Source organism: Pseudoalteromonas sp. XMcav2-N (assembly GCF_024124545.1).
Lineage (GTDB): Bacteria > Pseudomonadota > Gammaproteobacteria > Enterobacterales > Alteromonadaceae > Pseudoalteromonas.
In genome coordinates, this window is the sequence record NZ_JAMXSF010000005.1 from 57,672 (window position 1) to 115,342 (window position 57,671).

46 protein-coding genes (2 of these 46 cut by a window edge) are annotated in these 57,671 nt (G+C 46.1%); 35 read left to right on the top strand and 11 right to left on the bottom strand.

Going from position 1 to position 57,671, the window contains the following annotated elements; translation table 11 throughout:
* The 8 genes from NH568_RS08310 to NH568_RS08345 all read right to left on the bottom strand — a co-directional run.
* Positions 1-961, bottom strand: partial view of a TonB-dependent receptor gene (locus tag NH568_RS08310; protein ID WP_253046219.1) — the start only. 1,403 nt of this gene lie to the left of the window's left edge; only the first 961 of its 2,364 coding nucleotides appear in the window; the start codon lies at positions 959-961; its stop codon lies beyond the left edge, outside the window.
* 175 nt (positions 962-1,136) lie between these two features.
* Positions 1,137-2,966, bottom strand: a complete 1,830-nt coding sequence (locus tag NH568_RS08315) for a DUF364 domain-containing protein (protein WP_253046220.1) — start codon at positions 2,964-2,966, stop codon at positions 1,137-1,139.
* The gene (locus NH568_RS08320) at positions 2,956-4,140 is read right to left on the bottom strand and encodes a radical SAM protein (protein WP_253046221.1); all 1,185 of its coding nucleotides are present in this window, start codon (positions 4,138-4,140) and stop codon (positions 2,956-2,958) included. Before NH568_RS08320 ends, NH568_RS08315 begins: the two co-directional genes overlap by 11 nt.
* Positions 4,141-4,151: 11 nt before the next feature.
* Positions 4,152-4,838 carry a hypothetical protein gene (locus NH568_RS08325; protein ID WP_253046222.1) on the bottom strand — a complete coding sequence of 229 codons (687 nt, stop codon included), beginning with the start codon at positions 4,836-4,838 and terminating at the stop codon, positions 4,152-4,154.
* Between the two features lie 61 nt (positions 4,839-4,899).
* Positions 4,900-5,184: a hypothetical protein gene (locus NH568_RS08330; RefSeq protein WP_138552901.1), complete on the bottom strand. Its 285-nt coding sequence runs from the start codon at positions 5,182-5,184 to the stop codon at positions 4,900-4,902.
* 20 nt (positions 5,185-5,204) lie between these two features.
* Positions 5,205-8,102, bottom strand: a complete 2,898-nt coding sequence (locus NH568_RS08335) for an SAM-dependent methyltransferase (RefSeq protein ID WP_253046223.1) — start codon at positions 8,100-8,102, stop codon at positions 5,205-5,207.
* A gap of 222 nt (positions 8,103-8,324) precedes the next feature.
* The gene (locus tag NH568_RS08340; protein WP_253046224.1) at positions 8,325-8,525 is read right to left on the bottom strand and encodes a hypothetical protein; all 201 of its coding nucleotides are present in this window, start codon (positions 8,523-8,525) and stop codon (positions 8,325-8,327) included.
* A 206-nt stretch (positions 8,526-8,731) separates the two neighbouring features.
* The gene (locus NH568_RS08345) at positions 8,732-9,268 is read right to left on the bottom strand and encodes an acyloxyacyl hydrolase (RefSeq protein ID WP_253046225.1); all 537 of its coding nucleotides are present in this window, start codon (positions 9,266-9,268) and stop codon (positions 8,732-8,734) included.
* A 235-nt stretch (positions 9,269-9,503) separates the two neighbouring features.
* Here NH568_RS08345 and NH568_RS08350 point away from each other — a divergent pair, with 235 nt between their 5' ends.
* The 11 genes from NH568_RS08350 (at position 9,504) to htpG (ending at position 23,091) form a co-directional block, all read left to right on the top strand.
* Positions 9,504-10,115 (top strand): ABC transporter substrate-binding protein, encoded by a 612-nt coding sequence (locus NH568_RS08350; RefSeq protein ID WP_253046226.1) that lies wholly within the window; start codon positions 9,504-9,506, stop codon positions 10,113-10,115.
* A gap of 270 nt (positions 10,116-10,385) precedes the next feature.
* Positions 10,386-10,985 (top strand): recombination mediator RecR, encoded by a 600-nt coding sequence (gene recR / locus NH568_RS08355; protein WP_253046227.1) that lies wholly within the window; start codon positions 10,386-10,388, stop codon positions 10,983-10,985.
* A 707-nt stretch (positions 10,986-11,692) separates the two neighbouring features.
* The gene (locus NH568_RS08360; RefSeq protein WP_253046228.1) at positions 11,693-12,709 is read left to right on the top strand and encodes a hypothetical protein; all 1,017 of its coding nucleotides are present in this window, start codon (positions 11,693-11,695) and stop codon (positions 12,707-12,709) included.
* Positions 12,710-12,728: 19 nt separating this feature from the next.
* Complete coding sequence (locus NH568_RS08365; protein ID WP_253046229.1) at positions 12,729-13,574, top strand: fumarylacetoacetate hydrolase family protein; 846 nt, start codon at positions 12,729-12,731, stop codon at positions 13,572-13,574.
* A 14-nt stretch (positions 13,575-13,588) separates the two neighbouring features.
* Positions 13,589-15,295 (top strand): non-ribosomal peptide synthetase, encoded by a 1,707-nt coding sequence (locus NH568_RS08370; protein WP_253046230.1) that lies wholly within the window; start codon positions 13,589-13,591, stop codon positions 15,293-15,295.
* Positions 15,283-17,061: an asparagine synthase (glutamine-hydrolyzing) gene (gene asnB / locus NH568_RS08375; RefSeq protein ID WP_253046231.1), complete on the top strand. Its 1,779-nt coding sequence runs from the start codon at positions 15,283-15,285 to the stop codon at positions 17,059-17,061. The genes NH568_RS08370 and asnB overlap by 13 nt, the downstream gene beginning before the upstream one ends.
* An 18-nt stretch (positions 17,062-17,079) precedes the next feature.
* Entirely contained in the window at positions 17,080-17,808 is a 729-nt protein-coding gene (locus tag NH568_RS08380; protein ID WP_253046232.1) for an alpha/beta fold hydrolase, read from the top strand.
* A gap of 12 nt (positions 17,809-17,820) precedes the next feature.
* Positions 17,821-19,299, top strand: coding sequence for a hypothetical protein (locus NH568_RS08385; RefSeq protein ID WP_253046233.1), 1,479 nt, complete (start codon positions 17,821-17,823; stop codon positions 19,297-19,299).
* 70 nt (positions 19,300-19,369) lie between these two features.
* On the top strand, positions 19,370-20,332 hold the full coding sequence (locus NH568_RS08390; protein ID WP_253046234.1) for a DMT family transporter: 963 nt from the start codon (positions 19,370-19,372) through the stop codon (positions 20,330-20,332).
* Positions 20,332-21,042: an SDR family oxidoreductase gene (locus NH568_RS08395; protein WP_253046235.1), complete on the top strand. Its 711-nt coding sequence runs from the start codon at positions 20,332-20,334 to the stop codon at positions 21,040-21,042. Before NH568_RS08390 ends, NH568_RS08395 begins: the two co-directional genes overlap by 1 nt.
* A 132-nt stretch (positions 21,043-21,174) precedes the next feature.
* Positions 21,175-23,091, top strand: a complete 1,917-nt coding sequence (gene htpG, locus NH568_RS08400) for a molecular chaperone HtpG (protein WP_253046236.1) — start codon at positions 21,175-21,177, stop codon at positions 23,089-23,091.
* A 68-nt stretch (positions 23,092-23,159) separates the two neighbouring features.
* On the opposite strand, the gene NH568_RS08405 is transcribed toward htpG, so the two are convergent.
* On the bottom strand, positions 23,160-23,639 hold the full coding sequence (locus NH568_RS08405) for a hypothetical protein (RefSeq protein WP_253046237.1): 480 nt from the start codon (positions 23,637-23,639) through the stop codon (positions 23,160-23,162).
* 664 nt (positions 23,640-24,303) lie between these two features.
* Here NH568_RS08405 and NH568_RS08410 point away from each other — a divergent pair.
* The 13 genes from NH568_RS08410 to NH568_RS08470 all read left to right on the top strand — a co-directional run bounded on the left by NH568_RS08410 (position 24,304) and on the right by NH568_RS08470 (position 41,403).
* Positions 24,304-26,865 carry a TonB-dependent receptor gene (locus NH568_RS08410; RefSeq protein WP_253046238.1) on the top strand — a complete coding sequence of 854 codons (2,562 nt, stop codon included), beginning with the start codon at positions 24,304-24,306 and terminating at the stop codon, positions 26,863-26,865.
* A gap of 111 nt (positions 26,866-26,976) precedes the next feature.
* Positions 26,977-28,539: a tryptophan halogenase family protein gene (locus NH568_RS08415; RefSeq protein ID WP_253046239.1), complete on the top strand. Its 1,563-nt coding sequence runs from the start codon at positions 26,977-26,979 to the stop codon at positions 28,537-28,539.
* Between the two features lie 8 nt (positions 28,540-28,547).
* Positions 28,548-30,092, top strand: a complete 1,545-nt coding sequence (locus tag NH568_RS08420) for a tryptophan halogenase family protein (RefSeq protein ID WP_253046240.1) — start codon at positions 28,548-28,550, stop codon at positions 30,090-30,092.
* 102 nt (positions 30,093-30,194) lie between these two features.
* Positions 30,195-30,905, top strand: a complete 711-nt coding sequence (locus NH568_RS08425; protein WP_253046241.1) for a SapC family protein — start codon at positions 30,195-30,197, stop codon at positions 30,903-30,905.
* Positions 30,906-31,027: 122 nt separating this feature from the next.
* A complete protein-coding gene (locus NH568_RS08430; protein ID WP_253046242.1) occupies positions 31,028-32,068 on the top strand; it encodes an isoaspartyl peptidase/L-asparaginase in 1,041 nt (346 codons plus the stop codon).
* 97 nt (positions 32,069-32,165) lie between these two features.
* Positions 32,166-32,594, top strand: coding sequence for a CBS domain-containing protein (locus NH568_RS08435; RefSeq protein WP_054016805.1), 429 nt, complete (start codon positions 32,166-32,168; stop codon positions 32,592-32,594).
* 192 nt (positions 32,595-32,786) lie between these two features.
* On the top strand, positions 32,787-36,671 hold the full coding sequence (hrpA, locus tag NH568_RS08440; protein WP_253046243.1) for an ATP-dependent RNA helicase HrpA: 3,885 nt from the start codon (positions 32,787-32,789) through the stop codon (positions 36,669-36,671).
* A gap of 87 nt (positions 36,672-36,758) precedes the next feature.
* The gene (locus NH568_RS08445; protein ID WP_010381687.1) at positions 36,759-37,157 is read left to right on the top strand and encodes a response regulator; all 399 of its coding nucleotides are present in this window, start codon (positions 36,759-36,761) and stop codon (positions 37,155-37,157) included.
* 42 nt (positions 37,158-37,199) lie between these two features.
* Complete coding sequence (locus NH568_RS08450; RefSeq protein WP_138552886.1) at positions 37,200-37,493, top strand: PilZ domain-containing protein; 294 nt, start codon at positions 37,200-37,202, stop codon at positions 37,491-37,493.
* Between the two features lie 191 nt (positions 37,494-37,684).
* Complete coding sequence (locus tag NH568_RS08455) at positions 37,685-39,298, top strand: ATP-binding protein (RefSeq protein WP_253046244.1); 1,614 nt, start codon at positions 37,685-37,687, stop codon at positions 39,296-39,298.
* 73 nt (positions 39,299-39,371) lie between these two features.
* Positions 39,372-40,040, top strand: a complete 669-nt coding sequence (locus tag NH568_RS08460) for a response regulator (RefSeq protein WP_253046245.1) — start codon at positions 39,372-39,374, stop codon at positions 40,038-40,040.
* A 10-nt stretch (positions 40,041-40,050) separates the two neighbouring features.
* A complete protein-coding gene (locus NH568_RS08465; RefSeq protein WP_253046246.1) occupies positions 40,051-40,923 on the top strand; it encodes a kinase in 873 nt (290 codons plus the stop codon).
* 48 nt (positions 40,924-40,971) lie between these two features.
* Complete coding sequence (locus tag NH568_RS08470; RefSeq protein WP_253046247.1) at positions 40,972-41,403, top strand: cupin domain-containing protein; 432 nt, start codon at positions 40,972-40,974, stop codon at positions 41,401-41,403.
* Between the two features lie 44 nt (positions 41,404-41,447).
* Here NH568_RS08470 and NH568_RS08475 read toward each other — a convergent pair whose 3' ends face one another.
* Positions 41,448-42,509: a DUF6765 family protein gene (locus tag NH568_RS08475; protein WP_138546819.1), complete on the bottom strand. Its 1,062-nt coding sequence runs from the start codon at positions 42,507-42,509 to the stop codon at positions 41,448-41,450.
* A gap of 146 nt (positions 42,510-42,655) precedes the next feature.
* Between NH568_RS08475 and tmk the strand changes: the two genes are divergently transcribed.
* The 8 genes from tmk (at position 42,656) to NH568_RS08515 (ending at position 52,412) form a co-directional block, all read left to right on the top strand.
* Entirely contained in the window at positions 42,656-43,309 is a 654-nt protein-coding gene (gene tmk / locus NH568_RS08480) for a dTMP kinase (protein ID WP_253046248.1), read from the top strand.
* Between the two features lie 13 nt (positions 43,310-43,322).
* The gene (gene holB / locus NH568_RS08485) at positions 43,323-44,228 is read left to right on the top strand and encodes a DNA polymerase III subunit delta' (protein WP_253046249.1); all 906 of its coding nucleotides are present in this window, start codon (positions 43,323-43,325) and stop codon (positions 44,226-44,228) included.
* A gap of 8 nt (positions 44,229-44,236) precedes the next feature.
* On the top strand, positions 44,237-44,563 hold the full coding sequence (locus NH568_RS08490; RefSeq protein WP_138546816.1) for a PilZ domain-containing protein: 327 nt from the start codon (positions 44,237-44,239) through the stop codon (positions 44,561-44,563).
* A gap of 8 nt (positions 44,564-44,571) precedes the next feature.
* Positions 44,572-45,360 (top strand): YchF/TatD family DNA exonuclease, encoded by a 789-nt coding sequence (locus NH568_RS08495; RefSeq protein WP_138546815.1) that lies wholly within the window; start codon positions 44,572-44,574, stop codon positions 45,358-45,360.
* Positions 45,350-47,218: an alkaline phosphatase D family protein gene (locus NH568_RS08500; protein WP_253046250.1), complete on the top strand. Its 1,869-nt coding sequence runs from the start codon at positions 45,350-45,352 to the stop codon at positions 47,216-47,218. Before NH568_RS08495 ends, NH568_RS08500 begins: the two co-directional genes overlap by 11 nt.
* 69 nt (positions 47,219-47,287) lie before the next feature.
* Complete coding sequence (locus tag NH568_RS08505) at positions 47,288-50,983, top strand: two-component regulator propeller domain-containing protein (RefSeq protein ID WP_349288001.1); 3,696 nt, start codon at positions 47,288-47,290, stop codon at positions 50,981-50,983.
* Positions 50,984-51,342: 359 nt separating this feature from the next.
* Positions 51,343-51,786: a GNAT family N-acetyltransferase gene (locus NH568_RS08510; RefSeq protein WP_253046252.1), complete on the top strand. Its 444-nt coding sequence runs from the start codon at positions 51,343-51,345 to the stop codon at positions 51,784-51,786.
* Between the two features lie 71 nt (positions 51,787-51,857).
* Entirely contained in the window at positions 51,858-52,412 is a 555-nt protein-coding gene (locus NH568_RS08515; protein WP_253046253.1) for an NADAR family protein, read from the top strand.
* Between the two features lie 68 nt (positions 52,413-52,480).
* Here NH568_RS08515 and metG read toward each other — a convergent pair whose 3' ends face one another.
* On the bottom strand, positions 52,481-54,517 hold the full coding sequence (gene metG, locus NH568_RS08520) for a methionine--tRNA ligase (protein WP_253046254.1): 2,037 nt from the start codon (positions 54,515-54,517) through the stop codon (positions 52,481-52,483).
* A gap of 240 nt (positions 54,518-54,757) precedes the next feature.
* Here metG and NH568_RS08525 point away from each other — a divergent pair, with 240 nt between their 5' ends.
* The 3 genes from NH568_RS08525 to NH568_RS08535 all read left to right on the top strand — a co-directional run.
* Positions 54,758-55,840: an Mrp/NBP35 family ATP-binding protein gene (locus NH568_RS08525; RefSeq protein ID WP_253046255.1), complete on the top strand. Its 1,083-nt coding sequence runs from the start codon at positions 54,758-54,760 to the stop codon at positions 55,838-55,840.
* 3 nt (positions 55,841-55,843) lie between these two features.
* Positions 55,844-56,431, top strand: a complete 588-nt coding sequence (gene dcd, locus NH568_RS08530) for a dCTP deaminase (RefSeq protein WP_138551343.1) — start codon at positions 55,844-55,846, stop codon at positions 56,429-56,431.
* Positions 56,432-56,718: 287 nt separating this feature from the next.
* Positions 56,719-57,671: the beginning of an EAL domain-containing protein gene (locus NH568_RS08535; RefSeq protein ID WP_253046256.1), read on the top strand. It continues 1,558 nt past the right edge of the window; 953 of the gene's 2,511 nt are visible here — the first part of the coding sequence; its start codon is at positions 56,719-56,721; its stop codon lies beyond the right edge, outside the window.

Here is a 57,671-nt window from a genome sequence, read left to right on the forward strand (position 1 = left end):
GCGCTGCAGGCTGCGCTCTGTCGTGAGGGTATTGCGGCCCCCAACCATGGCGCATGTCCCATTCAATGACCCCTAACGTCAGGTTTTTGAACCCGATATCGGCCAAAACCCCCCATTCTCGTTGCGGGTCATGGTAGGCACCAAAATCATTGTATTTAGAGCTATGAGGACAGCCATCGGCTTCACAATTGGCAGACAACGCGGTGTCATAAATAACAGGTCCCCAGATATCCCGGTTGCTCAATAATTCGTTGCTGACAAAGCCCCAGGGAGCCAGTTCGTCTATATCGGCTTCATCACTTGAGTAGTATTTAGCTGACAGGTTATAGGTCAGCTCGTTGTGGCTGCCACCTGCGGCGATATCAATGCTCTGCGTATCATAGCTGCCCGACTGCACATTCACTTTAAAAAAGTCATCACCCTGGTGAGACTCTTTGGCGTCGGACGTAACCAGGTTAATGATCCCCAAAAACGCATTGGGGCCATATACCGCGCCAACGGGGCCATATAATACTTCGATCCGCGCTATATTCGACAGCGGATAATTTTTTGACAAAGTAGCCTCATGATACCACAGGTGATTGTCGACTATGCCATTGACCAGCATCAGTGTACGTTGGGTGAGGGGAGTACGATAGCCGCGCTGATAGGTGATCACACCACCATTGCCATTGGTGACTGTGCTATCAAAGCCAGGCAGATCCAGGATCACTTCATCAATACTTGTATATCCGCGCTGCCTGATATCGGCTGCGGTAATGATCACCATAGCAGCAGGGGCGTCACGTAATGTTTCTTCGATGCCGGAGGCCGATGATACAGTCAGGTCGAGCAAGTCTTCCAGACTAAGTTCCATCAAGGTGTCGAGTTCATCTCCTAGTGCAACCCCAGATGAACCGAATAGAAGCACGGAAGAAAACAAGAGGACCGCTGAAGTGTAGCCAGGTTGTTTCTTAGTCATAAGTTTGCCTTAGCCCTACAAGCTGTAGCGCTCCGATGACTTGTTACCCGAGCAAAATGCTGAATTACCATAGCCAATGCAAAACTTATTCTAGCCTTTAGAGGTTAGAATAAACTCCTTGTTTGTCAAGGTTTCAGGAGTTTATGGCTTTTCTTCTCGGCGGACCAACACACACTTATTCTGCTTGCATATAAAGCTTAGGCAGGTTGCCTTCTAAGCATTTCACGAATGCACTGTAATCAGTCAAAGCAAGTTGATGTAGACCTCGGGGTTTAGCTGATGTGCTAACCAGTCTGACGCCTAGATCGAACAGTTCAGCGGGGTGAATGGCCGCACTTTGTCCCTGAACAATAACGTGATCACATCCTTCAGCAGCACTAAGCAAGTGCCCCATAGTCCCATTTGACAGGGCAGAACCTGTGATGGATACCAGATCTGCACGGCGTAAATCAGTGACATCACAGCCATCAGAAAAGGAGACGCGGGTATGAGGGAAGTGAGCTCTATAATAGGCTTGTCTTGCTTCAACTCTTTTTTTGAACTTAACGATTGCGCTATCGATAACAAGAATATTTGGTGTCTGGGTATGGTGGATCAAATAATCCATATAACCACCAAACCCGACGACAACGGCCTTATTGACCGAGGGCAAAAAAGAGGCCTCGAATGTATCTGAAACTGAAAAACCATTTGCCTGCTCTATAAAAGGCTGCGAAAGGGCACTAACCAGGCACGCTTTTAAGCACATCTGTAACAAGCTCTTGTGCTCGGTCGCGGTTAAAAAATCCAAAAGGAGCGGGTCGTGCTTAAGCCGCTCAGTGAGCTTGGCCGTTGTGTTTGCTATTGCCGCTTGCGACTTAAACCGGTAATAGTTCATACAACAACCGGTGTTGTCGTTATTGAGCGTAACCACACAAAATGTGTTGCTCAGAAAAATTGATTTTATATGGACATCCACTCCAGGCAAGACTCGTTCAAGTGTGTCATCCAGTATTTTAGAATCCGGGTAGGGCAAGGGGTTAAGGCCTGTATCGTTTGCCGGGCTCGCGATTTCTTTAACTTCGGTTACATCCAGACTGGGGATGACATTATCAATGCCCCTTTGGAAACTTTTTGACTGGGTTATGGCACTTTTACAGTTATTTTTAAAAGGAAAACCTAAACCTGTTGCGGCTCCTTCAATGTCTGTCTCACTCAGATAGTTAACCGTGAATTTGTCTCTGGTGGCATCTGTGTTGGTAGAAATTTTGAGTAAAGGTGTTTTGATCTCCGCAATGCCATGCATGGCGGTCCATGTGCATGGCGCGCCAAACAATGTCAGCATGTCATTTAATAAAGATGTGTACCCCATATCACCAGCAAGTGCCATCCAGTTTTCGGCCTGAACCAAAGCATGCTGGCAGTTGGGGGAACACGGGGCATAACTTAGTGTACTAACCCCCAGCTTTTTAAAAGTTTGGTTGAGCAGTGGGGCGTTTTCAAATGTGATGTTGAGCAGTTGTTCGTTGCTATTGAGGGCATGTGCTGCACTCAGATAGGTAGGGTCCTGACACTGATACAGATATTCTAAGTCATGGTTGAAATTGGTACAGCATTGTGGGGCGTTGATAAGCGAGTATATCGATTTTAAATCAGCCTGTTGCCAAGCCATAAGAAATTGTTCGGCATCGTTTTCTAAACAGCATAGCCAGTAGGGTCTGTTGCTGAATAAGTTTAGGGTAGAAGGAGGCAGCCTGATAATTGTAAGCTGCCTGTGACGCTGAGTGTCCGAACGCAGGTTGTCGGCTTGTTTTTGGGTCAGCTCCATTAGTGCACAAGGGTAGTGGCCAGATAAGACTGCTTCAGCAAAAACGTGTGGCACCAAATCCCGAATTGCGTTTATCTTGGGGGCCCAGAGAGTGCGAGCCTGATCGCTCACCCAGGCCCACCTAAAGAAGGCCGGCAGCTTAAAATTAAGCCGTTGCTGTTCTAGTGTGTCATGTATGCGGCTAAATTCAGGTTGCATTGTTGACTCCTTCTTTTTGCTGCATTAGGTACAATATGTATTCAATACTCGGATTCTGACGATTTGCCCAGGCATCTAAGTAAAACGCTTCAATCTCTGAGCGCTTGCTACTTAGGCTGAGGGGGTCTTTTCCAGCATCAATGAGCTGTTGTTCAAGCTTTTCGAAAATCTTGAACCACACTGCACAGTATTCTGTTCTATTGCGCCAATCCCCGTTGATTGATGTGCCCGGGCATTGTCCTTTACACATGGAAAAAAAGCGACAGCCCTGACAACCACCGTTGGCTTGGGGGGTGTGGAATAAAGCGATATATCGCTCATAACCTGGTTGTTCTGATTTTACAAAATCGATTCCATCTTTATTGGTTCTGCCGCAATTGCTACTTTGACCAAACCCCTCAACGCCTCTGACGGCATTGGTTGTGTAGGGATCGCATGCTCTCCAAACACAGCTCGTTTTGCTGTCCTGGCCTGTCAGTAACTTAGTGACTTCTGAAAAAATATCTAAGCTAATGGCACTAAGCTCTTGCTCCAGGTCCAAGAAAAAATTAAGCGCAGTCAGATTCTCTCGTTCGTTAAGCACGTATTTCTGTCTTACTAACTCATTGTCAGATTCCAATAAGTGCAGGCGAACCTTTCTGATCCCCATATTATCCAAACGGAAAAACCATTCCCGCATGGTCGCCAGTTTGTCCTGTGTCGCGTTATTTCTGTGTAGTGTCACTATGATACTTGGAGCCAGCCCCTCCTGACACAGCCGGTAAATGGCACTTTCTGTCTTCTGTGTAAGAGCTCGGGTCTTTTTCAAAGAGCCAGCCCATCGAACATCATTCAATATGCCTGGCCCGTCGATGGAGATACCAACATGGACGTTGAATTTTTTAAATAAGCGAATGTGATTAGCGTTAATTAATGTGCCATTCGTTTGTACCGCATTGTGGCCAAACTGCTCAAAACCCCACTGCCATAGAGAAGCAAGATCTGCTTCAGGTACCATCAGGGCCTCGCCACCGAATAAAGTAAAAGAATCGGCCCCTTCTTCGAGAATAGCCTGTTTCATAGCATTCAGATCATAGTCTTTAGTCAGGTTTCCAGCATCTCGCTGAGGGTTTTGATAACAATACTGACAAGCAATATTACATTTTACGCCCAGGGGTCTTAGCTCGACGTCCATAGTGGTTTCCTCTAGTTCGAACTCGGGAGTTTCAAACGCATTCGGTAGTTCTCAGGTCTGGCTTGCAAAATGCCGAGATCTGGTTGCTCGACGCCTTGTTTACGGGGCACTATTCTAAAGTCCATACTCATGCGTGTTGTTTCAGATGTGTTAGTCACGCTGCCATGAGACAAATAACCGCTATCAAACAGCAGTGCCTGGCCATATTTCACGGATATTGGTTGGTAATCCCTGCGGCCGTACTGTGTTTCACACCAGATGGTGTTTTGTAGCTGAGTATCGACAAAAGGCACCCACACGGTGACATCATTGTGTTGCCCGGTCACCTCAGTATCTCTGTGCCAGGCACTGACACTGCTAGACCCAGCCATTTGTACTCTAAAAACGGGTTCAGCAGGAAAGTTGATGTTGTTATGAAACAGCGGCGCGATAACAAATTCGACAAACCGATAATACAAATCGAGTAGCCCGCTGGGTTTTGCCTGATCGGCGAGGTATTTTCGCTCAGTGATGTTTTGTTTATAACTGATCAACTCATCCGGATTATGGTCCGGAGTTTTCAGAAGGTAGGCGCGATGAAATAATGCCAGATCCTGTGTATTGAAGATCTTGTCAGCAATAATTGTTGCAAAGTCGTATTCCTGAGTGTCGTATTCGACAATTTTGAATACGGCGTTGGCCTGATTGTTTTCTTTCATAGTCAATACGTTATAAATTGAACTGGCCAATCAAAATGATTGGCCAGGAAGTTACTTGTCGTTAGTCTTTATCTGTGTGAGTTGTTACATCGACAACAACATCCACATCGATATCAATATCGACGTCCACTACTGCGATAGCATCTACGTCAATATCAATGTCTATATCAACGTCAACATCGACATCGCTGTGGGTTTCTTTGTCGGTGTGAGCAACTACTTCGTCAACCGTCAGCTTACGCGCCACTACATTCGGAAGATCCGAAAGAATAGATGTCGCCTCCAAAGCTGCCGTTTGCTCGATCTCATACTCGATTTCTATCGACTTAGGTTTCATTACAGTCATTGTTAATCTCCTAATTCAGATCAAGATTCATGAGGCTGTTGGGCCTCACACATTTTTCTTACTAAGCCGTTCAGTAAACGGAAAGTAAAGCGCACCCGCTGCCAACGTGACCATATCAAGTGACTATTTGGACTCGTACTTTGCAGTCCTAAAATAGTGAGTACTTTCCTTACTTCGATAGGGAGTTGTTGTTCTGTTTGTAGGCCTGGTTCTTTTGAAGCTAATCCATACCCCAACCAGTTGTGTGCTCCGGATGCTCGAGTGTCACTTTTGTTTATTCCTTTAAACCTTGCTAATCCCGTACTGCTATCAACTTCGAAATTCAGTTTTACCTGTTTGAAGTTGCACAACTGCCCAGTGACGTTGGGTATGTCGTTCCATACTAAGTCGACAGTGCCAGGGCTGGAGTCTACTGATTGCAACTGCACAACTGCATTTTCATCCCCTAGTGCGACAATGAGTTCGTTTGGTTGTTTTGCATCGAACAACAGGTCCGGACCATCGGGAAAAAGCGTACCGTCAGCTCGATGTACCGCGCTGATATAATGACCATTGAAGTCTGCAATTGATGATGGTTGTTGAGACGGGGCGACCATTCCCGCGACGAAATTGGCCTGAGCTGGCTTTTCACCCGTTTTCCATAAAAAGCCAACACATTTGGGCATCTGAGTAATTGGATCTATTAAAAACTGAATGATGCCGTTGTTTAGGTTGCCGCCGGCGTTTTGCCATTCAATTTTGTTGTCGTCAAAATGCACTTCGTCAACTTTATGTCCGCCCAGTAAGAGTTCTTTACCATTGAATTTAAGTTCAACTTCTCCCTGCCACTGTCCTTTTAAATATAAGTAGCCACTGTAATATCCAATAAGAGGTTGGCTGTAAGATCTGGACTTAAGACCTCTTAATTGAACTTGCTCCCCATTTGGTAGCGTTGTCTGGCTGCTGTGGAGTACTGTATTTCGGGTATCTTCATCATACGAGAAATCAATACGGCTGTTGTTCCAGTATACGCTCTGGTCTTCATATTTAGTCACGTCAATGGCCTGTCCATCAATGTCTAATAGAGCCTGTGAGGTCGCAAACGGTGGCTGTCCATGTAAGCGAATGCTGGGACCTTTTTGCCAATTATTCCCGTCTTGACTTATCTCGGTTTCATACTGTCCGATCAGGGTTGTAATGGTACTGGAATCGGGAGTTAGTTCGGTGGCAGATAATGTATGCTCCGAGGGTTCATCGCAGTCTTTTGGCCAAACCTTACCTGAAACCGAGCGGATCAACTGGCCTTGCGAATTAGTGTTTACGATAAACTTAAGTTCGCCGTTGACCTCATTTCCTTCATCTGCGTACCAAGTAAGCACCTGGTTGTTAAAAGAAAAGCTAACAACTGGGGTCAGATTGATATAAACCAGACTGGCACTATTATGGTTGGGGTCTCCGACGACAGTGACAACATCCCCAGTGTCAGCGTTGTGATAGACACCGGTCCAGGGAAGTAACATACTGGCATTCACTCTGTCACAGGCTGAAGGCAAGTGCAGCAGTGCTGCCTGAAAGCCGTTTTGCTTTATCCAGCCATTGGCTTTATCGAGGAAATCATCGCCATCTTTATTGTCAATCAGTTGCTGTCTGAATAAGCCAGAGAGTTCTGCATTACTGAGCAATTCAAGCACCAATTTCTCATTGGGGGAGGTATCAACCAGACCACCCTTGGCTGCAAGTTGAGCGTAGCTTTCACTGCGCATAGCAAGCAGGTTTTTCTCTATGTTATTCAAGCCGGGGAAAACGTCATCGGATACCGCGGCAACAGGATCGTTGAGGTAGAGATCCTGTAGCGCTGTATCGCGAGCTAGTTCCAATAAAAACTCTGCGGCACGGGTGTTTGGTTGGAATTGATATTCTTTAGGCACTCGAAAGTGGTCGAATTCGTCGATTGCTGCCATTTCCCGTGGTGAGTATGCATCAATCACCCTGAAGCGGGTCGTTTTTGCAGGCTTATCGCCTTCTTTAGCGAACCCTAAGCGGATCGCCATTTCCATATCTGTGGTTGCAGCTTCTTTTGGTGGGATGTAGAAAGTTGAAATGCCGGTAAAGGTTTTCCGTACTCTTGGGTCAAGCATGTCACTTAACTTATATACAGCTATGGTAGGTTCAAACGTAGCGTGTCTGGCTGCAATATAGTGTGTGATCTCGTAATCCTCACCATAGTAGCTCTGCAAGTATTCTATCAATATTGGAAATTTGTCGTTGATAAACCCTTTTCGGCGATAGCCCATTTCACCGATCAGGCCAACTTGCCACAAAACAAGGTGGGTTTGGATATCAAGATAGCGTTTTCTCAGTAAAACCTCCGATGCCTCGAATGTTTGCATGCCTGGATATGAAGGATCGACGCCTAAATCGGCACACAAACAGTCCAGGGCTGAAATACCGGGTTTCATGACCGCATAATGTCCCTCTCTTTTCGCAATCGCGATGGCTCTGTGCGTTGAAAGTACAAAAATCCCCGGGTGACCATAAAAAATACACACTACTTTTTGTCCTTTTCGGACGTAGTGCAGCATGGCCTCTGTCATTTGCATATAGGTGTGGTATCTGGGTTTTGTATCATCGTATAAAACGTACAGGTCGTAGGCGTCAGGTCTTACCTCCCTGAGCCAGAGCTGGGTCGGTGGGCTGGAAACACAATAGAATACTTTGTCGGCCATTCGAATGAGTGCTTCACTGTCCATAGTGAAACCCAGACCCTGTAATCCCGAACCAATAACAATTAAGGATCCCTGCTGATCTTTACTCACGGGTGTCGGAGATTGTGTGATGCTGGTTTTGCAAGCTGCCATTTCAGCGGTCAATTCATGCCAACGCTGGTTATGGGCTTCCCGTTGTTCATCAATTTCATTCACGTTATTCTGCGTTTCCATAATCTTCTCTTTTGTGTCCAGTTATTGTTAGGGCATCCACTTATCTGAAAACCACATCCCCGAAAATACGTATGCTATTTCTGATAGTGAATCACCAAAGTCGATTAGGACATTTTGAGCTACTGAGTGTTGTCTTCAGCTAACCGCAGACCACTGCTTCGATTGCACAGACACAACCGTTCGCTCAAAAGCCTTCTGCTTGGTTTGTGTTTAAGTTGGGATTTATATGCAGCATTTGCCGGGCGTATCTATCAGGCGCAGTGATTTATCTGACAAAAACTGATGACGGTATAAAAAATCCGATAAGTTGATGAGATATTCTGTGACTTCTGTACAGAGGCCGTCACAAAGTAGGCTGACATAGCACGGTGATGAATAGGCATGGTTTACAGGAGGCGCTGTTTGTTCCATTGTTGTGATCATAATGACGCTCCTTTTCCATCTTTCCGTTGAGTTATAGGTGACTCTGACGATTATTTAAAGCTAGGACAGAATGTTTGAAAAAAATATTACAGTGTATTACACCACTGAACTGAGCGTGTGCATTGGAAGTGTTTGAGTGCTGGATAGTCGACTATTTCAGCCTGTTGATAGCAGCCTGAACAGCAATTGGGTTCAGGCTGATATGATTAAAAGTAAGCCGAATAGGATAGGGATAAAAAGTCCAGGCCGGGGTTAGGGCTCTTAAATCCGGCGTTTGAGTAATGCATGTAGCGAATCGCGATATTGGCGTCGTCCATCTGATAAACCAGCCCGATACGATCTTCAAACTGATAGTGTGTGCTGACATTTTTACCCGCAAATTGAGTGTCATCAAGCAAAGCGAGTCCAATTCCGAACTCCACGGCAACCGGATGACCCTGGTAGGTGGTGAATGGGTACCGGATCACAGGCGATACTGCTAGCACAAAATTACCGTCGTGATGATTCTCTTCTCCATAACGCCAAAAATTGATACTGCTTTCAAAGTGCACATCAAAGTGACGCCAGGCGCGGGGCAAGTCTAGCTCAGGGTGATATTGATAGGCCAGTTTAATGCCGTCGACACTGCCTTCGCCGTGAATGTAGTGGATAGCGTAGCCATGTTGTTGTGCTTGTGCTTGTGCTTGTGCTGGGGCTGCCAGGGAAATAAGACATCCCAGTACGAATAGGGTTGCTTTGATCATAATGAAAACCAATCCAGTATAAGTGAATACTGGTATTGTCGGGATACATGTTGCCAATAAAAAGTCATCAAATGACACAGCATTGATGTTGAAATGGCACCAAAAGGTTAGGCCTTTGATTTTTATTGAAAAAACCATTGGTGCTATTATGGCACTAATATGGTGCTAATTTGTATGTTTTTCATCTGCAAAGTTAGCGCTAAACTTGCCCCACTGACACATACCGGAGCGGATCATGAAAAGACTCACGCAATTTATGCTGGTGGTACTACTGGCGTTTAGCAGCTTACACAGCTTTGCTGCAACGGATACACAAAATAACCCTTATGGCTTGATCAAATCAGTGGGCGATCAGTTGTTTGTGGATATCAGTAAGCTGAATACGCTGGAAGAGGCTCATAAAAAAGCTGAGCTCAAAAAGCTGGTGCGCGCGCAACTCATGCCGCATATCGACATTAAATACGTGTCTTTTAAATTGCTTGGTAAACATGTCCGTGAGATCAAACGAGAGCAGGCCGTGACCTTTATTGAAGCGGTGGAACAGTATCTGGCAAACACTTATGCGAATGCGCTGATGAGTTATAAAGGTCAGCAGGTTAATTTTATTGAGCCGGTGGTAAGCAGTGACAGTAAATTTGCATCGGTCAAGTCTGAAATCGTTGAACCCAACGCACCAACTATCGACATCGTATTCAAGTTTCGCAAAAACAAATCCGGTGAGTGGCAGGTATATGATCTGGTTGCCGAAAGTATTTCATTACTCAGCGCAAAGCAAAAGGAGATCACAGCGCGGATCAGCGAAGTAGGGATAGATCAGGTAAGCAAAGAGCTGGTCGCTAAGAGTTAAGCAACACATATTGAATTTAAGACACAATTTGCGTCCTTCAGGCGGGTATTCACTCTTACCCATGAGATCCAATCTTCTCCGATTGCCCGCCTTTTTTCTCTCAGCGGTATCCGGTTTATCTAGTATCTTTGGCTTGTCGCTGTCGTGTCAGCCATAGTAAGATGGCGACCATTAAACGAATTAGAACAGTGTAATATGCGGTAATCGGTTCACCACCAAGGTGCCAGTTTGCTTTATCGATACACTGTCAAAAATTAAGAACGCTATACTATGCAATTATCACCTTCACTTTCAGCTTTGGTTGAGTCTCTGCGTTGTTTACCTGGTATTGGACCTAAGTCGGCTCAGCGAATTGCCTTTCACTTACTCGAAAGAGACCGCAGTGGTGGCACTGCACTTGGGCAGAGTCTGCTGCAGGCGATGGATAAAATTGGCCATTGCGAATCCTGCCGGACTTTTTCAGAAACGCCGGTGTGTGATATCTGTAGTAACGTAAAACGTCAGGATACCGGACTATTGTGTGTGGTAGAGTCACCGAGTGATGTGCTGGCTATCGAACAAACCGGTCAGTATCAGGGGGTATATTTTGTATTGATGGGCCACTTGTCACCCCTTGACGGCATAGGCCCGAACGAAATCGGCATGGATGTGCTGGAAAAAACGCTGGCTAGTGGCAACATCAATGAAGTGATCCTGGCAACGAATCCAACGGTGGAAGGGGAGGCGACCGCACACTTTATTGGCGAGATGTGCCACCAACATAATGTGACCGCTTCGCGGATAGCACATGGTATGCCGGTTGGCGGTGAGCTAGAGCTGGTCGATGGCATGACCCTGATGCATGCGTTTAGCGGCAGAAAAGTGATTTAGTCAATTTTGCGGCTACACAAGTACTCTTAAAGCTGTTTCATGTGTGGCCCTTTTCTCTTGCTATGAATCTAATTTCTTGAAGTTAAATTTATGGTTAATCCAATTGTGTCGATCACCTGTAATCCTCTTCTCATCAAGCAATTTGAACATAGCGATTGGCTCAGGTGGGATGAAATAAACTACCGTTTATACGGGTCTCTCACGCTAAAATAGGACACTCTACCAAGCAATATTATCTTGCTCTCGAGCTCCGAGCTGAGGTAGTCATTCCTATTGTGTTTTCCTTGATTGTTGTCATTAACTTCAGTGAATTAAAACTTAGTCTGGCGCATTGGTCTATGTTCGATGCGCTATTGTCCTTGTGTCCCAGAAGTCCTCTTTTCTACTCAAGCTTGGTCTTTAACTCAAGCTCTGCTATCAGGACTTGAAATACTCATCTTTTACTTTTTCAAAATAACAAAAATAGATTTAAAGTAACTGTTTTGATGTTTTTTTGTTTCCAAAATGTTTATTTTAGTGTTCTTTCTATCTGTTTTAGTCCCTTTTATTGGTTATTTTTACCTGCTTTAGGTCAAAAGTTGGTCTTATGAAGGTTTGACATGGACCTTTTGTGGGGTTAACGTGCTTCCCGTGTTTTTTAATTGTTTCATTTGTTTTGTTAAGTTTTTCTAAATGTTACTTAAATGTGCACTTGATAAGGAGAGTTAATGATGAGACCGGGAATAAATAAAGTTTCACTGCTAGACACAACCCTGAGAGACGGCTCTTATGCGGTTGATTTTAAATTTTCTACTGAATTCGCTCAGGAGTTAATGACTAAACTTGAGTCGGCCCAGGTGGACTTAATCGAAGTGGGCCATGGCTTAGGCTTGGAAGCTGAGCTTGCTGGATATGATGAATGCACCATTGATGTTGAAAAGTGGTGTGAGTTATCAAATTTGCACCTGAAGGACTCGGGTTGGGGGATGTTTGTTCAGCCTCATTTTAGTCGATTACCTACAATAGATTGGCTTACTAAGGAAGGTATGTCGTTTGTTCGTGTGGGAGTTGAGGCGCAGGGTATAGAAAGTCAGTTAGACTATATTGAGTCATGTCTTTCGTTGAATACCGATGTTTATTTGAACATCATGAAAACAAGTAACGTCACCCCAGATACGTTAGCAAAATATCTCGAACAAGCGCCAAAAGAAGTGGCTGGTATTTATGTTGTTGACTCATGTGGCACTATGTTGCCTTCGAGAGTAAGTGAATATGTCCAAGCTATAAGGCCTTTAAATAGCAATGTCGGCTTTCACGGACATGATAATCTCGGGATGGCAAATGCAAATAGTCTTGCCGCGATTAAAGCCGGAGCCAATATTGTCGACGCTACTCTCAATGGTATGGGAAGGGGAGCGGGAAATGCGTCAACTGAGTCTTTGGCTGCCATTTTAACGTCACAAGGCAATAGCCATTACGACTATCAAGAATTATGTAAACTCGCAGACTATTGCTCTTCACAGCTTGATATCTGCTCGTCCGAGCGTTATGCCCAGGTTATAGGGGGGGTGTTTGGTGTTCACTCAAGCTTGTTTCCTCTGATTAAGCAACTTTCTGCTGACTTGCAATTAGACTTTTTCTCATTAATGAAATTGACAGCCCAAGAATGCCAAAAGGAAATTAATGAAGCCAATATAACTAAGGTCGCCAAACAAGTTGCATCAGCCCAATGTGAAGCAAGTTAAATAGTCAGAGAGATATACAATGAAATTAGCAAGTATTATAAGCAATGGTAAGAATGAGCACTTTGTAAGTATCCAGAATACACTTTGGCAGAAGCTAGATGAGAGTGTTTCGGAACTGTCTTTGGTTGAATTAATAAACAATCCTAATAAGATTATATTAGATGAAAAAAGCCAACCTATTAGTGATTCTGATTTTACCAACCAGCTATTAAATGCCAAATCTATAGTGCCTCCAACGGCAAACATATGGGGAGCAGGTCTAAACTTCAATAATCATGCAAATGACTTGTCAACGGAACAGCCATCGTCGGGGCCTGGTTCTTATCTGCGCCCTAATAGCTGCCTTATGGATAATCAAAGTGACATCATACTGCCTAAGCAAAGCAAGCGCGTGACGGCAGAAGCGGAACTCGGATTGGTGATAGGCAAGGCCTGTAAAAATGTCAAACGTGAAAATTGGCGCGATGTGGTCTGTGCGGTCACAACCGTGCTGGATTTAACCGCAGAAGATATTATTCGCGAGAACCCAAGATATATCCCTTGGGCTAAAGGATTTGACACCTTCTGCAGCATCGGGCCTCAGTTAATTACATTAGATGAATTTGAACCAGGCGTGCTTGAGCAGCTGAGTGTTTCGACAGTACGTAATGGAGAAACGATTGCTACGGCTAAGGTATGCCAGATGCTTTACGATCTGCCTTACCTGGTGGAGTACTTCTCAGCTGGCAGGACTCTGGCTCCCGGCACAATAATATGTACTGGGACGCCAGGAGCGGCAGTTATTAAAGAAGGCGACCATGTAGAAGCAATAGTTGAAAAAGTGGGGCGTTTGTCGCACCGAGTAACGGCAGCTCAAAGTGAGTGATAAGGAGACTGATTATGAAGGAACACAGTAGTCGTTTGGTACGCGCTTTTACGCATGTTTTTCTAACTTATCCCGATAGACCAGCAATAGAAACTAACAATGGGGTATTGACTTATGAAGCGTTAAATAAGCTTAGCAGTGATTTGGCGGACTGCCTGACAAAGGCAACTTCCATAGGAGAGTTTATAGGGATTGAAGCCCATAAGAACGCCTCAACAATTGTTGCAATGGTGGCTTGTGTAAGAGCCAACAGACCCTTTGTTATGATCGATCCCAGAGATAGCCTGGAATCAAATCAAAAGAAAATTGAACTTCTGAGAGTGAATTGCCTAGCACGAAAAGGTCCTCAGTTTGGAGAGAACATACTCATCGACACTGAGCAGTATGTAAGCTACTCATCCAATAGTAAAAGAGAAAGACGTGAAGATCTGTCACCTTTTTATGACTCAATGGTATACGCAATATATACCTCCGGGTCTACGGGTGAACCTAAATGTGTGCTGGTGGAGCAGGACCCGCTCGCAGCTGTTGTTCAAGATCATGTAGAGAAACTCGATCTTTCCTCAAGTTCTAAAACATTGCAATTTGCGCGGTTAACGTTTGATGGATGTATGACGGAAATCTTTTGGAGTTTAACTTCTGGTGCTTGCCTGGTGGTACTTGATGAGTCTTACTTAATGCCGGGCGACACGCTTCAGAATACACTAGAAGAGTTCGCAATTACGCATTTGAAAACCACCCCATTTGCTCTGACAGTGACAAAACCAACCCCAAAAATGAACATTCAGCACGTTATTAATGGTGGTGGAGCTTGCCGGCCTGCCATGAGACAGGCGTGGTCGCGATATGCTGCGTTTCACAACGCATATGGTACAACCGAAACAACCGTGTGCAACTTGCTTACGCCAGCGTTAACCGACGAGGATTGTATAAATGGGATCCCGTTGGGTGAATGTGTTGGACAAGTTGATTTTGAACTTGCTCCTGTAGCTAATTCTGATTTTAGTTCTATGTCTGGGGAGCTAGTGTTCACTGGCGCCAGTGTAGCAATCGGGTATCTCAACGAAGACCAGTTGACTCGGTTTACAGATAATAATGAGCCAAAATACTTTACTGGCGATTTGGTTAATCGAATAGGTAACCAGCTCTATTTTGTTGAGCGTTTAGACAGACAACTCAAAGTGAGAGGATACCGGATTGACCCCGGAGAGGTAGAAGGCGCGGTCTGTGGGAGTTACGACGTGTCTGAAGCTGTCGTATTGGCTTCAAATGATGAGTTCAATGAGACGTTGGTATGTTATTACGTAGGAGAACGTGAACAGCGAACGCTTCGCAAAGAATTAGAAGAAAAGCTCGATAGTTACAAAATACCATCAGTATTTCATCAGGTTGCGAAACTACCCTATACCAAAAACGGGAAAGTGGATCGGGATGAGCTACTCCGAATGCATAAGCAATCGGTCAATGACGCAAAAAATGACGAATCTGAACACCCTCTCATATCATTGGTAAGTGCATTAACAGGCGTTCAGGGAGTGTCTGAACAAGATAGTTTCCTGGAACTTGGCGGGGACTCTGCATCCACTTTAATTCTGATTAAACATCTGAAAGAGCAGGGGTGGTCAGATGTGGGCGTAAAGGATATTTTTCAGGCGCCTGACTTGAAAGCACTTATTGCCAGATTTGAAGTAGAAAAGGAGGACCTGGCATGTGTGGAATAAGCGGGACATACTCATTCGATGGTCATTTAGATAGAACCAATGTTTCAGCTATGCATGATATGTTGACGCACCGTGGTCCAGATGAAACATATTCTCTGGATACCCACTGTGTGAGCGCAAAGCTTGGTAGATTGGGAATGAATGGGCTGGCGACCGGGTGGCAGCCAGCTCACGACTCTACGCAAAGGTATGTGGCACTGACAAATGGTGAAATCTATAATGCCCAAACGCTCATTGATGAGCTTGAGTTAACTATCCCTGATGGAAACGCGGTTGACGTTGCTATCATACCTGAATTAATTTCTCGCTTTGGTATCGACGGGCTCAAAAAGGTGGATGGGCAGTTTGCCTGTATGGTATTCGATAAGCAGGAACGCCGTCTTATTTTAGCTCGGGACAGGTTTGGAGTTTGTCCTTTGTACTATGCGGTGCTTGGTAATAAGGTGCATTTTTGTTCCGAGCTAAAGCCGATTGTAAGAACGGTAAATCATCGCTGGCAATTAGATGCTACGGCCGTAGATCAATATTTTAATTTGGGTAATGTCGTTGCGCCAAACACTTTAGTCTCCGATGTTAAAGCAGTAGAACCCGGGTGCGCAGTCCTGTTTGATGTAGCAAGTATTGATGTTCACCGATACTGGCGCTTTGGAGAGTTTGATGTGTCTGACTCTCCCGTCGACCCAGAGCAGCTTCATGAAACAGTTAAGCGTTCCGTTGCAGATAGATTGCATTCTGAAGTTGAAATTGGCTCTTATTTAAGTGGCGGGTTCGATTCTAGCGCTATCTTGGCAGATGCCTCCGCATTGTCTGAATCTCCAATTAAAACGTTTTCCGTGACTTTCGATGAACCTGGTTTGGATGAGAGTAAATTTCAGCGCACGGTCTCTGATGCGATGCATAGCATTCATCATGAAGTTGTCTGCTCGAAAGGGGATATTGGCAGGCGTTTTGAGGAGATGGTACGTCATTGCTGTTTTCCCCAAAGAGAAACATATAATGTTGCTGCATTAATGTTGTCTGAGTCAGTGCAGTTGTCTGGGGTTAAGGGGGTGTTGTCTGGAGAAGGTGCAGATGAGCTTTTTTTCGGTTATGACTCATACATTTTTGACTCGCTTGCGAAAAATAAAACATCCGAAAGTATGGTGAATGAACAAGCTTGGGGGAGGGCCGACTTTTCCTGGGAAGTAGATCCGATCAAAGTTCAGGCACGCAAAGAAGTCTTTTTGTCACAGAGTATGCAAGATGCGATTAAGGGAAACGAATACTGGAGAAAGCGACTTATTCCTTACTCTGAGAGTGAATTAAAGGGGCTCTCTAAAATGCAGCTGCGTTCGATCGCAGATGTGTATGTCCAGTTATCGGGGCATCTTTTGGGTGATCACGGTGATGCAATGGTTATGGCTAACTCTATCGAAGGGCGTTATCCATTTCTTGGTAACTCCGTTGTCGCTATGGCAATGAATATTTCGGATGCTCAGAAAGTGGCAAACTTTGAAGGCAAGGCTTGCTTACGCAAAGCATATGACCAAGTCCTGCCACGTGAAGTGTTAACCAGAGCGAAGCAAGGCTTTACAGCTTATGATCTGGTTCATGTGGTGGATGATAAGACATGGTCTCGTTGGCGGGAGTTGACACACTCTGCAGGCATTTTCAACAACCATTGTATGGACAATCGTTTTAGCAATTACCGAGAGGAAAAGTGGGACTTCAGATTAGCATCTATCAGCCTGGCGATCATTATTGATGAGCTAGGGCTGCATGTCTAAGGGAGTTGAAGGGTTAAGATGAAAATATCTTCAGAAAAAATCTTTGCTTTTCCCGGAATGGGTTCATTCGGGACTGAGTTTGCACACCTGCTAAAGGAATTCAGACCTAACATCAAGGTTGTTCGCTATTCGCAAAGTTGCGAATGCACAACCGATGGTGAGGCTTTGCTGAAACAATATTTGAGTTTCTGCATCGAACAAATTACGGCAGCTGGCTGTACCCAGGTTATCTTACTGGGGCACAGCTTTGGTGCCTATCTTGCCTATCAATGTGCGGTCATTTTGGGACAGTCAAACATTACAGTGAAACAACTTATTGTGGTTGGTGCGAATTCACCTTTAGCATGTAAAGTTCCAGCACCGCTCCCCACCTGTGACAGTGAAGTTGAGGCCTATTTTAATGCACTAGACCCTCAATTGCTGTCGAAAATTCAGGATGAGGAATGGAAGCAGTTAATGATTGAAAGAACAAAGTACGACTTTCTCGTTCTCCAAGAGTTTTATCAACAAACTCATAAGCATGTTGAATGCCCTATCATAGCATGGATGAGTAAAGCTGATTCACTCACTGATGCAGAAGGCACACAGGATTGGGGAAAATACACGGTTGAGGAATTCAGTTTATATGTAGTCGATGGCGGTCATTTTGATTTGCCTGCTCACCCTGAAATCAGGCGTTGTATTGAAAAAATAGTAACAACATCTTCGGATGAAAATGAAAAATTAATGGTATCGAAGATCTCATAAGGATAAATGACAATGGAACCAAAACTTCTTGATAAGATGACTAAGTACTTGCCGGGCTGTAATTTAGATGCGGTTTCGGCTTGCGTTGACCGACTCTATTCAGAATTACCCGATAAGAAGCATCTGAATAAGAATGTAGTGATGGTCGCCTACGGTGGTGGGAAAGACAGTTCATATACAGCTGCTTTTATGCGGGCAGTGCATTTATTAATGGCTGAACGGTTTAATGGAGATACGTTTAAATTGCGGCTCGTAACCATGCGACACTCGGGTATGCCCTATGTTGTCATGCAAAATATAGACCGCGCATATCGTGCACTTGAGGTGTACGATGATCCAAATACCGAGCTGTTAATGCTTGAGCGCAGCGATGTCAGACCTTTCGATTTAAATGCGTCTATGCCGTATCAAGTTCTGTCATTCAATCGTATCGATCTTTTGATGTCAGGGCATAGGTCGTATGGTGATGGACGCACAAGCTTTTGCAACTCATGTAACCTGAATGTTGCCGACTCCTTTGGTATAGCAGCGAGTTACGATGGTGGGGTCGATCTAATCGTGACGGGGGATTCTCCACAAGAGCAGGTTGAGTATGGGCGTTGGATCCGCAAGCTAGCTTTTAAATCAAATCATAAGTTATCAAGAGGCAAAGGGTTTGCGAGCACGCTGTCGACGCTAGATGGCCTGGCAAAAACGTACGCTAAAGAAATTCACGGTGAAACACATGCTGACAGAGTTGCTGAACGGGGCGTAACATCTGATGTTCCAGAGCAATTGAGTTTCTTCTCCATTTATGACTTCACTGATTACGCGTCAGGCGCTCACTGGCAGTTATTAACAGAGTTTTTAGGCTTTGTATTTGATGATATTGCGTTTAGCTTTACCGAGTCTGATTGTGCAAACCCTGCTTTGATGGCACATTTTCGAGGGCTACGAACTGAGTACGTATACCGCAGAAGTTATCGCGAAGGGGTTGACCAATATGTTACATTCGCCATAGAGTTAATGGAACGTAAAGAATTTCCCGAATCACTGATAGCGATCATGAAAAAACGGTACGAGTCTGAGGAGGGTATTTCAAAAATGCGTGATGCTGCATCTAACTATGCGAAGATCACATTTGGTCTTACGGAGGAGCAGTTAGTATGTATGGTTTACTCACCTTTTGCAGGGCAAGGAAAAGAGCTACATGACTATCTGAGTAACGAAAAACCTGAGTTGCTTGAATATGAGCAAGAATTGCATTCGCTACTTGATGGAAACCAGATTACTGATCTTGCCTTATCTAAAAGGCTGGAAAAAATCAGTGGTTTAAGTATCACAGACTTGAGGCAATTATATCGCTCTTCTCTTTGGTCTCCGGTTAAAGCTCAAGGTGATGATACGGATTTACTGCACCTAATTACGGTAAGTGACTCTAATCAGAAGCTACTATACAGCTCCGTTGGACAGTCTGGTGAACAAGTATTCGATCGAGTATCCGGTCGGTGATCTGTCATTAGCTGAATTATAGCTCTTTATCTGGCGATAAAGAGCTATGTTGAATAAGGAATATTATATTATGAGTACTTCCACCTCTCCCCCTGTCTCAGAGACTCAAGACAAAACTGCTTTATTCGCATTTCTTGCGTTGTTGGTGACAATGCTGATGTTTGGCAGTGCGTTTGCCAGCTCAAAGTTCGTAGTAAATACATTACCTTTTGAAGTTGCAGCAGCATTGCGGTTTTGTGGTGGGAGTGTATTTTTAATTATATTGTCAATATTTTTGCGAAATAAACAAGAAACTGTGAGTATTGCAGTATCAACCAAATTTGCACTCGCAGGTCTGTTAGGCGTTTTTGCTTATAATGTTATGTTTTTCTTAGGGTTGTCTTTGGCTCCATCGATGGATGGCAGTATCATAGTTCCAGTACTGAGCCCCATTATCACACTTGCTATTCTACTATTTATGAAGAAAGAAACAGCATCCTATGCAAGGATTTTCGGAATGGCACTGGGGTTAATTGGGGCATCGATGTTTTTGTTCGAAGCTATCGATACAGAGTCTTCCAGTAGTCGAGCTATCGGTGATCTATATTTTGTTTTGGGTGCTGCATGTTGGGGAGCATATAGCATTGTGTCAAAAGGGTTGTTCTCTAAACACAAATTGAGCCCGTTATTAGCTACGACGTACTCGACCTTGGGTGGGACCTTATTGCTGGTTATTTTTAGTCTTCCCAAGCTTACGGAGGTAGACTGGGCAAGTGTGCCCATGTTTGTCTGGGCAAATATCATATATCTTTCGATTGGCCCAACAGCAGTCGCATACTTGTTTTATTTTTATGCGCTGCGTACTGTGAGCGCTTCTACAGCGACAATTATGATGTTTACGGTGCCAGTGTTTGGCGTTGCTTTTTCTAGTGTTTTCCTCAATGAGTCTATTCTTCCCAGTCAGATTGCGGGAGCGTTTTTGATGCTTGCAGGTTCCTTGATAGCGACGGGGATTCTCACTACTTTAAAAAACAATAAAAAGGAGAAGCAATAATGCTGTTTAAAGGAAAAAAGGCAATTGTGTTTGGTGGTACATCGGGCATTGGATTAAGCACGGTTGTAAAACTTGTTCAGGAAGGAGCAGAAGTTATTGCAGTTGGTTTAACTGAGGGAAAAGCTGTCCCGGAGCTTCCTGAACAAGTGATTCGGGATTGGTGTGATGTGAGGAAGTCTGAACAAGTCGCCTCTATATTTGAAAGATATGGGCAGCTGGATATGATTATCAGCACTGCGACCGGAGGTACACGTGCTTTGGGTCCTTTCTTAGAGATGGATATGACAGGATATCGAAATTCCTTCGACAAACTTTGGGGTTATGCCAATGTGGTAAGGTATGGGGCCAAGTGGTTATCCAAAAATGGTTCCATTGTATTGTTGAGTGGTTCGCCGGCGAGACGCTGTGGACAGGGGCAGATAGCTTTATCTAGTGTTGGAGCTGCTGTTGAAGCGTTTGTAAAGGGAGTTGCAAAAGAGGTGGCGCCAAACAGAATAAACGCCCTGTGTCCAGGTGTGATCGATACGCCAATAGTGAAGCTAAGTAAGTCAGAGAAAGAAGCCTACTATGCAGCGAGAACAAAACATCACCTGATACCTAGGGTTGGTACTGCTGATGAATGCGTACAAGGTATCGTATTTTTATTATCTAACGAGTTTGTGACAGGGACTGTGTTAGATGTTGATGGTGGAGCAATATTAGCGACTTAGTGAGTAAAACTAATTTTTTCTTTTATTTTCCCTTGAAAAATACTTTCCCAGCACAATATACCTGAGCATAACGCAAGTTAACTGATTAACTATGTACTACTATTGTGTACCAAATAAGTTAGGGTGTACCAAATGACTACAGAAAATACTAAAGAAAATCATTCATTTAGTGCCAATACGAAGCAGTTGCTTCAACTAATGATCCACAGTTTGTATTCAAACAAAGAAATCTTTTTACGTGAGCTGGTATCCAATGCGTCGGATGCCGCTGACAAGTTGCGCTTCTTAGCGCTGCAAAACGGTAATTTGTATGAAGGTGATGCTGAATTGCGTGTACGTATCAGCGCCGATAAAGACGCGAAGACGGTAACCATTTCTGATAATGGTATCGGTATGACCCGTGACGAAGTGATCAGCTCTTTAGGCACTATCGCTAAGTCAGGTACGGCAGAGTTCTTTAAAAACCTGACAGGCGATGAAGCGAAAGATTCTCAGCTAATTGGTCAATTTGGTGTAGGTTTCTATTCTGCCTTTATCGTCGCTGACGAAGTAACAGTACGTACACGTAAAGCGGGCGAGACTCAGGCAGTTGAATGGCAGTCAAAAGGCGAGGGTGAATATACCCTGGCGGACATTGAAAAAGCCGAGCGCGGTACTGAGATCATTCTTCACCTGCGTGAAGAAGAGCTGGAATTTGCCGATGACTTCCGCCTTCGTTCAATCGTGACTAAGTACTCAGACCATATCTCTATCCCGGTAGAAATGTTCAAAGCGCCAGTACCTGAATCAGAAGGTCCGGATGGCGAGAAAATTGAAGCTCAGCCTGGCGAGTGGGAAGGTATTAACCGTGCCACTGCACTGTGGACTCGCGATAAGTCTGAGATCAGCGACGAAGAATATAAAGAATTCTACAAGCACGTGGGTCATGACTGGGAAGAGCCACTGACCTGGGCACACAACAAAGTCGAGGGTAAAACGGAATACACCAGCTTACTGTATATTCCTAAGAAAGCGCCATTTGACATGTGGAACCGTGACCGTCAGACAGGCCTGAAGTTGTACGTGCAGCGCGTATTTATTATGGATGACGCAGAGCAGTTTATGCCAAGCTACCTGCGTTTTGTAAAAGGTTTGTTGGATTCAAACGACCTGCCGTTGAACGTATCGCGTGAGATTTTACAAGACAACAAAGTAACTCAGGCGATTCGTAAAGGGTGTACGTCTCGTATCCTTAAAATGCTGGATCGCATGGGTAAGAACAAACCAGAAGACTATCAGACTTTCTGGAACGAGTTTGGCCAGGTGATCAAAGAAGGTCCGGCTGAAGACGCCGCCAATAAAGAAGCTATTGCTAAGCTATTGCGTTTCAGCTCTACCCACACCGACGAGAGCGTCCAAAACGTGTCGCTTGAGCAGTACATTGAACGCATGGCTGAAGGCCAGGACAAGATTTACTACGTGGTTGCTGACAGCTTTGAAGCTGCGAAGAGTTCACCGCACCTGGAGATCTTCCGCAAGAAAGGCATCGAAGTACTGTTATTGTCAGACCGTGTCGATGAGTGGATGATGAGTCATCTGACAGAATTTGCAGAGAAGCAGTTCCAGTCTATTACCCGTGGTGACCTTGACCTGGGCGATATGGAAGATGAGGAAAGCAAAAAAGCACAGGAAGAGAGTGAGAAGCAGGTCGAAGGCCTGGTAGAGCGTATCAAAGAAGCACTGGGTGATAAAGTCAAAGAAGTGCGCTTTACGCACCGTCTGACTGATTCTCCGGCTTGTGTTGTGGTAGATGACCACGATATGAGTTCACAGATGCAAAAGCTGATGGAATCTATTGGTCAGTCTGCACCAGAGTCTAAACCAATTTTTGAGCTGAATCCTGAACACCAGTTGGTTAAACACCTGAATGTTGAACAGGACGAAGATAAGTTTGCACAGTGGTCAGAAGTTTTACTGGATCAGGCCCTACTTGCAGAACGTGGCAGCCTGAAAGATCCTGCTGGCTTTGTCGCTCGTCTGAATAAGCTAATGCTTGATTTGAGCAAATAAGCGCAACGCAGATTTTAATGTATTGAAAAAGCCCGGCGAGCTATTTGACCGGGCTTTTTTGTGCCTGATTATTGTTGAGGCGCGATAGGGCAATAACGGCCGCTATCTGGAACCCAGACAGAACGGGTTTCCCACCGACAATTATAAGCTACACGCTGCTCTTCCTGTTGGGTGAAGTAGGTATTGTGCTGGTGTACATACACACCACCCGGAGCGTAGTAATCTGGTCCTGGAATGGTCCAGTTTGCCGGGCAGCTTTTATTAGACAGAACAGTCCGTGTGTCCCAGGCCGGTGCAGAGACGGCACTGTGTTTAGCCGTTAGCTTATAATGACATGTTTTATAAGACACATTGACCAGCTGAGTACGGTAGTCGCATACCCATACGCGGCGCTCATCCCAGTATCCACCACAATTGGCGTTGTTAACCTGAGTGTCGTAAAAGGTGTTATAGTCTGTAACCTGCATACTGTCGGCAGGCTGAGCCTGAGCTGTAGCCGCAGCACATACCAGTGCAGCTCCAATGATTGTTTTGATATTACGTATCATAAGTTAGTCCTTTTTTAAGTTGTTAGCAGATACCTGACTAGACTGCTCCTTCAACTAAACAAAAACGTTTAGTGCTTTACTAATCAGACTGCCATAGTGAAACACAGGCAAGATCTCAATGTAAGACAGGGGCGTGTGATAAATTTTCATCCCTTAAAAAGGCTATTATCTGCTTGTTTTACCTTGGACTAATGGTGTTTTGTCATATAACTAAAGGCCCGCTCATGAATTTGTCATATAAATTCACTAGACAAACCAAACATGAAAAAGATAAAATGACAGCGTTGTCATTGAGATCTATTATCACCTTGAATACGCTTCTGCCCGAACGTTTAATGGAATAATCAGATAGCACAGCTCGCCTACATTAGATTAGTTTATTAATTAGGTCCAAATCTTCTACATAACTCATCGCAATCACTGTAAAAAAGTGCATAGCTTGTGATATATTCACCTCGTTTGTAACAAACTATAACCAAATAATTATTTATTCTTTCTATATCAGTGGGTTAGATTTTTGTTGAAAAAATCTTATGTTAGCCACACAAAAAGATGTAGCGAATCTGTAATTTTGGGTGTATGGTTTGTTATTAGATGACAGCGTTGTCATCATCACTGGGCAGAAGTGATTTAAAAACCAACAAAATGATTCAAGGGGAATCCTGTGTTAGCTAATAATTTTAAGAAAAGCTTACTTGCAGCAAAGGTTGGCCTAATCCTGGGTACGGGTGTGACAGGCGTGGCGTTTGCTGAAGAAAACCAGACTGGCGTGAAAGAAGATGTTGAAGTTATTGAAGTGCGCGGTATTCGCCGCTCATTGGAAGCTTCACTGAATACGAAGCGTTTTGCAAACGCCGTTGTAGATTCTGTATCAGCTGAAGATATCGGTAAAATGCCGGACAAAAATATCGCAGAATCACTACAACGTATTCCGGGTGTATCAATTACACGTAACTTTGCTGGTGAGGGTGGCTCGGTTTCTATCCGGGGTACAAACCCTGAGCTGACAGCAATTTCTTTGAACGGTAATTACGTTGCTTCAACAGGCTGGTTTTCTCAACAAGCTATGTCTCGCTCATTTGACATGGATTTAATGCCAACAGAAATGGTTGCTGGCGTTGATGTATACAAATCACCGACCGCGACACTAGATGAGGGTGGTGTTGGTGGTACAGTTGTTATGCGTACACGTAAACCATTAGAGCTGGATGCAATGACAGTATTCGGCTCTCTGGAAGTACAGGATAACAGCATTGCCGACGATAATGGTTATGGTGGCACAGGTCTTGTTAGCTGGAAGAATGATGATGAAACATGGGGTGTGTTAGGTGCCTTATCTACCCTTGAAACAGTAGGTCGAGCTCACAAAGCCGAAAACTATATGGACGACGGTTGGGCTGGTGCGGGTATTGCCGAGTTTGCTCAAACACGTCAGCGTGATGCTCTGAATTTTGTTGTCCAATATGCGCCAAATGATCAGTTAGACATGTCTTTTAATTATTTTGGTGTAGATCTGGATGCAGGTAACTCGAACCAAAACTACCTGATCATTGCTGGGACTGATGCTGATGCATTCAATGGGAATGTAACGGGTGCGACGGGTTTAGGCCCTGTAAATGGATTTGCGCTTAACGGTACTTTTGCTGGTGGTCCATTGGATGATCAGAATACCCGTAATGCAGAAGTAGACACTAAGGTTTACTCATTCGAAACCAACTATAAAGCAGACGCTTACAATGTTAAGTTCATCCTGGGTCACACAGAAGCAGGTGGTGGTGACGGTGGTAACTATAACATAGGCTGGACATCACCTAATGCGGGTCAATCTATTGTTTTCGATATGACTCGAGTTGATGATATGGTGTTGTTGCCGCAGGGAACTAATGCAGGTGACCACTCAGAGTATGTGATGGGCGCACCATCTGTCACTGAGGGTGTCCGCTCTGATGAAGAAACCTTCGTACAACTAGATTTTGATTTTTTTGTTGATTTCGGCGCGATTACCAACATTAAAACGGGTTTGAAGCTGCGTGATCATGAGTTTTTGAGCTATTCAAACAAATGGACATTCAAAGACGGTGTAAACCTGGATAGTAATGGCAATCAACTTACCAAAGCTAACTTTGCCGATGGTCACTTTGATCACTCCGGTGTTGGCCTGAGCGGTGGGTCTCCAACTAATATTGCACGTACTGACGGTGATGCGCTGCGCAGTCATATCAATGGCTTTAAAGACGGCTCTGATTTACAAAAGGCTGGCTGGGGTAAAGTATCAGAAGATATTGCCGCGGCTTATGTTCAGGCAGATTATTCTGGAGATGGTTTCCGAGGCAACATCGGTCTGCGCTATGTACAGACTGATACTTCTGCGGACTACTATGATTTTGTTACTTTGGCAGACATAAAAACAGATAAGAAAGATTATTCTGATTGGTTGCCAAGCTTTAACCTTGCATTAGATCTAACAGAGGATTTGATCCTACGTATTTCTGCTGCAAAAGTAATGAGTCGTCCAAATTATACCTTCATGAACCCAGCTTCATCGTACAATGAAACGACCAGAACATATACGCGTGGCTCTGTTGACATTGACCCATATCGTGCAAGCCAGGCCGATATCGGCATTGAGTGGTACTTCAATGAGTCTTCTTTAATCTCAGCAACATTGTTTAATAAAGATATCAAGTCCTTTATTGTTCAGGGCGGTAATGTAAGTACAATCACTGTTGGTGATGATACTGCACCTCGCTTTGTGAGTGAACCAGCTCAGGGCTTGGGTGGTCAGATTGAAGGGGTTGAATTCCAGTATCAACAGACATTTGGTGAGTTTGGTGTTCTTGCGAACGTGACCTATGCAGACGGCCATGGTTTACGCCAGATTAATGATAAAATTGAGAAAGAAGATTTGCCAGGCTTGTCTCAGTGGTCAATGAACTTAACAGGTTACTACGAGACTGATCTGTACTCAGTACGCTTGGCTTACAACTACCGTGATCAATACCTTGCTGAAAGTACTGGTATCGGTGGCACTACGTTGTGGGATGAGCATAGCTATGTAGATGCGTCTGCAACTTGGCATATCAACGACCAGTTAGACCTGAGTATCGAAATGACTAACATTTTCGAAGAGACAACGACTCAGCGTCTTAGCTCTGCATACTCTGCAATGCGTTTGGCGGCAGAAAATGGACGTAATACATACCTGAAGCTGTCTTATCGCTTCTAATTTCGTATTTTGTTTGAAGGAAGGCGTCTGCCTTCCTTTTTCTATTTTATGTACTTCTAAAATCAATTTTACGATAGAGTGATTTTATCAGTACATAGCCTCGAGGTAGTCATGTCAAAACCAGTCAATAACCTAGTTATCGTAGGTGGCGGTACAGCTGGATGGTTGACAGCCGCTGTATTAGCCAGTCAGCTCAATTCAAAAAAGAACAATGCTGTTCAGGTCACACTCGTTGAATCTCCAGAAGTACCAATATTAGGAGTTGGAGAGGGGACGTGGCCAAATCTTAGGGCGACATTGAGAAAGATTGGCGTATCAGAAGCTGATTTTATGCGTGAGTGTGACGCGACATTTAAACAGGGCGCTTTGTTTGTCAACTGGATGACCGCTGACAATGGTGAGCAGCATCAATACTATCACCCTCTAAATACTGTGTACCATTCATCATATGAATTCAGCTTGGCACCATACTGGCTGCTTGGTCACGGACAAAAGCAACGTTATGACCACGCCGTTGCTACTCAAAGCCAGGTGTGTGATGCAGGCTTAGGTCCCAAGGAAAAAACCACACCTGAATATCAGGCTATCCAGGAATACTCATATCACTTAAATGCCAATAAATTTGCTGATTTCCTGACCCGCCACTGCACCGAAAAGCTGGGTGTTAAGCATCTGCTTGCACATATTAAAGGCGCTCAGCAAGATGCAGAGGGTTTTGTGACGGCATTAGAAACAGATAATGAACAACACCCATTAGTAGAAGGGGACCTGTTCGTTGATTGTAGCGGATCGAAGCCTATTTTGTTTGAAAAAACCTTTAATATTCCATGGAAAGACATTAGTGATGTCATTTTTAATGATATGGCTATTGCGATGCAGGTGCCATACAGTGACCCTGACAGACCCATTGCAAGTCACACTATCATGACTGCTCAGGACAACGGCTGGATATGGGACATAGGTTTATACAATCGCCGGGGAGTTGGGCATGTGTTTAGTAGCCGTTATACGACTGCTGAAAAAGCTGAGCAGCAACTGCGGGATTATGTTGGCAAAGAAGCTGAGCAACTTGACGCCAGAGTGATCCCGCTCAAGTTAGGATACAGAGAAAAGTTTTGGCATAAAAACTGTATTGCAATAGGTATGTCAGCCGGTTTTGTCGAGCCTTTAGAAGCATCTGCGATTTATCTATATGATGGCGCAGCTAATATGCTGGCCGATCAGTTCCCACGCACGTTTGAAGCTATGGCTTATGTTGAAGAAAAATTTAACCGTTCCTTCACGATGCGAATGGAAAAAACAATCGATTTTATAAAGCTACACTACTGTATTTCGGATAGGCTTGATTCGCAGTACTGGCGCGATAATTGTGCACCAGAATCCATACCGAAGTCATTGCAATCTAAGCTGGCTCACTGGTCAGAGCACCCGCCAACTCGCTATGATTTTGAGAATGCATGGGAACCTTTTAATCTGGATAGCTATTTGTATGTGCTTTATGGCATGAACTTTAACACTGATCTGTCTCACAACAGTGATAGTTTCAATAATGTAAATTTGGCATCAGCTAAATTTGCTGAGGTAAGCAAAATGGCTGACAGGCTGACGACGCATCTACCCAAGCATCGCGAACTGTTAGACAAAGTTTATCGCTTCGGCTTTACAAAAATTTAGGGGGAGCTATGGAGCAGGTTAAAAGTGTAGTTGTGGTGGGCGGCGGTACTGCTGGCTGGATCACAGCCGCGAAGTTGGCAAAAGAATTGGGAGCCAACGACCCGCAAGGTGTTCAGGTGACCTTGCTGGAGTCTTCCGATATCCCGACCATTGGCGTTGGAGAGGGTACGTGGCCAACAATGCGAAAAACGTTAGCAAGTCTTGGCATTGATGAGCAAGACTTTATCAAAGCCACAGATGCTTCCTTCAAGCAGGGTACTCGGTTTATAAACTGGCATCACGAACAAGAGAAAGGCAGCAATTACTACTATCATTTATTCAGCTCAGTTGTTGATAGCGCATCTTTCAATCTGTCTCCTTATTGGTTGCTAGGCGAAAGAGAGACGACCTATGCACAGAGCGTGAGTGCTCAGGATATCCTATGCGACCGGGGTCTTGCGCCAAAACTCATAACCAATGCTCCATATGAAGGTATTCAGAATTACGCTTATCACCTCGATGCTGGCAAGTTCGCGACTTTTTTAAAAGCGCATTGTGTTAATACTCTGGGTGTACGTCATTTAGTTGGTAATGTGGTTGATGTTCAACGGGACGTCGACGGTAATATAGGCTCTTTGTTTACAGATCAGCACGGCGAGCTCAAAGCTGGGTTGTATGTAGATTGTACTGGATTTTCTTGTTTGTTATTAGGCAAGACGTTAGGAGTTCAGTACAAGAGTATTCGAGACCAGCTATTTGTTGACAGTGCAATCGCGATTCAAATGCCATATGAAAATGAACAGGAGCCGATAGCCAGTGCAACACATTCTACCGCACAAGAAGCAGGGTGGATCTGGGATATAGGGTTGCAAAGCCGACGTGGAACAGGACATGTGTACTGCTCCGAGTTTATGAGCGCGGACGAGGCAGAAAAAGTTCTGCGAGATTATTTAGGGCCTCGCAGCAAAGAACTTAGTGCCAAGCACATTAAGATGAACTGTGGTTACAGGGAAAAATTCTGGCACAAGAACTGTGTGGCGATTGGTTTGTCAGCAGCCTTTGTTGAGCCTCTTGAAGCATCCGCAATATTCTTGATTGAAGCTGCCGTCAATATGCTGTCTGAGCTATTTCCACATCATCGCTCACAGATGGAAACGAGTGCTGAACACTATAATCGTTCGTTTGAATTGCGGTGGCAAAAAACCATTGATTTTATCAAGCTACATTATGTTTTATCGCAGCGAACAACCCCCTTTTGGTTGTCCAACAAGGCACCTGAGTCGACCCCTGAGTCAGTAAAACATATGCTAGAAGTGTGGCGGCATAGGCCGATAAGTAAATACGATTTTGACAACGTATTTGAACCATTTCCACAGGATAGCTACCAGTATGTTTTATATGGCATGGGTTTTGAGCCCAAACTACAAAACGCAAAAGCCAGCTATGTGAACCGAGCTATGGCACAGAAGTTTATTACTCAAGCAGAAGCGCTCCGTCGCCAGTTCGGTGACAATTTACCCAATAACAGAGAGTTGCTTGAGAAAGTCCACAAATACGGTTTTCAGAAATGTTAAATTTATACTAAATAGGCCTAAAACATGCTTCCAATTTGCTGTTAAAACTATTAGCCTATGTCTCAATAAGTAATAATTACATTCAATTAACGGAGCAGTATTATGGCGGAGCAACAAGTGCAGCCTTTACACAACGAGAAACATGCCAACATCAAAGTAAAAAATGGCATTAACGTAGAATTTTTGAAATCTCAGCACTTGATCCCGGTAGTTGCACACGAGTTTGCGCGTGTTGCGACTGAATTCCCGATGGCATTTGTTAAGAACACTGAAAGCGGCCAGTTCCAGGCTGTTGCCCTGTTTGGTCTTGAGCCAGGTGAAAACCTGTTCGTACAAGATGGTGAGTGGACTGCGGGTATCGCACCGCTGGCAGCATCTCGTTACCCGTTTGGTCTGGTTAAGCACCCAGAGCAAGACCAGTACGGCATCGTAATCGACGAAGCAAGTTCACTGGTTGGTGAAGAAGAAGGTAACGCTTTGTTCGAAGACGGCAAGGAAACTGAATACCTTGAGCGTCGCAAAGAAGCTCTGGTTAACTTCATCGAGTTTTCTCGTGTAACTGAAGCTTTCACTCAGTACCTGGCTGAAAAAGAGCTACTTGTACAACAAACTCTGACTGTTGAAATCTCTGGTGAGAAGAAAGACATCAATGGTATCTACCTGGTAGACGAGCGTAAGCTGAACGAGCTGAGCGATGAAGCATACCTGGAACTGCGTAAACGTGGTTACCTGGCACCTATCTTCTCTTTCCTGACTTCTACACATCAGGTTGGCCGTCTGGCTCGTCTGAAAGCAAAGCGTCAGGCAAGCTAAGTCAGTAATGACTATATATTGTTAAAAAGCGCCTAAGGGCGCTTTTTTTATCGCTTTTTTTTGTATTCGAAATTCAGTTCCGGCAACTTAGTTCCCTAGTAAAAGAACAACAGGAACTCAACATGCGCCCTATACTTATCACCTCATCTTTATTCGCCGCTCTGAGCGTGGCACACCCTGCTTTTGCAGCCAAACCCGAGGCACCCATCGCCATTGCGATTCATGGTGGTGCTGGCACGATTGAAAAGTCTCGCTTCACACCCGAACAGGAAAAAGCCTATCGACAGACGCTTAAAGAGGCTGTTGAGCGAGGCTACAGGGTCTTAGAGCAAGGTGGTGAAAGTCTGGATGCAATTACTGCTGCAATTAAAGTGCTGGAAAACTCTCCGTTTTTTAATGCTGGTAAGGGAGCTGTGTATACTTATGAGGGCACTCATGAACTGGACGCATCAATTATGGATGGTCGGGGCCGACAGGCTGGTGCGGTTGCCGGAGTGAAGCATGTGAAAAACCCTATTGAGTTGGCCAGAGCGGTTATGGAAAAATCGGTGCATGTGATGCTCAGTGGTGCCGGGGCGGAAGAATTTGCTAAGCGAGAGGGTATGTCATTCGTGGATAACGATTATTTTGATACACCTCACCGTTATGAAGCCTGGCAAAAAGCGCGAAAGAAACTGGAGCAAGCTGAGCAGGGCACAAAAGACTATCAGGCACAGCATCAGCAGTTGCCGCAGCAATTTAAGATGGGCACTGTGGGGGCCGTCGCCCTGGACAAAAATGGCAATCTTGCTGCAGGCACGTCTACCGGAGGGATGACCGCAAAACGATTTGGTCGTGTTGGTGACTCTCCTATTATTGGTGCAGGCACCTTTGCAGACAATGATTCTTGTGCGGTGTCAGCCACGGGCCATGGTGAGTACTTTATTCGCTATAATGTTGCCGCTGATATCTGTGCACGGGTGCAGTATCAGGACAAATCCGTAGTACAAGCCGGGCAGGAGGTTATTTTTGGCCCTATGTTTGAGGCTGGTGGAACCGGTGGGGTGATCATTTTAGACGCTCAGGGCAACTTAAGCATGCCATTTAATACTAAGGGCATGTATCGTGCCAGTAAATCCAACACTCAGCCTACTTACGTGGGGATTTTCAAAGCGACAGATTAACTCGAATCATTCTGCTTAACGTCTGCAAATTTGGGCAATTTTTGTAACGCCAGCTACTATTTAATATGAAGCTGGTGTTTTCTTAGGGGAATGAAATATGCAATCTGTCAAAGTAGCAGACTATCTTAACCATCGTCCGGTAACCTTTAAAGCCGACATGCGTATCGAGTCGGCCGTGGAAAAACTACTGCAAAGTGGTCAGGCCGGAGGACCTGTGATCGATGATATGCAGCGCGTAGTGGGCTTTTTATCAGAGCAGGATTGTATCCGAACTATGCTGGAAGCTACTTACCAGAACGAATCTCATAGCATAGTGGCTGATGTGATGAATGCTGAGCCTTTATGTGTCAGCCCTGATGATAGCATTCTAAAGCTGGCAGACAGAATGACCGCCGATAAACCAAAAATCTATCCGGTGTGTGACAGTGACTGTCGGCTGGTTGGGGTGATCAGCCGTACGCATGTATTGTATGCTATCGATAAGCATCTGCATGATACCTATGAGTCGGGACATCGTTTTGTCTGAGTTCTGACGCAAGTTTCCAGAGGGTAAACTTCTAGTCCTGATGAATGTGGTGTCAGCGATAATTGGCACCACCCTGTGTGATAGCTACTCAACTCTGTTTTTAAGGTTCCGGTCCTTGTCAAAGGGACTGGGCTGTACTCGTGCTTTTTGTTAGACTACGCGACGATTTTCTCAGTAACAAGGTGTCGTGTAGTGGATTTGCAGTCGTTGTATTCGAACATAGCGGATTGCCTCAAAAAGGATCAGTTTCTCTTTAAAAAACGTCTTCAGGGCGTCAAAAAAATAAAAGATGAAGCGAAACAACAAAAGGTACTTACTCAGATAACGCGTGATATAGAGCACAGTAAAACGCTCAGAGTGAAGCGTCTGGCTGAATTGCCGACGGTGCAATACCCCGAGTCGCTGCCGGTTAGCCAGAAAAAAGACGACATTAAAAAAGCCATTGCCGAGAACCAGGTGGTGATAGTTGCGGGTGAAACCGGCTCGGGAAAAACCACTCAGCTACCTAAAATCTGTCTGGAACTGGGCCGCGGTGTTGATGGCTATATTGGTCACACTCAGCCACGACGTCTGGCCGCGCGCAGTGTGTCAAACCGTATCGCCGAAGAGCTTAATTGTGAGCTTGGCCAGGAGGTCGGCTTTAAAATCCGTTTCAGCGATCAGGTGTCTGATAAGAGCTATATCAAATTAATGACCGACGGTATCTTGCTGGCAGAGATCCAGCAAGACAGATATCTGAACCAATACGATACCATCATTATAGATGAAGCCCACGAGCGCAGCCTGAATATCGACTTTATCCTTGGCTATCTGAAAAACCTGCTTCCTAAGCGCCCAGAATTGAAAGTGATCATTACCTCCGCGACAATCGATCCGGAGCGTTTTTCCAGGCACTTTAATAACGCTCCCATCATTGAAGTATCAGGCCGTACCTATCCGGTAGAAGTGCGCTATCGTCCCGTGATTGATGCCAGTGGAGATGAGAGTGAAGCCGAAAACGACCAGCTACAAGGGATTTTCGATGCCGTAGACGAGCTGTGTGCAGAAGGCCCGGGAGACATCCTGATTTTTATGAATGGCGAGCGGGAAATTCGTGATACGGCCGATGCACTGGGTAAACGTAATCTCAAAGGGGTTGAGATCCTGCCTTTGTATGCCCGTTTGTCTAATGCAGAGCAGAACCGCATTTTTGCTGCACACAGCCACCGTCGTATTGTACTGTCAACCAACGTAGCTGAAACCTCTCTGACCGTACCAGGGATCCGTTATGTAATTGACCCGGGCACTGCACGGATCAGCCGCTACAGTGCCCGTACTAAAGTTCAGAGATTGCCAATTGAAGCAGTTTCACAGGCCAGTGCCAATCAGCGTATGGGACGTTGTGGCCGGGTCGCTGCGGGTGTCTGTATCCGTTTGTACTCAGAAGAAGATTTCCTGGGTCGTCCGGAATTTACCGATCCGGAAATCCTGCGCACCAATCTGGCATCGGTTATTTTGCAAATGCTGGCACTGGGCCTGGGAGATATCAAGCGTTTTCCGTTTGTGCAAGCACCCGATAACCGCAATATTACAGATGGTGTTACCTTGCTTGAAGAGCTGGGGGCTGTTAAACCTGCCGCCAGACGTGAGCAAACCACGCTGACTCAGACCGGACGCAAGCTCAGCCGCTTACCCATAGATCCGCGCCTGGCCCGCATGGTACTGGCATCAGCACCTTTGGGGGCATTGCGTGAGGTGATCATTATCGCTGCGGCGTTGTCGATTCAGGATCCCAGAGAGCGGCCGCAGGAAAAGCGCGGCGCAGCGGACGAAAAGCATGGCCGGTTCGAAGATGCAGACTCCGATTTTATGGCGTTTCTGAACCTCTGGCAGTATCTGGAAGAGCAGCAGGAAGCGCTCAGTCGCAGTCAGTTCAGAAAGCAATGTCAGAAAGACTTTTTAGCCTATATGCGCGTCAGAGAATGGCAGGATATTGTTTATCAGCTGACAACAGTGTGCACAGAAATGGGCCTCAAAGGCTCGGGTAATGATGCCAGCTTCGAAGCCATTCATCAGGCGTTGTTGAGCGGCATGCTGAGCCACATAGGTCAAAAAGACGAGAAAAAATTCTATAAGGGTGCGCGCAACAGCCAGTTCCATATATTCCCGGGGTCTGGTTTGTTTAAGAAAAGTCCGAAATGGGTGATGGCAGCCGAGCTGGTCGAAACCAGCAAGCTCTATGCCCGCATCAATGCCAAGATTGACGTTAACTGGATAGCGCCCCTGGCAGAACATCTGGTTAAGCGCAGTTACAGTGAGCCACACTGGGAAAAGAAACAGGGGTGTGTCATCGCTTTTGAACAGCAAACCCTGTACGGCCTCATCATAGTTGGCAAAAAGCGTACGGTTTACAGCCAGATTGAACCTGTGCTGTGTCGCGAACTCTTTATTAAAGAAGCGTTGGTTGCGCAGCAATTGGGGCAAAATGAGGTCTTTTTGAAACACAATCAGGCACTGATAGAAGATATTCAGGATCTGGAAAACAAAGCACGTCGCCGGGATATTCTGGTCGATGAGCATATGATGCAGGCGTTTTATGAGCAGCGGATCCCGGCCGATGTAAATAATCGTGCCGCTTTCAACCACTGGTGGAAAGACAAGAAAAAAACCGACAAACGCTTTTTGCATATGGATCGGGATGCCCTGATGCAACACGAGGCGTCACACATTACGGCACTGGATTATCCTGACGTGTGGCAGCAGGGTAATCTGATGTTGCCATTGAGCTATCATTTTGAACCCGGTCAACCTGTTGATGGGGTGACCGTAAACATCCCCCTGCCGCTCCTCAATCAGGTTGCGAATGAAGGTTTTGACTGGCATATACCAGCACTGCGTCATGAATTGATTTGCTCCTTGATTAAGAGCTTACCCAAGAGCCTGAGACGTAACTTTGTGCCGGCACCAAACTACGCCGATGCGGTGCTTGCTGCTATAGAGCCAATGCAAGGGGGCTTCCTGGAGGCGCTGGCAAATCGCTTACTGCGCATGACTGGCGTGAAAGTTGACGCTGAGGCGTTCGATCTCGGGGCACTGGAATCGCACTTAAAAATGCAGTTTCAGGTACTGGATGAACACAATAAGGTGATTGCGCATGGCTATGACCTTGATGCACTCAAAGCCAAATTACAAGGCAAGGTCACGCAAACGCTGTCCAAAGTGGCAGAAGAGGGCATAGAGCAGGAGGGGCTGACGCAGTGGTCGTTTGGTGACCTGCCTGAGGAATACACCAAAAAGCAGGGCGGCTACGAGATCAAAGCGTTTCCGGCGTTGGTGGACGATAAGCAAACTACCTCAATCAGCTTGTTTGACCACCCGCTCAAGGCACAACAGGCGCACCGCCTCGGTTTACGTCGACTGGTGATGCTTAACGTGCCCTCACCGGTGAAATATTTACAACAGCATTTGCCGAATAAAGCAAAGCTGGGGCTGTATTTTAATCCGTTTGGTAAAATTAACGACCTGATTGACGATTGTACTGCTGCGGGGGTGGACGCTTTACTTGGTGACTATACCTCAATCCGCTCTGAGCAGGACTTTGAAAAAGCCAAAGAGCATGTCCGAGCTGAGTTGGGAGATAAAGTCGTTGACATTGCCTCAGCAGTTGAACAAGTGCTGAGCATTGCACATAGTGTGAATAAACGCATGAAAGGTCGCGTTGACCTGACCATGATCACTGCCCATGGGGATATCAAGTCTCAGTTAGAGAGTCTGATCTTTAAAGGCTTTGTTAGCCAGCATGGTGCACACAAGTTGTCTGATCTATTGCGTTATATGAAAGCGATTGAAAAACGTCTTGAGAAGTTGCCGGTCGATCCAAATCGTGACCGTTTGTGTGTGCTGGAACTCGAAAAAGTAGCAACTGCATACACAGATAAGTGTAATAAGCAGCCAAAAGGGCTGCCAATGCCAGAAGCCCTGAAGGAAGTTTTTTGGATGCAGCAGGAACTTCGGGTGTCTTTATTTGCTCAAACACTAGGCACACCTTATCCGATTTCAGCAAAGCGCATCACTAATGCGCTAAATGAGATCGAATAGTGTGTTTTGACTTGCAATTTGCATTAGGGCAATTACCTTATTAAGAGGAAACTATTTTTGGATTGTGAAAAGGAAGCGGCATTGACTATGTCCACACAGGGGAGCAGGATGAAAACGCCGCATGTTTTAGTGGTTGATGATGAGTATTTCAATTTTGAAATGCTCTCTATGGCTTTGTCGGACGCATTTAAATTTAGCTACGCTGAATCAGGTAAAAGCTGCTTGTCTAATGCGATTGCTGATCCACCGGATGTGATACTGCTCGACGTATGCATGCCTGGGTTGGATGGATACGATACGTGTCGAATGCTAAAAAACACGCCTGAAACCCGAGATATTCCCGTACTGATGGTGTCGGGTCTGGAATCGGAGCAGGAGAAACAAGCTGGTTTTGATGCGGGCTGTGATGCTTACGTGGTTAAACCCTTTTCAATGCAATCCTTATCGGAAAAAATAAAAAATATGGTGCAAATTATTCCCAGGTAATTTTTTGCAGGCAAGCAATGATAATAATGAGTGGAGCACGCCATGATACATGAGGATAAGCGGCGCTTTATGCGCATGATGGTCAACACCCAGGCACAATTAACGGTCTTGTCCACGGGTCATAAACTGCAAGGCACTTGCCACGACTTAAGTGCTACCGGTTTGTCGATCATTGTTGAGGAGCCGATTGAAATCAATGAAATGTTAGACGTATTTATCGACAGTCACGGTGGCTCCATTCCACCTCTCAATGCTCATGTCAAAGTCATCCGCTGCGGCAACAACACCGAAGGCGAAGGCTATATGCTGGGCCTCGAGATTGTGCAGTTTAATTAACTATCCTTATGTAGCCCAACTATCGGCCCGTGTTGCATGTGACGGACCGCCTTTACAAAGCAGGCGCACAGGTGTGTCCCTGCTTTGGTAAATTTTGTCACCACTTCCACACTATTTGCACATTGACCTTACATACTGATTAGCATCTGGTCTTACAAGTTTTGAATTCTGCTCACAGGGGTAACTACACCATGAAACTGACAATACGGCACAAGCTGCTGGCTATTTTGCTGTTGGTCAACACCGTATTGATCATGGCGATTTACTTTGCTAATCAGGCGGCTTTTGAAAAGAGTTTTCGTGATTATATTCAGCAAAATAGCCGCGCACGACTCGTTGCGCTGATGCCGACTATTCGCGAAAATTACGACCGTTACGGTGAGGAGTGGGTGTATCATCGGCATCCGGCGTGGCATCAGCTGGTACAAGAAGTACGGGGACATGCCGTTAGAACGACATCGGACGGTGCGAATCCCTCTTATGACAGTTACGACAGCCCGTCTATGCGACAGCCTCGCAGACGACCAGAACATTCTAACAGAGGCCCGACAGAGGAGCGCATAGGTCGGGAGAGGGGTGATGAGCTTCGCCCTCAGACACAGTATCAATCTGACAGACGTCCGCAACCTGGTGCTGAGCGTCCACCCAGAGGAGAACGAAGTGCATACCCGCCAAAAAGACGCAGGCCGCCTCCCAGAGGGTATGGAGACAATGGAAGTGGTCGTTTAGTGTATAAAAACGCAGCCGGTGAGCAGGTTATTGGCTCACTGACGACAACTAGAACGACCTTGTGGGAGCCTGTTCACCAGTCAGATTCTCCTGCGTCGCCCCTACTGGGGTACGTTGGCCTTGAAGATGGCCTGGTTATGAGTAATCGTTTTGACAGTTTATTTGCCGAGCGACAAAAAAATTGGTTTATGTATATCGCCATTGTAGCCCTGATCGCATCGAGCTTACTGGCTATACCATTCAGTCACTTTCTGGTTGCGCCTGTACTGGCGCTGCGTCGGGCGGCACAGAGCCTGGCAAGAGGGGACTATCAGAGTAACCTGAGCACGGATAGCAACGACGAGTTGGGTATGCTGGCTCGGGATTTGAATACCCTGTCAGAAACCCTGCGGGAAAACCAGCAGGCAAGACAGCAGTGGATCGCCGACATTTCTCACGAGCTGCGTACACCCATCGCTGTGTTTAAAGCTGAACTGGAAGGGATGATTGATGGGGTCATAGAAACTAACCCTGAGCAGCTTCACTCTTTACATGAAGAGATAAGTCGTTTGACTCAGCTGGTTGATGATTTGCATCAGTTATCTATGTCGGACAGAGGATCTCTGAGCTATCAGATGTCACCACATTGTTTGGGCGATATCGTTGAACAGACATTCGGTAATCATCAGGCTCAGTTGACGAATCAACATTTTAAGTGGCAGCTGGACGGAGATAAGTCGTTGCTTATGGAGTGTGATGACAGGCGGATGACTCAGTTATTTAGCAATCTGATGCAAAATACATTGCGTTACACCGATTCTGCGCAACACAGTCCCGGTCAGATCCAGGTGACGATTAAAAAACAGGGAGAGCAAACTGAAATCGTCTGGCAAGACAGCTCACCCGGAGTAGAGCCCGAGTTGTTAGATAAACTCTTTGACCGCTTGTACCGGGTCAAACAGGCAAGAGATCGTGTGTCAGGTGGTTCGGGCCTTGGGCTAGCGATTTGTACCAGCATAGTTCAGGCGCATAACGGTACAATCTCGGCCCAACAAAGTGAGCTTGGCGGTCTGGCTGTGGTGATGCGCTTTTCCTAAAAGGGTTGTAAATTCAAGCCATTTCACTTAGTTTTGGGAAGTAGAAGACCCAAGGTGAAAGTGAACGCTGAAAATGCATAAAGTACTAATCATTGAAGACGAAAAAAAGCTTGCAACCATTTTAGGTAAGTATGTCACTCAGGCTGGCTATGAGTTGCATATGGTTCATGATGGCGCCGAGGCTCTGAATGCCGTTGACACCTTTAAACCAGATATTATTCTGCTTGATCTTATGCTACCTAATGTTGATGGTATCGTGATTTGTCGTGAGGTGAGGCGCCATTCTATGGTTCCCATTATTATGACTACCGCTAAGGTGGAAGAAATCGATCGGTTACTTGGACTTGAAGTGGGCGCGGACGATTATGTTTGCAAACCTTATAGCCCACGTGAGGTGGTTGCTCGCGTTAAAGCAATTTTGCGCCGGGTAGGGGCAAATCCCCTCCAGACTGAGCAACTGGCACTGGATGAAAACACGCTATTTGTCACCTATCAGAACAGCTCTGTAGAGCTCACTCAGGTGGAGTTTGTTTTACTGCAAACCTTAGTCGCACATCCCGGGCGCATTTACAATCGCTCAAGACTGATGGATTGTATCTATGACGATGATCGGATCGTCAGCGATCGTACGATTGACAGCCATATTAAAAAAATTCGCAAGAAGCTCTCCCAACTCTCACCGGATAGCGAATTCATTCACTCTATATATGGTGCTGGCTATAAGTATGAGCTGAACACCTAGCCCGACAGGTATGGCAGAGTCTTTTGTAATGGCGCCCTGGCAGCGTCGGTTTTGTGAGGCGCACAAGCTTGATGCGCAGTATGTTCAGTTACTTGGCCCCGTTTCTAAGTGGCTGGCGGAGCAAGCTAAGCAAAATTCACCTTTATGCCTGGGGATCAGCGGCTCACAGGGGAGTGGTAAATCGACACTGGCTGGCTACTTAAAAGCCGCACTTGCTCAAAAGGGATTGCGCGTTGATTGTGTGTCACTGGACGATTTCTATCTGAGCCAGGCCGAGCGGGCAAAACGCGCTGATGATATACACCCGTTGTTTCAGACCCGGGGTGTACCGGGGACTCACGACACCGCCCTGGCAGTTGAGGTACTAGCGCGGTTTCGGGCGCAACAGCCTTTGACATTGCCCCGGTTTGATAAATCTATGGACGAGCCATTTTCGTCTGCGCACTGGCAACACTGCGATAGCCTGGACGTGCTGATTTTTGAAGGCTGGTGTCTGGGCATAAAAGAGCTGCCGGAACAAAGCCTGACTTGCCCGATTAATCAGCTGGAGCAGGAACAGGATCCTGATGGCCGTTATCGTCATTCTGTGAACCACTTTCTTAAAGCAGATTACCAGCCCTTGTTTGCACAGCTTGATAAACTCATATTTCTCAATGCCGGGGACTTTTCGCATGTTGCCCGCTGGCGCCTTGAGCAAGAACAAAAATTGCGCTTGTCAGGGACGCAGTCACGCCGTATGTCAGAGCAAGAGGTTACACACTTTGTGCAGTTTTTTCAGCGTCTGACTCAATGGGGGCTGAAGACGTTACCCGATCAGTGTGACGTTGAACTACGCTTGTCTGCGCAGCGGGATATTTTGGCGATGACAGGGCTCCACAATTAAGTCACATTGTCGTATTAGGATACAAAAAACTTACAAGGATAAACCAACATGCACTGCACCCTTTTTACTTTACCTGCTTTTTTACTGTTGAGTTTTGCGGGTATCAGCGCGGAACAAGCGCATAGCGCCGAGCAGATAAAAGTAGAAACCCTGACAAAACAGCAACAGAGCTGGAACGGCGCAACCCTGCCTGCCTATCCAAAAGGCCAGCCAGAAGTACGGATCATGCGCTTTACCATTCCGGCCGGACAGACCTTACCTATCCACAAGCACCCTTATATTAATGCTGGTTTGATGATACAAGGTGAGCTAATGGTTGAGACAGAAACCGGTGAGACCTTACATATCAAGGCCGGCGATACCATAGTCGAAGTACTCAATACCTGGCACTGGGGCAAAAATGTTGGTAAAGAGGCTGCACAGATAGTGGTTTTTTACGCGGGTGTTAAAGATCAGGCCGTCACGCTTAAGCCTGAATAAACGGGTATTTCACCGCGATCAACTTGGGTCGCGGTGACCCTTATCTAGCTGACACAAATGCCATATCTGGGCAGAATATCCACTATGATGCTCTGGCGGTGTTTCTTTGCCGCATCATGAAAATGTTTCCAGTCAGAATTAAGAAATCCCGGGTGATACTGGTAGCAGTGCTCATCTCCCGTTTCTAACGTTGTTCCAAGTGCCTGATGCTTCCATGAGCCATGGCCTTTTGCGATATAGCTGAGTTGGTAGGCACCCAGACCAAAGCGGTCGTTTGCAATAGCATCCAGCCACTGGTGGTGACGCGTTTCTCCATTATCGCTGACAAACTGGTCAAAACACTGTGCAATTTCGTTTCGTACTTGTGGTGAGAGCCCGGTGATAGGCTTTACCAGATAAGTTTGAAAAACCTTACACAGCTCGTCTGCCGCCTGCAAAAAGTCACTGGGGTTGTTGCGTTCAATGTGTTCACCCAGACCGTTTGTATAAGACCAGTGCTGATGGGGCAGGTCGGGGTGTGAGAGCGCCTGACCATGACCAAGGCTTGGAATATTGTCTTGCAAAATATTGGCGAAATAATTGGTGACCTTATCTATCAGGCTGTGGTGTATCTGGCCATTATGGTCTGTGATATCGCGTACATGGTTTACCGGATGGTCAACGCCTGCAAAGCCCTTGTGTCCCCAGGTATCAATAAACACATGGGCAGTGATGCCCAGTCGGTGTAATGAATAAGGGCGGTCTTTATCAGCCAGTACCTCTGCAATCATGTCTTTTGCGACATGTGAGTGTGGACGACACACCAGTTTCTGGATAAAGCTGCCACTCGGGTTTTCGCCTGCCGGTAAGCCGCCGTTACCCGGCAAAAAATGAAATGGCACCCAGACTTTCATATTTTTTAGGCTGTCCAGATTACGATACTCAAGCATTTTGTGTGCAGTTGCTATTCGCTCATAAGCGGCGCCATTGTCAAACTCAATGTGCCCATAGTTAGTGGCGTCGTCTACATATTGGGCTGCATGCGCAATGGTATTGGCCTGAGCCGGTGAGAAGCCTGCGTCTCTTGCCACAACCCAGGTCATGGCGTGATGAAGATCAATTTGCATCATTTTTCCTTGCGAAAATCGATTGATGCAGTAAACGGTACACTATTCAACGAATTAATCCTACTGATGATGGCGTGAAACGGATATAATGACGCTCATTTTCAGATAATTGTATTCGGTACTCAGTGGTACTGCAGAGAGTGTGTATGAATAAAGGTTTTATGTTGGTTTGTGATGGCAGTAATGGAGCAGGCAAAACAACCGTGATTCAGGGCATTGCCGATTATCTTGAGCAACAGGGTTTTGATGTTGTACTGACTCGTGAACCGGGCGGTACGCCAATAGGTGAGAAGATCCGTACTGTTATTTTGGATCCCAGTACACCTGAAATGGGTTCTGTCACTGAGCTTATGCTGTTCGGTGCGGCACGGGCTCAGCATGTCCAAGAAAAGATCCTTCCGGCACTAGAAGCGGGGAAGGTTGTGATCTCCGATCGTTTTGACGCTGCGACGTTCAGTTTTCAACATTATGCGCGAGGCATCGATCTCAAGACTATCACGACGATTAACGAATTGGCGCTGGGTGGCTTCAAACCCGACATGAATATCATTTTGGATTTAGATCCTGAACTTGGCTTAACACGCGTAAGTCAACGTGGCGAAGGGCTAGATCGTATGGAAGATGAAAAAATGGAGTTTTTGCACCGTGCACGGCAAGGTTATCTGGCCCAGGCCCAAGCTGAGCCAGCACGGTTCAGCGTGATTGATGCGTCGGAAGATAAGCAGGCTGTGCTACAGGCGTGTTTGGAAGTCGTGGATTCAGTGGTAGCGGCCAGTCGTCAACAAAACGACAACAATTAACTGGTGCTATTATATGTACCCATGGCTAGAACCGGTATTTACTCAATTACAGACGAGCTACCAACAACAGCGTTTTCATCATGCTCAATTATTATATGGTATGGTTGGTGTCGGAAAGCTTGAGCTGGCCCAGTCACTTGCAGCAGCGCTGCTATGCAAACACGCAGGCACGTCGCTTTACTCTTGTGGGCAATGCAAAAGCTGCTTGCTTATTGAGGCTGACAATCACCCGGACAAACTACTGATAACGGCAGAAACGCAGAGCATTAGTGTTGATGCTATTCGAGGCTTGAATGAGTTTATATTTCACTCAGCTCAGCAGGGAGGAAATAAAGTTGTTGTTATCGATGGGGTTGAAAAGCTCACAGAGTCGGCTGCCAATGCACTGTTAAAAACGCTTGAAGAGCCCGCTAAGGGTCGGTACTTACTGCTGTTGTGTAATGACAGAGCACGTGTGTCCGCGACGGTTTTGAGCCGCTGTAACAAGTTGAATGTGGGTGTGGTTGATGGTAACGCGGTCGAAGCGTGGCTTGCACAACAGGGGATTCACTCCAGCCAATTCCCCTGGGTCAGCAATTTTATGTCGCAGCCGCTATTATTACAAAAGTGGTCACAGACGCAGCAACTCAAGGATATCGATTATTTGTGGCAAACCGCACAGCGCCTAAGTGAGGGGGTTGATAGCGATACACTGGCAAAAACACTGCAAGCTGATGTGAGCCTGGTAAAGGTATTTTGCGGTTTTGCACTGGCTGCCATCAACAATCAGATTGTGACAGGGCAGTTGGATTTTAGTAAAGCACAGGCTGCCATTGCGATAGTGAGGCGGTTTTCAGTAGACCAACATACTGTGTTAGGCTTAAACTTGTCCCTGAGTCTGTCACGATTATGCTATCAGTTGCAGCAAACCTTAAGATAGGAGTCAAGGTGCAAGAATTACTAGTCGATTTTGAAGACAACGACGAACTATATCGCAGTTACATGCCATACCAAAAAAGCGGCGGTCTGTTTGTGCAAACCAATAGTCGTTATGAAATGGGGCAGGCGATAACGCTACGAATTACCTTGCCTGATGCACTTGAAGAGGATGTGGTAACCGGCAAGGTTGTCTGGATCACACCACAAGGTGCGCAAAATTCAAACCCGCCCGGGATAGGTGTTGGGTTTGAGGCAGAAGACGAATTACTGAACGATAAAATAGTAAAAATGCTGGGCACTATGCTGAACTCCGGCAAGCCCACCTACACCATGTAAGAGCAGTTATGATTGTAGATTCTCATTGTCATCTTGACAGACTGGACTTTGATAAACTGGGTAAAGCGTTACCTGAGATCCTCACAGAGGCCAGAGCTAAGCAGGTTGAACACTTTTTATGTGTAAGCGTCACCCTGGCTCAGTTTCCGGCCATGCTTGAAAAAATTCTACCGTTTGAGGATGTGTCAGCATCTTGTGGTGTACATCCACTCAATCAGGACGACGCGCTTGACCCAGAGCTATTGAAACAGTTGGCTCAGCACCCTAAGGTCGTTGCAATCGGCGAGACGGGGTTGGATTATTATTATTCAAAAGACACACATCAGGTGCAAAGAGACAGCTTTGCACAGCATATTGATATTGCCAACGAGCTTAACAAACCACTGATAATTCATACCCGTGATGCCAGGCAAGATACTTTGGATATTATGCGAGCTCATCAGGCACAACAGTGTGGTGGTGTATTGCACTGCTTCACAGAGAGCTGGGATATGGCAAAACAGGCCATTGATATGGGGTTCTATATTTCTATCTCTGGGATTGTTACTTTTAAAAATGCCACTGAGCTACAAGATGTTGTGAGGCGTTTGCCTCTGGACAGGCTGTTAATTGAAACAGACTCCCCTTATCTGGCGCCTGTGCCACATCGTGGTAAAACCAACCAACCCGCCTATGTGCAGGATGTTGCCTATTTTATCGCAGATTTAAAAGGGATTAGCTACAAGGAGTTAGCCAGCGCCACAACGGAGAATTTCTACCGTTTGTTTGGCCTGGCTCAGCGCGGTAATGCCAGCTAACGATTCTGATTTACCTTATCTATTGCTCGGTCCAATGGTGCGCCGGGCAGAGCCTAAACAAATTTGCCTGCAGTTTGTTACCACTGCAGCGCCACAATTCGAGCTTGAAATAGACGGGGTTGAGGTATCAGTTGAGCAAAGCGACATCAGGTTGGGTACCTACTTATACCTGTGCTATTTACTGATCACCCCGAATCACGGTCATTTTAAATGCGATACCAACCTGGGTTATCGCATCAAAGCGGGCGGACGTTGGTTGGACCTAAGTGCGCTCAGCTACACTGACTTCCCTCAGCTTGTGGTGCCCGAGACCATTCATAGCGTGCTTCACGGCTCGTGCCGCAATCCTCATCACCACAGCCAGGACAGCTTGGCAACTGCCGATGATTATCTACGCCAGACGTTACATGACAAGACAAAACGCCCCTCATTGTTATTAATGTCCGGAGATCAGATTTATGCGGATGATGTGGCGGGTCCGATGCTTATGGCCGCACACAGGCTGATCTCGCTACTCGATATTTATCCTGAGGACAATGTTGCACTGACTTTGCCAGAGTCTTTGCAGCAGCAGCTCTATCAACGTCATCACTGGTTACCGAAAACGCCCTGGCAGGAGCGCAGTAAATGGACCTTGGGTCACTGGCTTAAAAAAGATGAGGTGCACTTCTCCAGCGTTAAAGCTGGCAATCACCTGATTACGCTTGAGGAATTTATTGCCTGCTACCTGCTTAACTTTAGTTATCAGGCCTGGCAGTTGGTCGATTTGTCGCAGTTGCATGGACACGCTCTGAGCCATAACCAGGCACTTGAATTTGCTGCGGATAAGCGCGCTTTACTGGGCTTCATTGAAACCTTACCGGCGGCCCAGCGGTTGTTTGCTAACGTTTCAACATTGATGATGTTTGACGATCATGATGTGACAGACGACTGGAACCTGACTGCGAGATGGGAACAAAATATTGCCAATTCTCCGGCAAGTCGACGGATCATAGCCAATGGCCTGATAGCATATTGGTTGTTCCAGGGGTTGGGTAATGATGCCTTATGCGCGACGGGTAAGTTGATCGATGGGTTTACCCAATGTCTTACAGCCCATCACAAATGGGCGCTAACCAGCTTCGACAAGGCCCTGCACCGTTTTACACAGTGGCATTATTGCCTCGACACACAGCCAAAAGTAGTGGTGTTGGATACGCGTACCCATCGCTGGCGCAATGAGCAGGATTTCAATGAACCCAGTGGCCTCATGGACTGGGAAACCCTCATGGAATTGCAGGAGCAAATGCTGAACCAGGATTCTGTCTTGTTGGTGAGCCCTGCACCGGTATTTGGCGTCAAAGCGATAGAAACAATACAGGCAGTCTTCAACGCATGTGGTCACCCTCTGGTGGTGGACGTTGAGAACTGGATGGCGCATGAGGGCGCTGCGAAAAAACTGATCGATATTTTCAAGCGCGAAGATACACCTAGTGAGACCATTATTCTATCTGGTGATGTGCATTACTCATTCTGCTTTTCAGTCGCGGCCCGTTTTGGCCGGCACGATAACCGGATCTGGCAACTTACCTCTTCAGGCATAAAAAATGAATTCCCAAAGCGCCTGCTGCATATACTAGAAAAACTGGATACCTGGCTTTTTGCCCCCTGGAGTCCGTTTAACCTGTTTACTAAGCGCTGGCAGTTGTCGGTACGAAAACATCACAGTAACAGTGTTGGCAAACGTTACTTAGTGAGTGCATCTGCTATCAGTCTGGTTGAGTTACAACAGGGCAGACTGAGCCGCTATCGATTACTGCGCTCAGATGGAGAGGTGACTGAGTTTGCGTTATCTGAACACGATGACGCGCGCTGTTAATCCAATACCCGACATCTCAGCTGGATTGTAAAGTTTTGCTATAGTTACAACAAAGAGCCTGCGCAAAAGGTGATAGGGTTGTATCAGCAACAGCATATAAAACACACAAAACTTAGCGTGAGTTTCCTGATCCTGGTGGTGAGCTGGTTATATTCTGCTCCTGTACTGGCCGTTCCCATATTTTCTGATACGGCGCAGGTGATGCGTCACTATGATTATGAATCAGGTCTCAGTCAGGTCAGTATTACTGCGATTGAAGAAGACCAGCTTGGTTATATCTGGATTGGTACACAAGCGGGCCTCAACCGCTTTGATGGCCATTCATTTAAGCAGTTTACCAGCCGTCAGCAGGATCCATTTTCATTGGCCGGGGCTTTTATCACTGCGCTGTGCCATAGCGGCGAGTCACTATGGATTGGTACCAGCACTGGACTCAGCGTTTATCATACCGTCACGGGTCGGTTTCAGAGCTTTTTAAGTGATTTCAGTCCTTTGATCCCCTCTGATCGGGTGCAGTCTATTGGTTGTCAGGGCAGCGCAATCTCTGTCACTACAGAAGACGGTTTTTACTATGTAATAGATAAAGCAACGCTGTTACCGCAAGAATTGGCATTGAAAGGCGACTTTATTCGATATGTAACGGTATACAAAAATTTGGTTTATTACCTGTCTGATGAGGGTCTGGTGGTTAACAATCGCCAGACAGATATGACGACACTATTGTTAGCGGGTGATTTTAAGTCGCTGATGATCAGTGGTGAGCGGGCATTTTTAATTGGCAAAGATAATAAGTTAACAGTTTATGACACTCTGTTTGAGCGCGCCTTGTGGCAAAGCGCCATTGCATCGGATTTAAAGCTGGTATTACATTCAGTTTTTGCGTCAGCAGGGGAGTTATTTGTTGCCACCAGCCACGGCGTATATCTGCTTAACATGAAAGGTGAGATAAAAAAACGCTGGTATAAACGGGGCAATAATAAGTCAGGGTTACAGGACAGCAGCATCCTTTCAGTTTTCAGAGACAGCAATAGCGATTTGTGGATTGGAACAGAAACCCGGGGCCTGCACTTCATCAGTCAGCTCAGTGAAACTTTTGGCCATGTGGGGGAATACAATTACCCAAGTGCACCTCTGGCAAATTCGGATGTCCGCAGCTTTGCTTTGGATGCATCAGATCGCTTGTGGGTTGCGACGTCCAGCGGGGTTTATATTTTCCAACAGCAACAGTTTATTAAAGCGGAGCAGATTTACCCTAAGCTTGCCACCTTTTCCAACAGCTTTATTACTAAAGTGCTGGTTGTAAATGAACACGTGTGGCTGACTTCACGCGGTGCTGGTGTGGCCAGGATCAACCTCACCAATGGCGAGGTGATGCACTTTACACCTGATTTCGGTAATGGTCCGGAATTGAGTTTTAACGACATCACAGTATTTAAGCAGCAGGTTTTATTGAGCTCACGCACATTAGGCCTGCTTTATTATGATGAGCACCAGAAAAAACTCCTGCCATTTTTTGCTTCATCGGTTTCAGCACCAAATCATGTGTCGTCGGTTCTGATCGATGGTGATGGCTTTTACTTTGGTAGCGTGGGCGATGGTCTGTTCCACTATGACGGACTGACTATTAAATCGCTGACCACAAATAATGGTTTGGCATCAGATATTGTCTTTATGCTGGCGCGCGACACACTTGGCGCAATCTGGGTCGCCAGTGAATCAGGCATCAGTATCCTGAACAAGCAGTTTGAAGTCGAAAAAGTGTTAAAAATAGCCGGCGGGCTCGCCAATGAAGCAATCTGGGCCATGGTATTTGATCAGCAACAACATGTCTGGCTTGGCACCAGTGGTGGCCTGAGTCGGGTCAATATACATGACCACAATATCGATAACTTTCTGGTTGTTGATGGCGTGCAGGATAACGAATTCAATTATAATGCTGCCTGGCTGGCACCCGATGGCAGGGTCTTTATTGGCGGAGCAAAAGGGTTCAATCAATTTTACCCGGAGCAAATCCGTATCGCGTTTGGGATCCGACCCCTGTTAATCTCTAATATCGAGTTGCTTGGAGAAGTATTGCACCCTGAGGCCAGCAGTGAGCTGACTCTGGCACCCGAACTTACAGAGAAACTGTCTCTGAATTATGATCAGGACATCATCTCTTTGCACTATTCCAGTTTGGACTACGGCTCCGAACGCTTGAACTTCTTTTATCGTATCGTTGGCCTGAGCGATCAGTGGCTGAAACTGGCTGATGGGGTCAGGCAAATCAATCTGCTGAAACTGGAACCTGGGAACTATCAGGTACAAACATACACAGTTAATCGTTTTAATCAAAAGTCGCCTGTTCATCGCTTCACCATACGTATTAAAGCGCCCTGGTGGTGGGACTGGTATTCCAAGACGTTTTACGTTGTTGCACTGACGTTGAGCTTTGCCTTGTGGCTGAGGCAGCGGCAGGCGCGCTTCCGCCAGGTGGTGAATGACAATCGGGTGATGAATGAGCTGCAACAGCGCCTTGAACTGAGCTTGTGGGCCAGCGGTGATGAGTTATGGGACTGGCACCTTGAGGACAAGAAAGTCTATCGCTACTGCGTTAAGCCACGCATCGATTATGGCAGGAATCAGGCGACTATGGCTGTTGAGGACATAGACCAGTTTGTCCATCCAAAGGACTGCATTGCCTGGGAAGAGAAAATAGAAGCCTGTCTCGAGGGTGAGCAAGACACCTATGAAATCGCGATGCGGGTAAAAACACTAAAAGACCAATGGAGCTGGGTATTAGAGCGAGGAAAAGTGGTTAGTCGCGACCACCACGGCCGACCACAACGTATTGTCGGCGCGTTGAAAGACATAGCAGAGCTGAAGGCGCACCAGAATGCATTGCAGACGCTCAATGAACAACTGGAAATTAAAGTGGCAATGCGAACAGACGAACTCTACAAAAAGAACCAAAAGCTTGAACAGGCAATGATGGAGCTTAAGCGCACTCAGCAGGAACTGATTGAAAGTGAAAAAATGGCGTCACTGGGCAATGTGGTGGCAGGGATTGCACATGAGATTAATACGCCGCTTGGCGTGGCAATTACCGCGTTGACTTACAATCAGGAATGCTTACACAACATCAATGAAAAGCTTCAGAAAAAGCAATTACGTCAGGCCGATCTGGAGCGCTCCAATTCAGAGCAGGAGGAAGGATACAGGCTGATCCTGCGTAATCTCGATAGAGCTCAAATGCTGATCAGCAACTTTAAGCAGGTCGCCGTTGACCAGTCTAGCGAAGTGGAGCGGGATATTAACGTCAAAGATTATATCGAAGACGTTTTTAGCTCTCTTTTGCCGCTGAGTAAAGGTAAAGAGATTACCTTGTCTATTGCGGGTGATGCCGACATGTTGGTCAATACCTACCCAGGCGCCATTTATCAGATAATGACAAACTTATTTAACAACTCAATGATCCATGGCTTTGAAAAACAACAAAAGGGTATGGTCGATGTATCAACCAGTATGCTTGGAGAGCACTGGTTACTCGTATACCGCGATGATGGGGTTGGGATGTCAAAAGAGGGATTAAAGACCCTGTTCGATCCGTTTGTTACGACAAAAAGAAGTCAGGGCGGCTGCGGTCTGGGCATGCATATAGTGTATAACCTGGTGACACAACTGCTCAAAGGTGAAATCACCGCAAAATCAACCCCAGGGCAAGGAATTGAAATCAGCATCAAAGTCCCATACAACCCCGCCAAAGGCGAAGAAATGGTTGGGTGAGGCGAGACCGAAGCAACGCTTCGCAGCTCGCCGAACGCTTTTCATGGATGAAAAGCCGGGAGCCCTCCATAGGGATATGTGTCCACTGGTACTTTCCTGAGACCGAAGCAACGCTTCGCAGCTCGCCGAACGCTTTATCGTGCAAAGTCGAGCTTTAGCTCGGTCTTTGCGCAAGGTGAAACGTAATAAGTACACTGGACCAAATTGTTGTACAATGCGCCCGACAAATTGCTAGATCAGGGCTTTGCGGTGCCTTGGGTAATTTCAAACCTTTGTATTATGCGCGCACTCCAACGGAATAAGAAGCGTTGAACGTGCAATGGAATTAAGAACAATAACAATCATCCAGGACAGTTCAAATGAAAGTCTCAGACATAACGAACGACCACTCAGACATTGAGGTCATCGCCAATTGGTATTACCAGCAATGGGACAGTAAAGACCCTCATGCCACAGTACAGAGTGTGGTTGATAAAATATCGTCATCTGATTCGCGCACAGGGTTTGCTGCATATATTGACAATGAGTTGGTTGGTGCGGGCGAAATTAAACAGCAAATCGATTCACATTATTCTGGCAATCTACATTGGCTAGACGGCGTATATGTGCCGACTGAACATCGTGGCAAAGGCATCTCAACGGCTTTGATTGAGTTTGCGATTGCCAAGGCAGCCAAGCTCAAGTTGCCTGCACTGCATCTTCGCTGTGAGGCTCATCTGGTGAAATTATATGAATCTCATGGGTTTAGTGTCGTTGCAATGGACGGACAGAAATTCATTATGGCACACGCATTAACTTCGTGAGCAATCAGGTGCACAGAGGCAGTGAATAGCCTCCGAGCATGAGTGAGACACATTATACATAGGAAGTCTTTGTGGTAATAAGCAGTAACGCGCAATTACTCGAATACATTGCGAAATCAACAAAAACAAACTTTATCCTTTTCTGGGGTCATCAAAAACCTAAGTCAGGCGTCTCTAAGTCCTGTTTCAGTCAATGGTATCCGGCACGTTTTGAGCAGCACGGGTTAGTATTCAAAACCGCTGAGCATTACATGATGTATCACAAAGCAATGCTGTTTGAGAATGCTGACATAGCTTCACGCATTTTGCACTGTGACCACCCCAGTGAGGTCAAAAAACTAGGTCGTGAAGTAAGCGGTTTTGATGAAGCCACTTGGAATGCAAAGCGGTTCAACATTGTTATCAGTGCAAACCTGCTGAAGTTTGGTCAAAACCCAGAACTGAAGACGTTCTTGCTCTCAACAAACAAGAGCGTTTTGGTTGAGGCGAGTCCGGTTGATAAGATTTGGGGGATAGGTCTGGCGGAGGACCATGAATTTGCAAGTGTGCCTCAGAAGTGGCAGGGGCTTAATCTGCTGGGCTATGCTCTGATGGTAGTGCGTGACCAGTTGTCACAGGAGCTGTAAACAGTTTAACCGAAACAAAAACGGGCCTGATGGCCCGTTTGTTCAATCTAGCTTAATAGCAGCGCTGATCACATCACGCGCATGCCAGGCTGTGAGCCTTCGTCTGGATTGAGGATATAGATCTCTTTTCCGCCAGGGCCAGCAGCCAATACCATGCCTTCTGACATACCAAAGCGCATTTTACGAGGCTTCAGATTGGCAACCATGACTGTCAGTTTGCCGATCAGATCTTCCGGAGCATAGGCCGATTTGATACCGGCAAAGACCTGGCGGGTCTCTCCACCTAAGTCCAGTGTCAACTTCAGGAGCTTGTCTGCGCCTTCAACGTGCTCTGCATTGGCGATTTTAGCCACACGCAGGTCAACTTTAGCAAAATCATCGAACTCGATTTCGTCAGCAATCGGCTCTTTAGCCAAAGGGCTGTCAGCAGCTGGTTGTGCACTTTGCCCGCCGACTTTTTTCTCCAGGCTTTCTTTTGACGCGTCTACCATTGCATTGACTTTGTCCAGTTCAACACGTTGCATCAGGGCTTTAAACTTGTTGATTTCATGGTCGACAAGCGCCGTTTCCAGGCCTTCCCAGCTCAATTCAGTGTTCAAGAAGGTTTCTACATTCTTAGCCATACCAGGCAGGATAGGCTTAAGGTAAGTCAACAATACACGGAACAGGTTCAGACCCATTGAGCATACCTGGTGTGCACGTTCCAGTGTGTCTTCATTCTTAGCAAGTACCCAGGGGGCTTCCGCGTCGATGAACTGGTTAGCCTTGTCGGCAAGTGTCATGATCTCACGCACAGCACGGCTGTATTCGCGGTTTTCATAGTGACCGGCAATGCTGCCTTTGGCAGCCACAAAGCTGCTTAACAGTGCTTCATCCATCACCGTATTGCTTAGCTTACCGCCGAACTTTTTAGTAATGAAGCCCGCACAGCGGCTGGCGATATTGACAACCTTACCGACCAGATCTGAGTTCACGCGTTGCGCGAAATCTTCCAGATTCAGATCCAGGTCTGTTACACCGCTGTTCAGTTTAGCAGCATAATAGTAACGCAGATATTCAGGGTCCAAATGTTCCAGGTAAGTACGTGCTTTAACGAAAGTCCCCTTAGACTTAGACATTTTAGCGCCGTTTACAGTGACAAAACCGTGCGCAAATACATTATTTGGCTTTCTGAAGTTAGCGCCGTCGAGCATTGCTGGCCAGAACAGACTGTGGAAGTAGATGATGTCTTTACCAATGAAATGATATAGCTCGGCATCAGACCCCTCAGCCCAGAACTCGTCAAAGTTAAGGCCCTGTTTGTCACAGAGGTTTTTGAAGCTGGCCATGTAACCAATAGGTGCATCCAGCCATACGTAAAAGTATTTTCCTGGTGCGCCCGGGATTTCAAAGCCGAAGTAAGGCGCATCACGACTGATATCCCACTGTTGCAGACCATCTGCAAACCATTCATCCAGTTTATTGGCCATCTCAGCTTGCAAACTGCCAGAGCGAAGCCAGGTTTTTAGCATGTCTTCGAAAGCAGGCAAGTCAAAGAAAAAGTGTTCAGAATCTTTGAGAACAGGTGTTGCCCCAGACATTGCTGACTTTGGTTCAATCAGCTCGGTTGGGCTGTACGTTGCGCCACAGGCGTCACAGCTGTCTCCGTTTTGTTCTTCGGCTTTACAGTTTGGGCAAGTACCCGTAACAAATCGATCGGGCAGAAAAATACTTTTTTCAGGGTCAAACAGTTGAGAGATGGTACGCTTCTTAATGTGCCCTTTGTCATTCAGGCGAGTATAAATCAACTCACTCAGCTCACGGTTTTCGTCACTGTGGGTGCTGTGATAGTTGTCAAACTCAATATTAAAGTCGGCAAAGTCACGCTGTCTTTCAATGCTGACTTGCTGAACCATTTCTTCTGGCGTGATGCCTTGTTTTTGGGCGTTCAGCATTATAGGTGTGCCGTGAGCGTCATCTGCACAGACATAATAAGCCTCATGGCCTTGCTGCTTCTGGAAACGAGCCCAGATGTCGGTTTGAATGTACTCCAACAGGTGACCCAGGTGAGTCGGTCCGTTAGCATAAGGCAGTGCACTTGTTATGAGAATTTTTCTCTTTGTCATAGTTATTCCGTGAAAATAGAGCGGCTCAGTTTGGCTCTGTAGATCTGGCGCCTGGCATCATGCACGGTGCTTATCGATACAGAGAGCAAAAACTTCGGCCCGGTCAGCCAGTCTGTTGTGATAAAAGACTGACCAGAACGGCTGGGGAAATCCCAGCAGACGCGAATTTGACTGGTTTTAATGAAGTGAATGTTACATAATTCCTGCGCCCATTTCATCACCTCAAGGCGTTTTATTTGTATGTTTGGTATTGAAAAACTATTTACCAGGAAGGACCCCATAAAAGAACAGATTAAAACTCATCTGCAACACTATCGTAGCGCGATTTTTCCTATGGGCATTGATACGCAGTGGATTACGGATATTTCACCCGATAAAGCGGAAAAAATGTCCTGGCAAGTTACACTCAAATTGCCTTTTGCCGCATCAGGGCAGGGAGCTGTGCTCTCTTCTCACCTGAGTGAATCTTTGAATGCGGATGTCCGCGTGAAATGCCAAAGTGAAATCGCCGGTGTGGCTCAGTTTAAACAAATTAAACACATTGTTTTGGTCGCATCAGGAAAAGGCGGCGTTGGCAAATCGACCACGGCCGTAAATCTGGCAGCAGGACTTGCTTCTCAAGGGGCACAGGTGGGCATTCTGGATGCGGATATTTATGGTCCCTCCATCCCTTCTTTGCTGGGATTGAGTGGGCAACAGCCAGAGGCACTGGACGAAAATACGCTAAAACCATTTGAAAAAGATGGCATAAAAGCCATGTCTATTGGTTTTTTAGTGGCTGAGGACGATGCGACGGTCTGGCGTGGTCCAATGGCATCACAGGCATTAACTCAATTGTTAAATGAAACGGCCTGGGGAGAATTGGATTATCTGGTTGTCGATATGCCACCAGGTACAGGTGATATCCAATTGACGATGACCCAAAAAGTACCCGCCAGCGGCGCAATTGTGGTGACAACGCCTCAGGACCTGGCATTGGCAGATGCGCAAAAGGGCATTGCAATGTTCAATAAAGTCAACCTGCCTATTATTGGCCTGATAGAAAATATGAGTTATTTTTCATGCCAGCATTGTGATGGCAAAAACGCCATTTTTGGCAGTGAAGGGGGCGCTAAACTGGCCGCGCGTCATGGTGTTCCGCTGCTTGCTGAAATACCACTGGATACCGGGATCCGAGAAAACTCAGAGCTCGGCGCCAATATCACAGCTCAATCACTGCCGATCAAAGACCATTATATTTATTGTGCGCAGCTGGTAAGCAGCATGTTGTATTTACAATCACAATCGACTCAAGGGGTCGAAATTCTAATAACGGATGACTAAGTAATGAGACTCTCTGACAGAGATATAAAAGAAGCTATCAAAAACCAACACATTCAAATTGAGCCAACGCCGGCCGATGAGATGATCTCAGGAGTGACCGTTGATTTGCGTCTGGGCAATAAATTTCGTGTGTTTCAGGATCATGCTGCACCCTATGTTGATCTGAGCGGGCCCAAAGAGCAGATCAACGCAGCGATGGAATCCATTATGAGTGATGAAATTGTACTCGAAGATGGCCAGGCTTTTTTCCTGCACCCAGGTGAACTGGCTTTGGCTATGACTTATGAATCTGTGACCTTACCTGCTGATCTTGTCGGTTGGCTTGATGGTCGCTCATCTTTGGCTAGATTAGGCTTAATGGTGCACGTAACCGCACATCGTATCGATCCGGGCTGGTCAGGAAACATTGTTCTGGAGTTTTATAACTCTGGTAAATTGCCCCTGGCATTGCGACCTAAGATGAAGATTGGCGCACTGAGTTTTGAAACCCTGAGTAGCCCGGCAGAGGCACCTTACAACATGCGCAAAGATGCCAAATATAAAGGTCAAAATAGCGCGATTGCCAGTCGGATAAGTGACGATAATCGTTGATAACTAAATAAATATTTTTCATATTGGATAGTGTGTGATTGAGCACTGCGCGTGTCACACACGACCTGAACCTGCCCTCATCAGCCAGTGCTAGTTGCGGAATTTTTATATTGGCACTGGCAATTCAAACTTCAGCTTCCATACTTAACATTAATGCTACAAGGTAATGTGAAAAGCAGCACGTGTCTGCCGAGTTGATTGCAAATACCTGAAGCCAGCTAAACCGGGCTTAGCCTTAGCAGGCCTGTTAATTGAACGAACTCTGCCACTTGCTCAAGGAGGTTGGGATGTGGTTAAGCGTGATACGCGTAATAGCCGTTTTGTTGACTGTCATGGCTGTTCTGATGTTGGATAGCGCAGCGCAATCCAATGAGCCCTCAGAGGGTTCGCTGGCACCGATGTCACTTAGAGTATACAGCGATGCGACCAATCAACTTGGACTTGCAGAAATTCGTCAGATGGCTGAGAGTATGACCTCGGCTGGACAGAGTATTCGACTGCAGCGGGGTATAGCGACCTGGGTACGGATTGATATACCTGCAAACCCAAACAATGAACGGGTCATCTACACCCAGCCTGTTCAGGGTGTACTCAAGTTTTATCTGGAGCGCTCAGGAAAACTGATTCAATACACGCTGATAGCGCCAACTAAAGAGCTTGTATCGTCTGCACAGTCGGTATTGCCCCACGTAAAAGTACCCAGAGGTATGCAATCTGCACAGCTTTATATACAGGCTCAGGGGGCTTACCCACAATGGTTATCAATGGTAGCAGTACACGAAGCTGAATTTGTGCAGTTGCTTAGTCGCAAGGTATTTTTGTTTGGTGTTGAAACGGGCAGCATCTATTTTGTTGCCTTGTTTCTTATGCTCATGGCCGTGTCTCAATTCCGTCCCGGGTTATTGGCTCTGGGGGGATACGTATTACTGGTCGCGGTTATCAGCGGCGCGGAAAGTGGCGTGAATATGTTATTATTCCCCACGACTATCAGTAGCGCAATGGCAACTTATAGCAGTCAGCTGTTTTTGCTTTGCCTTGCCTGCGTGCTGTGTTTTTTCCACTACTTTGCGGTGGAGAAAAGATTAAACGAACAGCATAGGTATTATTTGTGGCGGCTGTTATGGAGCTTGTTACTGGTGGTCTGTATCAGTGCGCCATTACATACTGGCTATCAACTGCTGTTCCAGGTGATGGCCGGATTGGTTGTTACGGCTTATGTATCTTATTTACTTTGTATGCA

Excerpts from the sequence above, each read along its gene's own strand:
- NH568_RS08315 (WP_253046220.1), bottom strand. The coding sequence starts at position 2,966 with ATGCAACCTGAATTTAGCCGCATACATGACACACTAGAACAGCAACGG.
- NH568_RS08320 (WP_253046221.1), bottom strand. The coding sequence starts at position 4,140 with ATGGACGTCGAGCTAAGACCCCTGGGCGTAAAATGTAATATTGCTTGT.
- NH568_RS08325 (WP_253046222.1), bottom strand. The coding sequence starts at position 4,838 with ATGAAAGAAAACAATCAGGCCAACGCCGTATTCAAAATTGTCGAATAC.
- NH568_RS08330 (WP_138552901.1), bottom strand. The coding sequence starts at position 5,184 with ATGACTGTAATGAAACCTAAGTCGATAGAAATCGAGTATGAGATCGAG.
- NH568_RS08335 (WP_253046223.1), bottom strand. The coding sequence starts at position 8,102 with ATGGAAACGCAGAATAACGTGAATGAAATTGATGAACAACGGGAAGCC.
- NH568_RS08340 (WP_253046224.1), bottom strand. The coding sequence starts at position 8,525 with ATGATCACAACAATGGAACAAACAGCGCCTCCTGTAAACCATGCCTAT.
- NH568_RS08345 (WP_253046225.1), bottom strand. The coding sequence starts at position 9,268 with ATGATCAAAGCAACCCTATTCGTACTGGGATGTCTTATTTCCCTGGCA.
- NH568_RS08350 (WP_253046226.1), top strand. The coding sequence starts at position 9,504 with ATGAAAAGACTCACGCAATTTATGCTGGTGGTACTACTGGCGTTTAGC.
- recR (WP_253046227.1), top strand. The coding sequence starts at position 10,386 with ATGCAATTATCACCTTCACTTTCAGCTTTGGTTGAGTCTCTGCGTTGT.
- NH568_RS08360 (WP_253046228.1), top strand. The coding sequence starts at position 11,693 with ATGATGAGACCGGGAATAAATAAAGTTTCACTGCTAGACACAACCCTG.
- NH568_RS08365 (WP_253046229.1), top strand. The coding sequence starts at position 12,729 with ATGAAATTAGCAAGTATTATAAGCAATGGTAAGAATGAGCACTTTGTA.
- NH568_RS08370 (WP_253046230.1), top strand. The coding sequence starts at position 13,589 with ATGAAGGAACACAGTAGTCGTTTGGTACGCGCTTTTACGCATGTTTTT.
- asnB (WP_253046231.1), top strand. The coding sequence starts at position 15,283 with ATGTGTGGAATAAGCGGGACATACTCATTCGATGGTCATTTAGATAGA.
- NH568_RS08380 (WP_253046232.1), top strand. The coding sequence starts at position 17,080 with ATGAAAATATCTTCAGAAAAAATCTTTGCTTTTCCCGGAATGGGTTCA.
- NH568_RS08385 (WP_253046233.1), top strand. The coding sequence starts at position 17,821 with ATGGAACCAAAACTTCTTGATAAGATGACTAAGTACTTGCCGGGCTGT.
- NH568_RS08390 (WP_253046234.1), top strand. The coding sequence starts at position 19,370 with ATGAGTACTTCCACCTCTCCCCCTGTCTCAGAGACTCAAGACAAAACT.
- NH568_RS08395 (WP_253046235.1), top strand. The coding sequence starts at position 20,332 with ATGCTGTTTAAAGGAAAAAAGGCAATTGTGTTTGGTGGTACATCGGGC.
- htpG (WP_253046236.1), top strand. The coding sequence starts at position 21,175 with ATGACTACAGAAAATACTAAAGAAAATCATTCATTTAGTGCCAATACG.
- NH568_RS08405 (WP_253046237.1), bottom strand. The coding sequence starts at position 23,639 with ATGATACGTAATATCAAAACAATCATTGGAGCTGCACTGGTATGTGCT.
- NH568_RS08415 (WP_253046239.1), top strand. The coding sequence starts at position 26,977 with ATGTCAAAACCAGTCAATAACCTAGTTATCGTAGGTGGCGGTACAGCT.
- NH568_RS08420 (WP_253046240.1), top strand. The coding sequence starts at position 28,548 with ATGGAGCAGGTTAAAAGTGTAGTTGTGGTGGGCGGCGGTACTGCTGGC.
- NH568_RS08425 (WP_253046241.1), top strand. The coding sequence starts at position 30,195 with ATGGCGGAGCAACAAGTGCAGCCTTTACACAACGAGAAACATGCCAAC.
- NH568_RS08430 (WP_253046242.1), top strand. The coding sequence starts at position 31,028 with ATGCGCCCTATACTTATCACCTCATCTTTATTCGCCGCTCTGAGCGTG.
- NH568_RS08435 (WP_054016805.1), top strand. The coding sequence starts at position 32,166 with ATGCAATCTGTCAAAGTAGCAGACTATCTTAACCATCGTCCGGTAACC.
- NH568_RS08445 (WP_010381687.1), top strand. The coding sequence starts at position 36,759 with ATGTCCACACAGGGGAGCAGGATGAAAACGCCGCATGTTTTAGTGGTT.
- NH568_RS08450 (WP_138552886.1), top strand. The coding sequence starts at position 37,200 with ATGATACATGAGGATAAGCGGCGCTTTATGCGCATGATGGTCAACACC.
- NH568_RS08455 (WP_253046244.1), top strand. The coding sequence starts at position 37,685 with ATGAAACTGACAATACGGCACAAGCTGCTGGCTATTTTGCTGTTGGTC.
- NH568_RS08460 (WP_253046245.1), top strand. The coding sequence starts at position 39,372 with ATGCATAAAGTACTAATCATTGAAGACGAAAAAAAGCTTGCAACCATT.
- NH568_RS08465 (WP_253046246.1), top strand. The coding sequence starts at position 40,051 with ATGGCAGAGTCTTTTGTAATGGCGCCCTGGCAGCGTCGGTTTTGTGAG.
- NH568_RS08470 (WP_253046247.1), top strand. The coding sequence starts at position 40,972 with ATGCACTGCACCCTTTTTACTTTACCTGCTTTTTTACTGTTGAGTTTT.
- NH568_RS08475 (WP_138546819.1), bottom strand. The coding sequence starts at position 42,509 with ATGCAAATTGATCTTCATCACGCCATGACCTGGGTTGTGGCAAGAGAC.
- tmk (WP_253046248.1), top strand. The coding sequence starts at position 42,656 with ATGAATAAAGGTTTTATGTTGGTTTGTGATGGCAGTAATGGAGCAGGC.
- holB (WP_253046249.1), top strand. The coding sequence starts at position 43,323 with ATGTACCCATGGCTAGAACCGGTATTTACTCAATTACAGACGAGCTAC.
- NH568_RS08495 (WP_138546815.1), top strand. The coding sequence starts at position 44,572 with ATGATTGTAGATTCTCATTGTCATCTTGACAGACTGGACTTTGATAAA.
- NH568_RS08500 (WP_253046250.1), top strand. The coding sequence starts at position 45,350 with ATGCCAGCTAACGATTCTGATTTACCTTATCTATTGCTCGGTCCAATG.
- NH568_RS08510 (WP_253046252.1), top strand. The coding sequence starts at position 51,343 with ATGAAAGTCTCAGACATAACGAACGACCACTCAGACATTGAGGTCATC.
- metG (WP_253046254.1), bottom strand. The coding sequence starts at position 54,517 with ATGACAAAGAGAAAAATTCTCATAACAAGTGCACTGCCTTATGCTAAC.
- NH568_RS08525 (WP_253046255.1), top strand. The coding sequence starts at position 54,758 with ATGTTTGGTATTGAAAAACTATTTACCAGGAAGGACCCCATAAAAGAA.
- dcd (WP_138551343.1), top strand. The coding sequence starts at position 55,844 with ATGAGACTCTCTGACAGAGATATAAAAGAAGCTATCAAAAACCAACAC.